49 protein-coding genes, 1 pseudogene and 1 riboswitch (1 of these 51 only partly in view) are annotated in these 57,009 nt (G+C 72.1%); of the genes and pseudogenes, 25 read left to right on the top strand and 25 right to left on the bottom strand.

What is annotated here, in order from left to right:
• Window positions 1–310 precede the first annotated feature (310 nt).
• The 5 genes and pseudogenes from ACZ42X_RS27200 to ACZ42X_RS27220 all read left to right on the top strand — a co-directional run.
• Window positions 311–673: a small hydrophilic protein gene (locus ACZ42X_RS27200; RefSeq protein WP_468295231.1), complete on the top strand. Its 363-nt coding sequence runs from the start codon at window positions 311–313 to the stop codon at window positions 671–673.
• Window positions 636–2,090, top strand: a complete 1,455-nt coding sequence (locus tag ACZ42X_RS27205) for a sensor histidine kinase (RefSeq protein ID WP_361414446.1) — start codon at window positions 636–638, stop codon at window positions 2,088–2,090. The genes ACZ42X_RS27200 and ACZ42X_RS27205 overlap by 38 nt, the downstream gene beginning before the upstream one ends.
• Window positions 2,087–2,746 (top strand): response regulator transcription factor, encoded by a 660-nt coding sequence (locus ACZ42X_RS27210; RefSeq protein ID WP_468295234.1) that lies wholly within the window; start codon window positions 2,087–2,089, stop codon window positions 2,744–2,746. The genes ACZ42X_RS27205 and ACZ42X_RS27210 overlap by 4 nt, the downstream gene beginning before the upstream one ends.
• A gap of 61 nt (window positions 2,747–2,807) precedes the next feature.
• Window positions 2,808–4,238 (top strand): SLC13 family permease, encoded by a 1,431-nt coding sequence (locus ACZ42X_RS27215; RefSeq protein WP_468295237.1) that lies wholly within the window; start codon window positions 2,808–2,810, stop codon window positions 4,236–4,238.
• Window positions 4,235–5,383, top strand: a pseudogene (locus ACZ42X_RS27220) (glycerate kinase family protein); the annotation flags it as partial. The gene ACZ42X_RS27215 and the pseudogene ACZ42X_RS27220, both read left to right, overlap by 4 nt.
• Here the strand turns inward: ACZ42X_RS27220 and ACZ42X_RS27225 are convergent.
• From ACZ42X_RS27225 to ctaE, 6 genes are all read right to left on the bottom strand, one after another.
• On the bottom strand, window positions 5,376–6,743 hold the full coding sequence (locus ACZ42X_RS27225; RefSeq protein ID WP_468295240.1) for an aminotransferase class V-fold PLP-dependent enzyme: 1,368 nt from the start codon (window positions 6,741–6,743) through the stop codon (window positions 5,376–5,378). The pseudogene ACZ42X_RS27220 and the gene ACZ42X_RS27225 sit on opposite strands and share 8 nt — an antisense overlap.
• A gap of 174 nt (window positions 6,744–6,917) precedes the next feature.
• Window positions 6,918–7,035: riboswitch (SAM riboswitch) on the bottom strand.
• 104 nt (window positions 7,036–7,139) lie between these two features.
• Window positions 7,140–8,204 carry an anthranilate phosphoribosyltransferase gene (gene trpD / locus ACZ42X_RS27230; RefSeq protein WP_468295242.1) on the bottom strand — a complete coding sequence of 355 codons (1,065 nt, stop codon included), beginning with the start codon at window positions 8,202–8,204 and terminating at the stop codon, window positions 7,140–7,142.
• A gap of 139 nt (window positions 8,205–8,343) precedes the next feature.
• On the bottom strand, window positions 8,344–9,975 hold the full coding sequence (gene qcrB, locus ACZ42X_RS27235; protein ID WP_468295245.1) for a cytochrome bc1 complex cytochrome b subunit: 1,632 nt from the start codon (window positions 9,973–9,975) through the stop codon (window positions 8,344–8,346).
• Window positions 9,972–11,021, bottom strand: a complete 1,050-nt coding sequence (gene qcrA / locus ACZ42X_RS27240) for a cytochrome bc1 complex Rieske iron-sulfur subunit (RefSeq protein ID WP_468295248.1) — start codon at window positions 11,019–11,021, stop codon at window positions 9,972–9,974. The genes qcrB and qcrA overlap by 4 nt, the downstream gene beginning before the upstream one ends.
• Window positions 11,018–11,827 carry a cytochrome bc1 complex diheme cytochrome c subunit gene (qcrC, locus tag ACZ42X_RS27245; RefSeq protein WP_468295250.1) on the bottom strand — a complete coding sequence of 270 codons (810 nt, stop codon included), beginning with the start codon at window positions 11,825–11,827 and terminating at the stop codon, window positions 11,018–11,020. Before qcrC ends, qcrA begins: the two co-directional genes overlap by 4 nt.
• Before the next feature lie 76 nt (window positions 11,828–11,903).
• Window positions 11,904–12,524 (bottom strand): aa3-type cytochrome oxidase subunit III, encoded by a 621-nt coding sequence (gene ctaE, locus ACZ42X_RS27250; protein ID WP_355367190.1) that lies wholly within the window; start codon window positions 12,522–12,524, stop codon window positions 11,904–11,906.
• Window positions 12,525–12,700: 176 nt separating this feature from the next.
• Between ctaE and ACZ42X_RS27255 the strand changes: the two genes are divergently transcribed.
• Window positions 12,701–13,102, top strand: coding sequence for a hypothetical protein (locus tag ACZ42X_RS27255; protein ID WP_468295252.1), 402 nt, complete (start codon window positions 12,701–12,703; stop codon window positions 13,100–13,102).
• A gap of 3 nt (window positions 13,103–13,105) precedes the next feature.
• On the opposite strand, the gene ACZ42X_RS27260 is transcribed toward ACZ42X_RS27255, so the two are convergent.
• The 4 genes from ACZ42X_RS27260 to ctaC form a co-directional block, all read right to left on the bottom strand.
• Window positions 13,106–14,362, bottom strand: a complete 1,257-nt coding sequence (locus tag ACZ42X_RS27260) for a L,D-transpeptidase (protein ID WP_468295255.1) — start codon at window positions 14,360–14,362, stop codon at window positions 13,106–13,108.
• A 115-nt stretch (window positions 14,363–14,477) separates the two neighbouring features.
• Complete coding sequence (locus tag ACZ42X_RS27265) at window positions 14,478–14,876, bottom strand: cytochrome c oxidase subunit 4 (protein ID WP_361414426.1); 399 nt, start codon at window positions 14,874–14,876, stop codon at window positions 14,478–14,480.
• Complete coding sequence (gene ctaD, locus ACZ42X_RS27270) at window positions 14,873–16,624, bottom strand: aa3-type cytochrome oxidase subunit I (protein WP_468295259.1); 1,752 nt, start codon at window positions 16,622–16,624, stop codon at window positions 14,873–14,875. Before ctaD ends, ACZ42X_RS27265 begins: the two co-directional genes overlap by 4 nt.
• Window positions 16,621–17,589: an aa3-type cytochrome oxidase subunit II gene (gene ctaC, locus ACZ42X_RS27275; protein WP_468295262.1), complete on the bottom strand. Its 969-nt coding sequence runs from the start codon at window positions 17,587–17,589 to the stop codon at window positions 16,621–16,623. Before ctaC ends, ctaD begins: the two co-directional genes overlap by 4 nt.
• A gap of 439 nt (window positions 17,590–18,028) precedes the next feature.
• Between ctaC and ACZ42X_RS27280 the strand changes: the two genes are divergently transcribed.
• The gene (locus ACZ42X_RS27280; RefSeq protein ID WP_468295263.1) at window positions 18,029–19,411 is read left to right on the top strand and encodes an aminotransferase class V-fold PLP-dependent enzyme; all 1,383 of its coding nucleotides are present in this window, start codon (window positions 18,029–18,031) and stop codon (window positions 19,409–19,411) included.
• A gap of 10 nt (window positions 19,412–19,421) precedes the next feature.
• Here the strand turns inward: ACZ42X_RS27280 and ACZ42X_RS27285 are convergent, their stop codons facing one another.
• A complete protein-coding gene (locus tag ACZ42X_RS27285; RefSeq protein ID WP_468295265.1) occupies window positions 19,422–20,396 on the bottom strand; it encodes a carbohydrate kinase family protein in 975 nt (324 codons plus the stop codon).
• A gap of 125 nt (window positions 20,397–20,521) precedes the next feature.
• Here ACZ42X_RS27285 and ACZ42X_RS27290 point away from each other — a divergent pair, with 125 nt between their 5' ends.
• Complete coding sequence (locus ACZ42X_RS27290) at window positions 20,522–20,746, top strand: hypothetical protein (protein WP_361414416.1); 225 nt, start codon at window positions 20,522–20,524, stop codon at window positions 20,744–20,746.
• Window positions 20,747–20,837: 91 nt separating this feature from the next.
• On the top strand, window positions 20,838–22,274 hold the full coding sequence (locus ACZ42X_RS27295; protein WP_468295268.1) for a hypothetical protein: 1,437 nt from the start codon (window positions 20,838–20,840) through the stop codon (window positions 22,272–22,274).
• Between the two features lie 72 nt (window positions 22,275–22,346).
• Here the strand turns inward: ACZ42X_RS27295 and ACZ42X_RS27300 are convergent, their stop codons facing one another.
• Window positions 22,347–22,703, bottom strand: a complete 357-nt coding sequence (locus ACZ42X_RS27300; protein WP_018848827.1) for a HesB/IscA family protein — start codon at window positions 22,701–22,703, stop codon at window positions 22,347–22,349.
• Window positions 22,704–22,966: 263 nt separating this feature from the next.
• Here ACZ42X_RS27300 and nadA point away from each other — a divergent pair, with 263 nt between their 5' ends.
• Window positions 22,967–24,154, top strand: coding sequence for a quinolinate synthase NadA (gene nadA / locus ACZ42X_RS27305; RefSeq protein ID WP_361414412.1), 1,188 nt, complete (start codon window positions 22,967–22,969; stop codon window positions 24,152–24,154).
• Between the two features lie 63 nt (window positions 24,155–24,217).
• Here the strand turns inward: nadA and ACZ42X_RS27310 are convergent, their stop codons facing one another.
• The 5 genes from ACZ42X_RS27310 to ACZ42X_RS27330 all read right to left on the bottom strand — a co-directional run bounded on the left by ACZ42X_RS27310 (window position 24,218) and on the right by ACZ42X_RS27330 (window position 30,544).
• Window positions 24,218–27,325, bottom strand: coding sequence for an efflux RND transporter permease subunit (locus ACZ42X_RS27310; protein ID WP_468295272.1), 3,108 nt, complete (start codon window positions 27,323–27,325; stop codon window positions 24,218–24,220).
• A 120-nt stretch (window positions 27,326–27,445) separates the two neighbouring features.
• On the bottom strand, window positions 27,446–28,120 hold the full coding sequence (locus tag ACZ42X_RS27315) for a response regulator (protein ID WP_468295275.1): 675 nt from the start codon (window positions 28,118–28,120) through the stop codon (window positions 27,446–27,448).
• Window positions 28,117–29,361 (bottom strand): sensor histidine kinase, encoded by a 1,245-nt coding sequence (locus ACZ42X_RS27320; RefSeq protein ID WP_468295277.1) that lies wholly within the window; start codon window positions 29,359–29,361, stop codon window positions 28,117–28,119. The genes ACZ42X_RS27315 and ACZ42X_RS27320 overlap by 4 nt, the downstream gene beginning before the upstream one ends.
• Before the next feature lie 87 nt (window positions 29,362–29,448).
• A complete protein-coding gene (gene pspAA / locus ACZ42X_RS27325; protein WP_361414404.1) occupies window positions 29,449–29,736 on the bottom strand; it encodes a PspA-associated protein PspAA in 288 nt (95 codons plus the stop codon).
• 13 nt (window positions 29,737–29,749) lie between these two features.
• Window positions 29,750–30,544 (bottom strand): PspA/IM30 family protein, encoded by a 795-nt coding sequence (locus ACZ42X_RS27330; RefSeq protein ID WP_468295280.1) that lies wholly within the window; start codon window positions 30,542–30,544, stop codon window positions 29,750–29,752.
• A gap of 256 nt (window positions 30,545–30,800) precedes the next feature.
• Here ACZ42X_RS27330 and ACZ42X_RS27335 point away from each other — a divergent pair, with 256 nt between their 5' ends.
• From ACZ42X_RS27335 to ACZ42X_RS27345, 3 genes are all read left to right on the top strand, one after another.
• A complete protein-coding gene (locus ACZ42X_RS27335; RefSeq protein ID WP_468295281.1) occupies window positions 30,801–31,397 on the top strand; it encodes a DUF3043 domain-containing protein in 597 nt (198 codons plus the stop codon).
• Window positions 31,398–31,456: 59 nt separating this feature from the next.
• Window positions 31,457–32,191: a class I SAM-dependent methyltransferase gene (locus tag ACZ42X_RS27340; protein WP_468295917.1), complete on the top strand. Its 735-nt coding sequence runs from the start codon at window positions 31,457–31,459 to the stop codon at window positions 32,189–32,191.
• A gap of 73 nt (window positions 32,192–32,264) precedes the next feature.
• Window positions 32,265–33,350: a S1C family serine protease gene (locus ACZ42X_RS27345; RefSeq protein WP_468295284.1), complete on the top strand. Its 1,086-nt coding sequence runs from the start codon at window positions 32,265–32,267 to the stop codon at window positions 33,348–33,350.
• Between the two features lie 51 nt (window positions 33,351–33,401).
• Here the strand turns inward: ACZ42X_RS27345 and ACZ42X_RS27350 are convergent, their stop codons facing one another.
• A complete protein-coding gene (locus ACZ42X_RS27350) occupies window positions 33,402–33,617 on the bottom strand; it encodes a hypothetical protein (protein WP_468295286.1) in 216 nt (71 codons plus the stop codon).
• A gap of 91 nt (window positions 33,618–33,708) precedes the next feature.
• Between ACZ42X_RS27350 and ACZ42X_RS27355 the strand changes: the two genes are divergently transcribed.
• The 3 genes from ACZ42X_RS27355 to ACZ42X_RS27365 all read left to right on the top strand — a co-directional run bounded on the left by ACZ42X_RS27355 (window position 33,709) and on the right by ACZ42X_RS27365 (window position 36,885).
• Entirely contained in the window at window positions 33,709–34,908 is a 1,200-nt protein-coding gene (locus ACZ42X_RS27355; RefSeq protein WP_468295288.1) for a bifunctional adenosylcobinamide kinase/adenosylcobinamide-phosphate guanylyltransferase, read from the top strand.
• 17 nt (window positions 34,909–34,925) lie between these two features.
• The gene (gene cobT, locus ACZ42X_RS27360) at window positions 34,926–35,996 is read left to right on the top strand and encodes a nicotinate-nucleotide--dimethylbenzimidazole phosphoribosyltransferase (RefSeq protein ID WP_468295291.1); all 1,071 of its coding nucleotides are present in this window, start codon (window positions 34,926–34,928) and stop codon (window positions 35,994–35,996) included.
• A gap of 154 nt (window positions 35,997–36,150) precedes the next feature.
• Entirely contained in the window at window positions 36,151–36,885 is a 735-nt protein-coding gene (locus ACZ42X_RS27365; RefSeq protein ID WP_468295294.1) for a hypothetical protein, read from the top strand.
• Here the strand turns inward: ACZ42X_RS27365 and ACZ42X_RS27370 are convergent.
• A complete protein-coding gene (locus tag ACZ42X_RS27370; protein ID WP_468295296.1) occupies window positions 36,800–37,576 on the bottom strand; it encodes a hypothetical protein in 777 nt (258 codons plus the stop codon). The genes ACZ42X_RS27365 and ACZ42X_RS27370 overlap by 86 nt on opposite strands.
• A 52-nt stretch (window positions 37,577–37,628) precedes the next feature.
• Between ACZ42X_RS27370 and cobS the strand changes: the two genes are divergently transcribed.
• The gene (gene cobS / locus ACZ42X_RS27375; RefSeq protein ID WP_468295919.1) at window positions 37,629–38,414 is read left to right on the top strand and encodes an adenosylcobinamide-GDP ribazoletransferase; all 786 of its coding nucleotides are present in this window, start codon (window positions 37,629–37,631) and stop codon (window positions 38,412–38,414) included.
• 60 nt (window positions 38,415–38,474) lie between these two features.
• Complete coding sequence (locus tag ACZ42X_RS27380) at window positions 38,475–38,678, top strand: cold-shock protein (protein ID WP_361414387.1); 204 nt, start codon at window positions 38,475–38,477, stop codon at window positions 38,676–38,678.
• Between the two features lie 9 nt (window positions 38,679–38,687).
• Here ACZ42X_RS27380 and ACZ42X_RS27385 read toward each other — a convergent pair whose 3' ends face one another.
• From ACZ42X_RS27385 to ACZ42X_RS27405, 5 genes are all read right to left on the bottom strand, one after another.
• Complete coding sequence (locus ACZ42X_RS27385; RefSeq protein WP_468295921.1) at window positions 38,688–39,482, bottom strand: endo alpha-1,4 polygalactosaminidase; 795 nt, start codon at window positions 39,480–39,482, stop codon at window positions 38,688–38,690.
• Complete coding sequence (locus tag ACZ42X_RS27390) at window positions 39,482–40,108, bottom strand: spherulation-specific family 4 protein (RefSeq protein WP_468295299.1); 627 nt, start codon at window positions 40,106–40,108, stop codon at window positions 39,482–39,484. Before ACZ42X_RS27390 ends, ACZ42X_RS27385 begins: the two co-directional genes overlap by 1 nt.
• A 50-nt stretch (window positions 40,109–40,158) precedes the next feature.
• Entirely contained in the window at window positions 40,159–41,613 is a 1,455-nt protein-coding gene (locus ACZ42X_RS27395; RefSeq protein ID WP_468295301.1) for a hypothetical protein, read from the bottom strand.
• Window positions 41,614–43,152 (bottom strand): GT4 family glycosyltransferase PelF, encoded by a 1,539-nt coding sequence (gene pelF / locus ACZ42X_RS27400; protein ID WP_468295303.1) that lies wholly within the window; start codon window positions 43,150–43,152, stop codon window positions 41,614–41,616.
• Window positions 43,153–43,224: 72 nt separating this feature from the next.
• A complete protein-coding gene (locus ACZ42X_RS27405) occupies window positions 43,225–45,264 on the bottom strand; it encodes a hypothetical protein (RefSeq protein WP_468295306.1) in 2,040 nt (679 codons plus the stop codon).
• 349 nt (window positions 45,265–45,613) lie between these two features.
• Here ACZ42X_RS27405 and ACZ42X_RS27410 point away from each other — a divergent pair, with 349 nt between their 5' ends.
• The 6 genes from ACZ42X_RS27410 (at window position 45,614) to ACZ42X_RS27435 (ending at window position 55,695) form a co-directional block, all read left to right on the top strand.
• Complete coding sequence (locus ACZ42X_RS27410; RefSeq protein ID WP_468295308.1) at window positions 45,614–47,137, top strand: leucyl aminopeptidase; 1,524 nt, start codon at window positions 45,614–45,616, stop codon at window positions 47,135–47,137.
• 304 nt (window positions 47,138–47,441) lie between these two features.
• Window positions 47,442–48,830: a dihydrolipoyl dehydrogenase gene (gene lpdA, locus ACZ42X_RS27415; RefSeq protein ID WP_361414375.1), complete on the top strand. Its 1,389-nt coding sequence runs from the start codon at window positions 47,442–47,444 to the stop codon at window positions 48,828–48,830.
• A 58-nt stretch (window positions 48,831–48,888) separates the two neighbouring features.
• Entirely contained in the window at window positions 48,889–50,694 is a 1,806-nt protein-coding gene (sucB, locus tag ACZ42X_RS27420; RefSeq protein WP_468295311.1) for a 2-oxoglutarate dehydrogenase, E2 component, dihydrolipoamide succinyltransferase, read from the top strand.
• A 201-nt stretch (window positions 50,695–50,895) separates the two neighbouring features.
• A complete protein-coding gene (locus ACZ42X_RS27425) occupies window positions 50,896–51,519 on the top strand; it encodes a GntR family transcriptional regulator (protein WP_468295314.1) in 624 nt (207 codons plus the stop codon).
• Window positions 51,520–51,979: 460 nt separating this feature from the next.
• Complete coding sequence (gene aceE / locus ACZ42X_RS27430; RefSeq protein WP_361414371.1) at window positions 51,980–54,673, top strand: pyruvate dehydrogenase (acetyl-transferring), homodimeric type; 2,694 nt, start codon at window positions 51,980–51,982, stop codon at window positions 54,671–54,673.
• 56 nt (window positions 54,674–54,729) lie between these two features.
• Complete coding sequence (locus ACZ42X_RS27435) at window positions 54,730–55,695, top strand: helix-turn-helix transcriptional regulator (RefSeq protein WP_468295317.1); 966 nt, start codon at window positions 54,730–54,732, stop codon at window positions 55,693–55,695.
• Here ACZ42X_RS27435 and ACZ42X_RS27440 read toward each other — a convergent pair.
• A complete protein-coding gene (locus ACZ42X_RS27440; protein ID WP_468295319.1) occupies window positions 55,686–56,630 on the bottom strand; it encodes an SDR family oxidoreductase in 945 nt (314 codons plus the stop codon). The genes ACZ42X_RS27435 and ACZ42X_RS27440 overlap by 10 nt on opposite strands.
• 111 nt (window positions 56,631–56,741) lie before the next feature.
• Here ACZ42X_RS27440 and ACZ42X_RS27445 point away from each other — a divergent pair, with 111 nt between their 5' ends.
• Window positions 56,742–57,009: the 5' portion of a DUF4240 domain-containing protein gene (locus ACZ42X_RS27445; RefSeq protein ID WP_468295924.1), read on the top strand. The gene runs 254 nt beyond the window's last position; only the first 268 of its 522 coding nucleotides appear in the window; the start codon lies at window positions 56,742–56,744; its stop codon lies beyond the right edge, outside the window.

The following is a 57,009-nucleotide window of genomic DNA, read 5'->3' on the forward strand; positions in this document are numbered from 1 at the left end:
CACGCCCCGCGTACGTCCCTCGCCGACCAGGGCCTGGTGCACAAGCCCCGCGGCGCGAAGCTGCCGCGTACCGGGGTGTGGGGGCGCCAGCCCCCACGTCCCCCTCCCCGGGGGGCCGGGGGCGCAGCCCCCGGTTACGGGAAAGGGCGGGGTGGGGGACAAACCCCCGCCCGTAACGGTGTCACCCTTCAGGGGGGTGGGGCCCGGACGCCGGGGCTTGAAGGGGCGCGGTCGGGGAGCATGCGGTTCATGAAGGAGCCTTCATCTCGCGCTCATTCGCGGCGGCGTACACCCCGCCCAGGATGGCCGCATGGCCTTCACCCACCGCATGGCTACGCTCGCCGCCGTCGTCGCCATCCCCCTCGGGATCGCGGCGACCAGCTATCTGCTGACCGACTCCCCCGAGGCGCCCCACGTACCGGCCGAGGTGGAGCTGGGCGCCACGCCGCGACCGAGTGCGAGCGGCCGGAGCCAGAGCCCCGCGAGCCCCGCGCCCGCGAGTGCCTCGCCGTCGGCGGTGCCGCCGAGCCGGACGTACGCGCCCGGCGGCAGGCCCGGCGGCACGCCGAACGACACCGTCGTGCCCGGGCCGCCCGCCGCCAAGGTGCCCGCACCGGCCCCGGGGGACGACGACGATGACGACTTCGGTGACGACGCCCTTGACGAGAACTGACCGCCGCGTCTCCGCGCGCGTACGGATCCTGCTGTGGCTGCTGCTGGTGATGGCGGTGGCGCTCGCCGCCGTGGCGACGACCACGCGGTCGATCCTGCTGCGGGACGTGGACCACCGGATCAGCCAGCTGCTGACGCAGGAGACGCGGGAGTTCGCGAACTTCGTGGACCAGGGCGTGGACCCGGCCGACGGTGCCCGGTTCACCGAGCCGCGCCGGCTGCTCCAGGTGTTCCTGCAGCGCCAGTACTCCGACCCCGACGAGGAGTTGCTGGGCCTGACCGAGGGCGCGGGCCCCGCGCCGGACGTGCTGCGGCAGCCGCGGGACATCGCGGAGGACATCGCGCTGTACCGGGACCGCGACGCGCTCGCGCGGATCTTCGCGGCGGACGCCCGCTCCGGCACGCTGGAACGCCCGCAGGGCGAGGTGCGGTGGGCGAAGGTGCCGATCAGCCCGGCCGGTACGGCGCCGCAGGGCGCGTTCGTGGTGGCGTTCCACGCGGACCACGAACAGGCGATCGCCGCCGAGGCGTTCCGTACGCAGCTGGCGATCTCGGGGGTCGCGCTGCTGATGACGACGGGGATCGGCTGGGCCGTCGCGGGCCGGATCCTCGCGCCGGTGCGGGTGGTCCGGCAGACCGCCGCACAGCTGACCGAGCAGGACCTGACGCGCCGGATCCCGGTGCAGGGCCGGGACGACATCGCGCTGCTCGCGGAGACGTTCAACGCCATGCTGGACCGGCTGGAGCGGGCGTTCGCCGCACAGCGCCAGTTCGTCGACGACGCCGGCCACGAGCTGCGCACGCCGATCACCATCGTGCGCGGGCACCTGGAGCTGATGGGCGACGACCCGGCCGAGCAGGCGGAGACCATCCGGCTGGTCACGGAGGAACTGGACCGGATGAGCCGGATCGTGGAGGACCTGCTCCTGCTGGCCAAGGCGGAACGCCCGGACTTCGTGGCGCCGGAGCCCGTCCAGCTGGGCGAGCTGACGGCCGACGTCTTCGTGAAGGCGCGGGCGCTCGGTGAGCGGGAGTGGGTGCTGGACGGTGTCACCGACCGCGAGGCCGAGCTCGACCCGCAGCGCATCACGCAGGCGATGGTCCAGCTCGCGCAGAACGCCGTCCAGCACACCGTGCCGGGCCAGCGGATAAGGATCGGTTCGCGGGAGGTCACGGGTCGCATCGAGCTGTACGTGGCCGACAGCGGCGTCGGCGTGCCGGCCGAGGACGCCGGTGTGATCTTCGAGCGGTTCCGGCGCGGCAGCTCCCGGCGCGGTACGCGCACCAGCGGCGGCGCGGGGCTCGGACTGTCCATCGTGAAGGCCATCGCCGAGGGCCACCGGGGCCGGGTCGAGCTGCGTCCCACCGAGGGCGGCGGCGCCACCTTCGTACTCGTACTGGAGGAAGAGGACGCGTGAACCGCATTCTGATCGCCGAGGACGAGGAGCGGATCGCCTCCTTCGTCGAGAAGGGGCTGCGTGCCAACGGCTTCACCACCACCGTGGCCGCCGACGGTGACACGGCGCTGGACTACGCCGTCACGGGCGGCTTCGACCTGATGGTGCTGGACATCGGGCTGCCGGGCCGTGACGGCTTCACCGTGTTGCGGGAGTTGCGCGAGGCGCGGGTGACGCTGCCGGTGATCGTGCTGACGGCGCGGGACTCGGTAGGGGACACGGTCGCCGGGCTGGAGGGCGGCGCCGACGACTGGATGACCAAGCCGTTCCGCTTCGAGGAGCTGCTGGCGCGGGTACGGCTGCGGCTGCGCACCGCGGCCCGCGCGCCCGAGGTGACGGTGTTGCGCAGCGGCGACCTGAGCCTGGACCTGCGCACCCGGCGGGCGCGCGCGGAGGACCGGACCGTCGACCTGACGGCGCGTGAGTTCGTGCTGCTGGAGCTGTTCCTGCGCCACCCGGGGCAGGTGCTGTCGCGGGAGCAGATCCTGTCCCATGTGTGGGGGTACGACTTCGATCCGGGGTCGAACATCGTGGACGTGTACGTGCGCAATCTGCGCAAGAAGCTGGGGGCGCGGCGGCTGGAGACGGTGCGGGGCATGGGCTACCGCATGCCGTAGATGAACTTCTCCTCATAGAAGGCTCATTGAGGGCTCACGGCGGGTGGGGAGACTCGGTGGTGTGACGCTCTCCCTCAGCCGGGCGGTGTGGCTGGGTGCCGCGCTCGGCCTGTGCGCGGTGCTGGCGATACCGTCCTACTTCCCAGGACTCGGCGCCGACGCGCGCCTCACGCTGGGCGTGTTCGTCCTCGCCACCGTCGCGTGGATCGCCACGCCCGTCGACGACACCTACATCGCGCTGGGCGCGGGGCTGGCGCTCACGGCGACCGGCGTGATCAGCAGCGAGACGCTCTTCGCGACGCTGGGCGATGAAACGATCTGGCTGCTGATCTGCGCGTTCGTGCTGGCGGCCGCGGTCACCCGGACGGGGCTGGCGGGGCGGGCCGCGGCCTTCCTGGTCAGCGGGGCCCGTACGGTACGGCAGCTGGTCCACCTCACCACCGCCGCGCTGGTGGTGACGTCGTTCGCCGTCCCGGCCACCTCGGGGCGGGCCGCGCTCGCGCTGCCGGTCTTCCTGGCGCTGGCGAAGGTGCTGGCGGACCGGGGGCGGCTGGTGGTGATGCTGGCGCTGCTCTTCCCGACCGTCGTGCTGCTGTCCGCCGTGGCAACGCTGATCGGCGCGGGCGCTCACCTGATCACGGTCAACGTGCTGTGGGAGCAGTCGGGGCAGCGGCTGGGGTTCGTGGAGTGGCTGCTGCTCGGCCTGCCGCTCGCGGTCGTCTCGTCCCATCTGGCCGCCGAGGCGGTGCTGCTGACCTCCACCTCGCGGGCCGACCGGCGCGGCCCGGTGCGCATCACTCCCGCCGACATCGAGGCGCACTCCCCCGCGCCGGTGACCGGGCCGCTGTCCATCGCCGAGGCGCGCTGCGCGCTGCTCCTGGCCACGGTGGTGGTGCTGTGGTGCAGCGAGCCGCTGCACCGGGTGTCGCCCGCGGTGGTGGCGCTGATCGGCGCGGTGGTCGCGTCGTCGCCCGCGCTCGGGACCGTACGGCTCAAGGACGCGCTGCGGACGGTGCCGTGGCCGCTGCTGCTGTTCATGGCGGCGACGATGGCGATGGGTGTGGCGCTCGCGGATTCGGGGGCGGCGGGGTGGCTGGTGGCGGGGCTGCCGGTGGACGCGCCGCCGTGGGTGTTCCTCACCGTGGTCGTGGTCGTCTCCACGGCCGCGCACCTGGTGCTGCAGTCCCGTTCGGCCCGCTCCTCGGTGCTGGTGCCGCTGGTGGTGGCGGCCTCGGCGGCCGCCGGGGTCAATCCGGTCACGGCGGCGCTGGCGTCCACCGCCGCGGCCGGGTTCTGCCACACGCTGCCCGCGTCGGCCAAGCCGGTGGCCCTCTTCGCGGACGTACCGGACGGCGTGCCCACCTATACGCCGCGTGACCTGCTGCGGCTGTCGGCCGTGCTGGCCCCGCTCACCGCGGGCGTGGTGCTGCTGTTCGCCCTGACCGTCTGGCCGCTGCTCGGCGTGCCCGTCCTCCTGGAGTCCCAGCCATGAGCCACTCGTACCGCATCGCCGTCGCGCCCAGCGGCTTCAAGGAGTCCCTGTCCGCGCGGCAGGCCGCCGAGTCCATCGCCGAGGGCGTGCGGCGGGTCCTGCCGGGCGCGCGGCTGGACCTGATCCCGCTGGTCGACGGCGGCGAGGGTACGGCGGAGGCGCTGGCCGCCGCGACCGGCGGGCGGCTGGTGCCGTGCGTGGCGACCGGGCCGCTGGGCTCACCCGTGGAGAGCCACTTCGCGCTGCTCGGCGACGGTTCGGCGGTGGTGGAGATGGCCGCCGTCGCGGGTCTCGCGCTGGTGGAGCCCGGCCGCCGCGACCCCGGCGCCACGACCACGTACGGCGTCGGCGAACTGCTGCGCGCGGCCCTGGACTCCGGTGCCCGCCGCATCCTCGTCGGCTGCGGCGACTCCGGTACGTCGGACGGGGGCGCCGGCGCGCTCCAGGCGCTGGGCGTACGCCTGCTGGACGCGGACGGCCGCGAACTCCCGCGCGGGGGCGCCGCTCTGGGGCGACTCGCGGCCATCGACGCCGACGGGCTCGACCCGCGCCTGGCGGAGGCCGAGCTGCTGGTGGCGTGCAACCCGTACAACGTGCTGTGCGGCGAGCGCGGGGTGGCGCGGGTCTTCGGCCCGCAGAAGGGCGCGTCACCGGAACAGGTCGAGGTCCTGTCGGCGGCGCTGGAGCGCTGGGCGGCGGCGCTCACGGAGGCGTTCGCCCCGGGCGTCGACCTGCGCGGGGCGCCCGGCACCGGCGCGTCCGGCGGCCTGGGCGCGGGGCTCGCGGCGCTCGGCGCCCGGCTGCTGCCCCGGTTCGAGGTGCTGCTCGACGGGCTGGACCTCGGCGCGCGGCTGGCCCGCGCGGACCTGGTCATCACGGGCGAGGGCGCCCTCGACGCGCAGACCGTGCGCGGGAAGATCCCGGGCGAGGTGGCGCGCCGCGCCCGGGAGGCGGGGGTGCCGGTCCTCGCGCTGGCCGGCACGCTCGGCCCGGGCGCCCGCGACGCGGAGCTGGACGCCTACGAGTCGCTGGCGCCCGGGCCGCTGCCGCTCCAGGAGTCCCTGGAGCGGGCGGCCGAACTGCTGGCGGACGCGGCCGAGCGGGCGCTGCGCACGGTCCTGGTGGGCACGCGCCTGGTCAGCCGCGGTCGGGCACACAACGCCCGTCCTCCGTACGGTAGTTCCACTTCGCCCCGTCCCGCACGAGCTCCTTCACGGCCCGAACGAAACGGTCGACGTGCTCATCCGGCGTCCCCGCCCCGAAGCTGACCCGGATCGCGTTGAGCGACTTCTCGCCGGGCGGAGCCGCCTCGGGCGAGCCGCACTCGCCGATCTGCTGCGGGTCGCTGCCGAGCAGCGTCCGCACCAGCGGGTGGGCGCAGAACAGGCCGTCGCGCACGCCGATGCCGTATTCGGCGGAGAGCGCCGCCGCGAAGTGCGAGCTGTTCCAGCCGTCGACCACGAAGGAGATGACGCCGACGCGGGGCGCGTCGTCGCCGAAGAGCGACAGCACCCGCACCTCGGGCACCTCGGCCAGGCCCTCGCGCACCCTGCCGATCAGGTACCGCTCGCGCGCCACCAGGTCGTCGAAGCCGGCCTCGGTCAGCGCCTTGCAGGCGGAGGCGATGGCGTACGCGCCGATGACGTTCGGCGAGCCGGCCTCGTGGCGGGCCGCGGTGGTGTGCCACTCGACGTCGACGCCGCCGTCGGCCCGCCGGGCCACCGTGCGCGACGCGCCGCCGCCCGCCAGGTACGGCTCGGCCTCCTGCAGCCAGTCGGCCCGTCCGGCGAGCACGCCGGAGCCGAACGGCGCGTACAGCTTGTGCCCGGAGAAGGCGACCCAGTCGACGTCCAGGTCGCGTACGGACACGGGGTGATGGGGCGCCAGCTGGGCGGCGTCCAGCACGATGCGGGCGCCGTGCGCGTGGGCGGCGGCGGCGAGCTCCCGTACCGGCCACAGCTCACCCGTCACATTGGACGCGCCGGTGACGCAGACGAGGGCCGGGCCGTAGGGGTCGCGGTCGGCGAGGGCGCGCTCCAGCGTGTCGACCGCCTCGCCCGGCGTACGGGGCGCGTTGAGGTAGGTGACGCGGGCGTCCCTCCAGGGGAGCAGCGAGGCGTGGTGCTCGGTCTCGAAGACGAACACCTGGCAGTCGGCGGGCAGGGCGGCGGCCAGCAGGTTGAGCGAGTCGGTGGTGGAGCGGGTGAAGACGACCTCGTCGTCCTCGCGGCAGTCGAGGAACTCGGCGACGGTGGCGCGGCTGTTCTCGAAGAGGTCGGTCGACAGCTGTGAGAGGTACCCGGCGCCGCGGTGCACGCTGCCGTAGTACGGGGCGTACGCGGCGACGTCGTCCCACACCCGCTGGAGCGCGGGCGCGCTGGCGGCGTAGTCGAGCGCGGCGTAGGTGACCTCACCGCCGGTGACGAGCGGCACGGTGACATCTCGGCCCAGAACGGGCAGCGGCGTACAAACGGACTGATCGGCGGCAGCGGTGAAGACGGACATGGCGAACTCCCGTACAGGGCAGGCGAATTCGACGCGTCGACGCACAGGGGTGTCACAGGGGTGCGGACGCGGCGGAAGGAAAAAGGGGGTGCCGAAGAAGGGGCGATACGCCCTATCGCATTCGCTTGCTCACGAGACTGCTCCCTTGAGGACCAGGACCCCAGGGTGTGCAGGGGTCCGCGCTTGCCGCAGACCTCGCTGCCTGCGACCTGGTCTTCACCCGGGGCACCCCGCCACGGACGGAGGGTTGCCGGACAGCGGGCCGGGGCCGTAGTCGCTGTCACTCATGACCTTGAATGGCATCATGCCATACGTCTCGGCATGCGCAAGGCGCAGTCCGGCTCTTGAGACAAGAGGGGCCGGACCGCGCCTCGCGTCACACCCACCCGCGCGTGTTCAGCGGTGGCTGGCCTCCACCCACCGGTCGAGCGCCGCGCGCGCCGCGCCCGAGTCGATGGACTCGGCCGCCTTGGCCATGCCGGCCCGGATCTGCTCGGCGAGCGGCGCGTCCGTGGGCTCCAGCGCCACCAGCGCCGCCGCGGAGTTGAGCAGCACCGCGTCCCGCACGGGCCCGGTCTCCCCCGCCAGCAGCCGGCGCGCCACATCGGCGTTGTACGAGGCGTCCGCCCCGCGCAGCGCCTCGACCGGTACGAGCGCGATGCCCACGTCCCGCGGGTCGAAGGACTCCTCGCGCACGGCCCCGTCCCGTACCACCCACACCTTCGAGGTGGCGGTGGTGGTCAGCTCGTCCAGGCCGTCGTCGCCGCGGAAGACCAGCGCGGAGGAGCCGCGCTCGGCGAGGACCCCGGCGAGGATGGGCGCCATGCGGGCGTCCGCGACACCGGTGGCCTGGGCCTTGACCCGGGCGGGGTTGGTCAGCGGCCCGAGGAAGTTGAAGGTGGTGCGGATGCCGAGCTCTTTGCGGGCGGCGGCCACATGGCGCAGCGCGGGGTGGAACTTCACCGCGAAGCAGAAGGTGACGCCCGCCTCCTCGGCCACCTCGGCGACCCGCCGGGGCGTCAGCTCCAGATTGACGCCGAGCTTCTCCAGGACGTCCGAGGCCCCGGAGGCGGAGGAGGCGGCGCGGTTGCCGTGCTTGACGACCTTGGCGCCGGTGCCGGCGACGACGATCGCCGACATGGTGGAGATGTTGACGGTCTTGGCGCCGTCGCCGCCCGTACCGACGATGTCGACGGACGGGCCGGGCACCTCGATCAGGTTGGCGTGCGCGTACATCGTCCGGACCAGGCCGGAGATCTCCTCGACGGTCTCGCCCTTGGCGCGCAGGGCCACGGCGAACCCGGCGATCTGGGCGTCGGTGGCCTCGCCGCTCATGATGCGGTCCATCGCCCACGCCGTGTCGTCGGCGCTCTGGTCGCGCCCCTCCAGCAGGCCGTTCAGCACCACGGGCCAGGAGCGGCCCGCCGAGCTCGGTCCTCCAGCGGGTTGCACAGCGCTCATGGTCGCTCCTGGTGTCCGTGTGTACGGGGATGACCACAGCCTATCGAGCCACGGGCACGGCAAAGAGCCCCGTCCGGTGAATGGACGGGGCTCTGTGCGGTGTGGCGACCGTGTGGGTCAGGCGGCGAGTGCCGGTCGATCAGTGGTGGCCGTGGCCACTGGTGATCTCCTTGTACTCCTCCACGCTGGCCTTCGGGACCTGGTTGCCGTCCCCGAAGTAGCCCTTGCTGAGCTTGGCGCGGAGCTTCTCCGTGCGGGTCGGCTTGCGCTCGACGCCGTTCTCGTCGACCGTCGGGCCGATCTCGGCCGGCGTGTACTGCTCGTGCGCGGTGAGCGCGTGCAGCTGGGCCTGGCTGAGGGGCTCGTGGATCTCGACGAACTCGCCGTGCGGCAGGCGCTTGATGATGCCGGTCTCCCGGCCGTGCAGCACCTTGTCCTTGTCGCGCCGCTGCAGACCCAGGCAGATCCGCTTGGTGACGACGAAGGCGATGACCGGACCGAGGAAGAAGAAGATCCGGACGAACCAGGTGATCGCGTTGATCGACAGATGGAAGTGAGTGGCGAAGATGTCGTTGCCACCACCGATCAGCATGATCATGTACGCGGTCACCCAGGCGACACCGAGGGCGGTCCGGGTCGGCGCGTTGCGCGGCCGGTCCAGGAGGTGGTGCTCCCGCTTGTCACCGGTGATCCACGACTCGATGAACGGGTACATCGCGATCGCGCCGAGCATGATGCCGAAGACGACCAGCGGGATGAACACGCCCAGGACGAGCGTGTGACCCCACAGGGTGATCTCCCAGCCCGGCATGACACGGATCAGACCCTCGGCGAAGCCCATGTACCAGTCGGGCTGGGCGCCGGTGGACACCTGGTCCGGACGGTACGGGCCGAGCGCCCAGATCGGGTTGATCGTGAACAGCGCGGCGATGACCGAGATGACACCGAAGACCAGGAAGAAGAAGCCTCCGGCCTTGGCCATGTACACCGGCAGCAGCGGCATGCCGACGACGTTCTTGTTCGTCCGGCCGGGGCCGGGGAACTGCGTGTGCTTGTGGTAGAAGACCAGGATCAGGTGCGCCACCACGAGGCCGAGCATGATGCCCGGCAGCAGCAGGATGTGGATCGAGTAGAACCGGGCGATGATGTCGTGGCCCGGGAACTCCCCGCCGAACAGGAACATCGAGATGTACGTGCCGACGATCGGCGTGGACAGGATCGCGCCCTGGGTGAAGCGGACACCGGTGCCGGAGAGCAGGTCGTCCGGGAGCGAGTAACCGGTGAAACCGGTGAACATGCCCAGGACGAACAGCAGGAAGCCGAACAGCCAGTTGATCTCACGCGGCTTGCGGAACGCGCCGGTGAAGAAGACGCGCATCATGTGCACGAACATGCCGGCGAGGAAGACCACCGCGGCCCAGTGGTGGATCTGCCGGATGAGCAGACCACCGCGGACGTCGAAGCTGATGTCCAGGGTCGAGGCGTACGCCTCGGTCATGCGGATGCCCTGCATCGGCACGTACGAGCCGTGGTACTCGATCTCGTTCATGCTCGGGTGGAAGAACAGCGTCAGGTACACACCCGTGAGGATGATGATGATGAAGCTGTAGAGGCAGATCTCACCCAGCATGAAGGACCAGTGGTCCGGGAAGATCTTCCGCATGTTGGCCTTGGCCAGGGAGTAGATCCCGAGACGGCCGTCGGCCCAGTCGGCCACCCGCTCGCCGGCGGGCGCCTTCCGCTGTGCGTCTGTTGCGGTCGTGGTGCTCATCCGCGCTCCCAGAATGCAGGACCGACGGGCTCCTCGAAGTCGCCGAGCGCCTCGAGGAAGCCCTCGTCATTGACGCCGATCCGCAGCTGCGGAAGGGCGTGACCGGCCGGGCCGAAGATGACGCGGGCGCCGTCGGAGAGGTCGAAGGTGGACTGGTGGCACGGGCAGAGGACGTGGTGGGTCTGCTGCTCGTACAGGGAGATCGGGCAGCCCACGTGGGTGCAGATCTTGGAGAAGGCCACGATGCCCTCGTGCGACCACTCGAGCTCGCGCTTGTCCTTGATGTCCTCCGGCTGGATCCGGACGATCATCAGGGCGTCCTTGGCGATCTTCGTGTTGAACTCGTGGTCGTGCTCCTCCAGGCCCTCGGGCTTGGCGAAGGTCAGCGAGCCCACCGCGACGTCCTCGGGACGCAGCGGCTCGTTCGTGTTCATGTTGATGAGCTGCTTGCCCTTGGCCCACGAGGTGTGGAACAGCTTCTTCTCGGGCAGCGGGCCCAGCTCGCGCAGCAGCACCACGCCGGAGAGCGGCACCATGGCCAGCGCGCCGAGCATCGTGTTGCGGATCAGCGGGCGGCGGCCGATCGCGGACTCCCGCGCGCCGTCGGCGAAGTCGGCCATGACCTTGGCCTTGACCTCGGGCGCGGCCTCGATCGGGTGACGGTCGTCCGCGACCTCGTGGTCGGACATCAGGGTGCGGGCCCAGTGGACCGCGCCCGCGCCGATGCAGAAGAGCGCGATGCCGAGCGTCAGGCCGAGCGACAGGTTGGTCGCGCTGACGTGGCCGAGCGGCCAGACGTACACGATCTTGTCGACCGGGAAGATCACGAACGAGGCGATGAAGCCGATCGTGGCCAGCATCGACAGCGTGAACAGCAGGGCGACCGTGCGCTCGGACCGCTTGGCGGCCCGCTCGTCGATGTCCTGGATGCGCGGCTTGTGGGGCGGCAGCCCCGGGTCGGCGAACGGGTTCTCGGCTACCGCCGTGCCGTGCGCGGCGTCCTGCTTGTGCGGCAGGCTCTCTTCGGAAATGTCTTGGCTACTCATGACTTCTTGGCCTTAGCGGTGTGGGCCGCGACCCAGACGGCAACAGCGATCAGCGAACCCAGACCGAAGATCCAGCCGAACAGGCCCTCGCTGACCGGTCCCAGACCGCCCAGCGCGAAGCCGCCGGGAGTCGGGGTCTCGTCACCGTTCACGGTCTTGATGTACGCGATGATGTCCTTCTTCTCCTTCTCCGGCATGGTGGTGTCGGGGAAGGACGGCATGTTCTGCGGGCCGGTCTGCATGGCCTCGTAGATGTGCTTCTCGCTCACGTCCTCGAGGCTGGGCGCCCACTTGCCCTTGGTGAGCGCACCACCCTCGCCGGTGAAGTTGTGGCACTGCGCACAGTTCGTGCGGAACAGGTCACCACCGCGGGCGATGTTCGCCCCGTCGGGGCTGTACTGCTTCTCGGTCGGCGTGGCCGGGCCGGGGCCCAGGGACGCGACGTACGCGGCGAGCTGGTCGATCTGCGCCTGCGAGTAGATGTTCGGCTTCTCCGGCACCTGGGCGCCGGGCTGCTGCGCCGGCATACGGCCGGTGCCGACCTGGAAGTCCACGGAGGCGGCGCCGACGCCGACCAGGCTCGGGCCGTCGGAGGTGCCCTGACCGCCGGTTCCGTGGCAGCTGGCACAGCCGACGGAGTAGAGCTTCTTGCCCTCCTCGATGGCGAGTGACTGGGCGGTTTCGTCGGCCTGCGCCTTGTCCGCGGGTGCGAACGCGGCGTACAGCCCCCCAGTGGCCGCCAGCGCGAGAAGTAGGACGACGACCGCCGCCAGCGGATGGCGTCGTCGTGCGGAGAGCTTTTTCACGGATTACCCCGGTGTCAGGATCTTCTGCGTCGATGCTTGCTGGATGTGTTCGGGCGTACCGGAGGTACGGGCCCGATTACTTGATCATGTAGATCGTGGCGAAGAGGCCGATCCAGACGACATCGACGAAGTGCCAGTAGTAGGACACGACGATGGCGGCGGTTGCCTGCTCATGGGTGAACCTCTTCGCCGCGTACGTCCGGCCAAGGACCAGCAGGAAGGCGATCAGGCCGCCCGTCACGTGCAGTCCGTGGAAGCCGGTCGTCATGTAGAACACGGAGCCGTACGGGTCGGACGAGAGCGAGAGGCCCGCGTCCTTGACCAGCTCGGTGTACTCGAAGACCTGGCCGCCGATGAAGATGGCACCCATGACGAACGTGATGATGAACCACGTCCGGAGCTTCTTCACGTCGCCCCGCTCGGCGGCGAACACGCCGAGCTGACAGGTGAGGGAGGAGAGCACCAGGATCGTGGTGTTGGTCGCCGAGAACGGAAAGTTCAGGTGTCCCGCCTGCTGGGACCAGAACTCGGCACCCATCACCGAACGAAGGGTGAAGTACATCGCGAAGAGGGCCGCGAAGAACATCAGCTCGGAACTCAACCAGATGATGGTTCCGACGCTGGTGAGGTTCGGCCGATTGACCGACGGGTGCGCGTGCCCGGTTTCTACTGTCGTTGCTGTCGCCACGACCGACATTATGTCGGTCGCTTATCCCGCCCTCACTCCGGGGGGTGCCGTTCGGTGTGTTGATGCGCTCCGTCCAGCCCGAACGGCCCATCCGAACCGGTGTTGACGCGGTGTGGGGAGGAGTAGCATCCGGCCCATCGGTACCTGCCTTACCTGCCCTCACCGCCGACGTACTCGGAGGAACAATGCAGTCGAGCGCCACCGTCCTGGTCTACAGCGACGACGCCAACACCCGCGCGCAGGTGCGGCTGGCGGCCGGGCGCAGGCCCGCGGCCGACGTTCCGCCGGTCGAGTACGTCGAGTGCGCGACGCTGCCGGCCGTGCTGGAGCGGCTGGACCAGGGCGGGATCGACGTCTGCGTCCTGGACGGCGAGGCGGTGCCCGCCGGGGGCATGGGGGTGTGCCGGCAGATCAAGGACGAGGTCTTCCGCTGCCCGCCCGTGCTGCTGCTCATCGGACGCCCGCAGGACGCCTGGCTGGCCACCTGGAGCCGCGCCGACGCGGCCGTGACGCTGCCGGTGGACCCGGTGGAGCTGGCCGACTCCCTGGCCGCGCTGCTGCGCAGCAGGCTGGCCGTCGAGGCCTGACGGTCACAGCGCGGCGGGACGGACTCTCGCCGCGTCGGCGGGGTTGACGCCCGGCCGGGCGGCGTCCACGAGGGCGCTGCCCGTGCGCCACTTGTCCCAGGGGATGTTCCAGTCGCCGAAGCCGTTGCCGAAGGGGTCCATCGGGCTTCCCCCGCTGTTGACGACGGCGACGACGTCCCCCGGACGGACGGTTTTGAAGAACCAGGCGGCGTTGCCGGTGGACATGCCCGTGCAGCCGTGGCTGACGTTGGCGAAGCCGTGCGACCCGGCGGACCAGGGCGCCGCGTGGACGTACTCGCCGCTCCAGGTCACCCGGGTGGCCCAGTAGACGGGCAGGTCGTAGGACTCGCTGCTGCCCGCGGCGATGCCGACGGTGGTGGAGCGCATCCGGACGAACTGCTCCTTGCCGAGCACCACTTTGATGCCGTTGCGGGTGGCGAAGCCCGGTTTGCCGGTGGTCACCGGAATGGTGTTGATCACTTGCCCGTTGCGCTTGACCGTCATCTGGTGGGCCGCCGCGTCGGTGATGGCTTCGATGCGGTCGCCGATGGTCAGGGACAGGGGCTTGACGGGCCCGCCGTACAGGTCGCCGTCTATCCGTACGCCGGCGAGCCTGCCGGTGGCGGTGACGGAGGCGCCCGCGGGCCAGAAGTCCTTGGGGCGGAAGTGAAGTTTCCTGTCGTCCACCCAGTACCAGGAGCCCTCGACGGCCGGGGTGGAGCGGACCTTCAGGGAGCGTTCGACGGCGGCGCGGCCGGCACGGGACCGCACGGGGACGCTCAGCTCCGCCGTGATGGGCTGTCCGACGCCGTACGTGCCCGCCTGCGGGCCGAATCGCACGGTCAGCACCTTCTTTGCGGGTGCCGTCTCGAATGTCAGCGTACGGACGCCAGGAGCGCCTTCACGGTCCTCCGTGGCCACCCTGACGGTGTAGCGGGCGCCGGCCGTCAGGGACCCCGTGGAGCGCCAGCGGCTGCCGTCCGCGGAGAGCTCGCCCGCCAGGTAGTGACCGGCCTCGTCGCGGGCCGTGACGTCCGTGATGCGGCCGTCCTTGGCCTTGGCGGTGACTTCGAGCGGCTTGTCGAGCGGCGCTTTGCGGCCCTCCGAGGGGCCGTTGAAGGTGACCTGCCGAGCCGCGTCGTACGGCTCCGCGGAGAGGGGGTGGCCCTCCGGGCCACCGCACGCGGTCGCGCTCGCTCCGGTGACGGCGACCAGGAGGGTGCAGCTTATGGCGGTGCGCAAGCGGCTCGTGTGGCTCATGAGCACACCGTAGGAAGAGCTGTCGACCGCGGCACGCGGGATGCAACCAAAAGAGGGACCCGGTGACCTCCCTGTGGAGGTCACCGGGTCCCCTGGAGAGAGACGAACCGTACGACTACTGGTTCTGGTTCTCGCCCCGGTAGTACTCGAACACCCAGCCCCAGACACCGATCAGGATCAGCGGCAGGGAGAAGTACAGCAGCCACCAGCCGAGGGCGACGCCCAGGAAGGCGAGGGCGCCACCGATGGCCAGGGAGAGCGGCTGCCAGCTGTGCGGCGAGAAGAAGCCGACCTCACCGGCCTCGTCCGCGACGTCGGCCTCCTTGTCGTCCTGCGCCATGGCGTCCACGCGCCGGGCCGTGAAGGCCAGGTAGTAGCCGATCATGATCGCCAGGCCGAAGGCCAGGAAGAGCGCCGTCGTACCGGCCGGCTCCTTCGACCACAGGCCGTACACGATGGCCATGGCGAGGATGAAGACGCTCAGCCAGATGAACATCTTGCCCTGGATCTTCACTTGCCGACCTCCTTGCCACCGAACAGCGCGGTGTCCTTCTGCCCGTGGTTCTCGAGCTGGCCGACCGCTGCGATCTCGGGGTGGTGCAGATCGAACGCCGGGGATTCCGACCGGATGCGCGGCAGCGTGAGGAAGTTGTGCCGCGGCGGCGGGCAGGACGTCGCCCACTCCAGGGAGCGGCCGTAGCCCCACGGGTCGTCGACGCCGACCGGCTTGCCGTACTTGGCCGTCTTCCAGACGTTGTAGAAGAACGGCAGGATCGACATGCCGAGCAGGAACGACGCGATCGTGGAGATCGTGTTCAGCGCGGTGAAGCCGTCGGCGTGGAGGTAGTCCGCGTAACGACGCGGCATGCCCTCGGCACCCAGCCAGTGCTGCACCAGGAAGGTGCCGTGGAAGCCGATGAACAGCGTCCAGAAGGTGATCTTGCCGAGCCGCTCGTCCAGCATCTTGCCCGTGAACTTCGGCCACCAGAAGTGGAAGCCGGCGAACATCGCGAAGACCACGGTGCCGAAGACGACGTAGTGGAAGTGCGCGACGACGAAGTACGAGTCCGAGACGTGGAAGTCCATCGGCGGCGAGGCCAGGATGACACCGGTCAGACCACCGAAGGTGAAGGTGATCAGGAAGCCGATCGTCCACAGCATCGGCGTCTCGAAGGAGAGCGAGCCCTTCCACATGGTGCCGATCCAGTTGAAGAACTTCACACCGGTCGGGACCGCGATCAGGAAGGTCATGAAGGAGAAGAACGGCAGCAGCACACCGCCGGTGACGTACATGTGGTGCGCCCACACCGTCACGGACAGACCGGCGATGCCGATCGTCGCGGCCACCAGGCCGATGTAGCCGAACATCGGCTTGCGGCTGAAGACCGGGATGATCTCCGAGACGATGCCGAAGAACGGCAGGGCGATGATGTACACCTCTGGGTGACCGAAGAACCAGAAGAGGTGCTGCCACAGCAGCGCGCCGCCATTGGTCGGGTCGAAGATGTGCGCGCCGAACTTGCGGTCCGCCTCCAGCGCGAAGAGCGCGGCGGCGAGCACCGGGAAGGCGAGCAGGACCAGGACACCGGTCAGCAGCACGTTCCAGGTGAAGATCGGCATGCGGAACATCGTCATGCCCGGGGCGCGCATGCAGATGATCGTGGTGATGAAGTTGACCGAGCCGAGGATCGTGCCGAAGCCGGAGAAGGCCAGACCCATGATCCACATGTCGGCACCGACGCCCGGCGAGCGGATCGAGTCCGACAGCGGGGTGTAGGCGAACCAGCCGAAGTCGGCGGCACCCTGCGGGGTGATGAAGCCGGCCACCGCGATGAGCGAGCCGAACAGGTACAGCCAGTAGGCGAACATGTTCAGCCGCGGGAACGCCACGTCGGGCGCGCCGATCTGCAGCGGCATGATCCAGTTGGCGAATCCGGCGAACAGCGGCGTCGCGAACATCAGCAGCATGATCGTGCCGTGCATCGTGAACGCCTGGTTGAACTGCTCGTTCGACATGATCTGCGTACCCGGACGGGCGAGCTCGGCGCGCATGAAGAGCGCCAGCAGACCGCCGATGCAGAAGAAGACGAACGACGTGACCAGGTAGAGCGTGCCGATCGTCTTGTGGTCCGTGGTGGTCAGCCACTTGACGACGACATTGCCGGGCCGCCTGCGCCGCACGGGGTGCTCGTTCTCATACGGCTCGTTCACCGAGCCGTCGGCTGCCGTGGCGGCACCCTGAGGTTCGTTGAGGATGCTCACAGTTGGTTGGTCTCCGAGTTCCTGGCCGGGTCCGTCTGCTCAATGCCCGACGGGATGAAGCCGGTCTGCCCCTTCTCGGCCAGCTCCTTCAGGTGCTGCTGGTAGCGCTCCGGGGAGACCACCTTGACGTTGAACAGCATCCGGGAGTGGTCGACGCCGCAGAGCTCGGCGCACTTGCCCCTGAAGGTGCCCTCCTGGGTGGCGGTCACCTCGAAGACATTCGTGTGGCCCGGGATGACGTCCTGCTTGAACAGGAAGGGGAGCACCCAGAAGGAGTGGATGACGTCACGGGACGTCAGGATGAACCGGACCTTCTCGCCCTTCGGCAGCCACAGGGTCGGACCCGGGTTGCCGTTCTGCGGATTCCGGGTGCCGGGGATGCCGTAGTCGTAGACGCCCTCGGCGCCCGCCGGGAACTCCTTCTGGAACCGGTCCGGAATGGCACCGATCTCCTTGGCGGACTTGGCGTCCGTGTCGGCATTGCCGTCGACGTTCTCGACGTAGTTGAAGCCCCAGCTCCACTGGTAGCCCACCACGTTGATGGTGTGCGTCGGGTTCTTGGAGCGTTCGAGGAGCTTCGACTCATCGCGTGCGGTGAAGTAGAACAGCACCGAGACGATGATGAGCGGGGTCACCGTGTACAGCGCCTCGATGGGCATGTTGTACCGGGTCTGCGGAGGAACCTCGACCTTGGTGCGGCTGCGCCGGTGGAAGATGACGCTCCACAGGATCAGGCCCCAGACCAGCACGCCCGTGGCGAGCGCAGCCGCCCACGAGCCCTGCCAGAGGGAGAGGATCCGCGGAGCCTCCTCCGTCACCGGGGTGGGCATACCAAGGCGGGGGAAGTCCTCCCAGTTGTACGAGCAACCGGAGGCGGTAGCCAGGATCAGGCCCGCAGTCAGCACCTGCGGCAGCTTCCGCCGCATCGGGCGCCGCGACGAGCGGTCGGAGCCGTTGGGACTCACGTAGCGCCTTCCCGAGAGTCTCGCCCGCGCGGTCGGCTGCGGCCGTCACGCTGGTCGGTCGCCGGCCCTGACGCGGGCAGGGGTTTGGATGTTTATGCGGACCAAACCCTACTGGACGCTATTTGGGGTCGCGCGGGGAGGGTGCCCAACGCGCCGCCGGACCCCCTTTTTGGGTGGGCTCGCTTGCCTCCGGGGCGCTGAAGCGTGCGTCGACGGTCGATCTCCCCCTACGCCCTGCGGGCGTGGGAGGTACCCCCGCTCGGGTCGTTCGTCCCTCACGACCCTCCGCGCGTTCTCTCTTTCGACGCCCGCGCGCCCCTTTGGCTCGCTCGCCACAGGCGCCGGAGGTGCGGGCCGGAGGCTCCGGAGATGAAGGCCGGAGGCTCAAGAGGTGATGGTGGAGGCCCTGGGGCCAGGGGCTCGGGTTTAGCGTGGGGGCGTGGCCTACTTCGATTCCGCTTCCTCCGCTCCCCTCCACCCCGTTGCCCGGCAGGCGCTGCTCGCGGCGCTCGACGAGGGGTGGGCCGATCCGGCGCGGCTGTACCGCGAGGGGCGGCGGGCGCGGATGCTGCTGGACGCGGCGCGGGAGGCCGCGGCGGAGGCCGTGGGGTGCCGTCCGGACGAGCTCGTCTTCACCCCTTCGGGGACACGTGCGGTGCACTCCGGAATTGCCGGGGCGCTCGCCGGGCGTCGGCGTGTCGGGCGGCACCTGGTCGTGTCGGCGGTCGAGCACTCCTCGGTGCTCCATTCGGCGGCCGCCCACGAGGCGGACGGCGGCACGGTGGCCGAGGTGCCGGTGGGCCGGGCCGGGCGGGTCGACCCGGCCGCGTACGCCGCCGCCCTGCGCGCCGGCACCGCCCTGGCCTGCCTCCAGTCCGCCAACCACGAGGTGGGCACCGAGCAGCCCGTGGCCGAGGTGGCCGAGGCGTGCCGGGCGGCCGGGGTGCCGCTGCTGGTGGACGCGGCGCAGTCGCTGGGCTGGGGTCCGGTCGCCGGCGACTGGTCGCTGCTGACCGCGAGTGCCCACAAATGGGGCGGTCCCGCGGGGGTGGGGCTGCTCGTCGTCCGCAAGGGTGTCCGGTTCGCCGCCCAAGGCCCGGCGGACGAGCGCGAGTCGGGGCGGGCCGCCGGGTTCGAGAACCTTCCGGCCATCGTCGCCGCGGCGGCCTCGCTGCGGGCCGTACGGGCCGAGGCGGACGCGGAGGCGGCGCGGCTGCGGGGGCTGGTGGAGCGGATCCGGTCGCGGGTGTCGGAGTCGGTGCCGGACGTGGAGGTGGTCGGCGACCCGGTGCGGCGGCTGCCGCACCTCGTCACCTTCTCGTGTCTCTATGTCGACGGGGAGACCCTGCTGCACGAGCTGGACCGCGCGGGCTTCTCGGTGTCGTCCGGCTCGTCGTGTACGAGCTCGACCCTGACACCCAGCCATGTGCTGCGCGCGATGGGCGTGCTGTCGGAGGGCAACGTACGGGTCTCGCTGCCGTTCGGTACGCCGGAGGCGGACGTCGAGCGGTTCCTGGAGGTGCTGCCGGGCGCGGTGGCGGGCGTACGGGAGCGCTTCGGCGCCCCCACGTCCGCCCCCGCGCCGGCGCCCGGGGCCGGGGACCTCGTCGTCGACGCGCTCGGCAAGCGGTGCCCGATCCCGGTGATCGAGCTGGCGAAGGTGATCGGCGACGTACCGGTCGGCGCCACCGTGACGGTGCTCAGCGACGACGAGGCCGCCCGCCTCGACATCCCGGCGTGGTGCGAGATGCGGGGCCAGGAGTACGTGGGCGAGCGGCCGGCGGAACGCGGCAGCGCGTACGAGGTGCGCCGCACGGCCTGACGGCCGGGCCTCAGGCGAGGTGCTTGTGGACCTCCGCCGCCGCGTCGTCGCCGTACGCCTTGGTGAAGCGCTCCATGAAGTGGGCCCGGCGCAGTGTGTACTCCTGGGTGCCGAGCGTCTCGATCACCAGGGTGGCGAGCATGCAGCCGACCTGGGCGGCGCGCTCCAGGCTGACGCCCCAGGTCAGACCGGACAGGAAGCCGGCCCGGAAGGCGTCGCCGACGCCCGTCGGGTCGACCTTGGCCTCTTCCTGCGGGCAGCCGACCTCGATGACCGGCTCGCCCACCCGCTCGATGCGGACGCCGCGCGAGCCGAGCGTGGTGACGCGGTGGCCGACCCGGCCGAGGATCTCCTCGGCCGTCCAGCCGGTCTTGGACTCGATGAGCCCCTTCTCGTACTCGTTGGAGAAGAGGTAGGTCGCCCCGTCCAGCAGGATCCGGATCTCGTCGCCGTCCATGCGGGCGATCTGCTGGGAGAAGTCCGCCGCGAACGGGATCCCGCGCGAGCGGCACTCCTCGGTGTGGCGCAGCATCGCCTCGGGGTCGTCCGCGCCGATCAGGACGAGGTCGAGGCCGCCGACGCGGTCCGCCACCGCCTGGAGCTCGATCTGGCGGGCCTCGCTCATGGCGCCGGTGTAGAAGGAGCCGATCTGGTTGTGGTCGGCGTCGGTGGTGCAGACGAAGCGCGCGGTGTGCAGGACCTCGGAGATCCGCACGGAGCCGGTGTCGACGCCGTGCCGGTCGAGCCAGGCGCGGTACTCGTCGAAGTCGTAGCCGGCCGCGCCGACCAGGATCGGGTGGGCGCCCAGCTGCCCCATGCCGAAACAGATGTTGGCGCCGACGCCTCCCCTGCGGATGTCGAGGTTGTCGACCAGGAAGGAGAGGGAGACCGTGTGCAGCTGATCGGCGACGAGCTGGTCGGCGAATCGGCCGGGGAAGGTCATCAGATGGTCGGTGGCGATGGAGCCGGTGACTGCGATACGCACGGCTGGGCGCTCCTGGGGAAGGTGGAGTTGACGGTTAACGCTACCCGGTCACGGAGCCGCCGACATGCGGAAACTACCCGATAGTAGGTCTTTTTCGGTCGCGTGCGGCTGCGTACGGTGCCGATATGACCGAGTACATCGCTCCACTTGAGCGGGGGGAGTCCGACATGGGCCTGGAGTTCGGCCTCGCCGAGCTGCGCGGCGACAGCGCGCGCATGGCGCCGCACTGGAGGGTGCCGGCGGAGGACGCTCCTCCGCCCGGTCCGGTGTCGCCGTCACTGATCCACGGGGTGGTGGTGCCGCCCGCGTCCGCGCGGCTGATCGACGCGACGGTGGAGTACGGCGCCTGATCCCCGGCCGTCTCGTGGAACCGGGTGCTCCTCCGTTCCGTCCCATGGGTGTCTTCCGTAAAGGGAGTACGACGGACGAAGGAGCGTTGCGGTGAGCAGTACGGAACCCGAGCCCACACAGGACACCGCCCGCCCCGGGCGTTCCCCGCTGGTCGTCGCCTCGGTGGCGATGGCGGTGCTGCTCGCCGGGGGCGGCGGCGCGTACTTCGCCACGAGCGCGTCGGACGGCGGCCGCGCCGAGGCGGGCGCCGGCCGTACGGCGCCGCCCCCGCTGGCGTTGGACGGGCACACCGAGGGGTCGTCGGGGCCGGGGATCGCGCCCGGCGAGCCGGCGCCGAACGGCGAGGTCTACCGCGCCTCCGGCCCGCTGCCGGACGGGCCGGACACGGCGCACGTCCACCGGTCCCGGGGCGCGGTCGGCGCGGACGAGGTGGCGCGGCTCGCGAAGGCCCTGGGGGTGTCGGGGACGCCGCGCCCCGACGGTACGGCGTGGAAGGCCGGCCCCGAGAAGGACGGCTCGGGCGGGGTGCTGCAGGTCGAGAAGGAGGCGCCGGGGACCTGGTCCTTCGGTGCGGCGCCGGCGGGTGACGACTGCCGCAAGGGCACGAGCTGTCCCGGCGGCGGACGGAACGGTGGGCCGATGGGCTGGGGCGGGACCCCGGTGGGCGAGGAGGCGGCGAAGAAGGCGGCCGCTCCGGTGCTGAAGGCGCTGGGGCAGGACGACGCCAAGCTGGACGCCACCCAGCTGATGGGCGCGGTACGGGTCGTCAACGCCGATCCGGTCGTCGGCGGGCTGCCGACGTACGGCTGGACCACCGGCATCCAGGTGGGTCCGGACGGGCAGGTGGTGGGCGGCAGCGGGCGGCTGAAGGAGCCGGTCAAGGGTGATGAGTACCCGGTGATCGGTGCGGAGGAAGCGCTGAGGCTGCTGAACGCCGGATCCTCGGACGAGGGGGGCGTCTCCATCGGCGGGTGCGCGACGCCCGCGCCGCTGGAGGGCGAGGGGAAGGCCGGCCCCGAGGTGAGCTGCGCGCCGGAGCGGAAGCCCGCCAAGGAGACCGTGACCATTTCCAAGGCCGTCTTCGGGCTGGCCGCGCACACCGTGGAGGGGCGGCCGGCGCTCGTGCCGTCGTGGCTGTTCCAGGTGGCGCCGAAGGGCGACGCGCGACCGTTCACGATCACGTACCCGGCGGTGGCCCCCAAGCATCTCGCGCCGGCGCCGAAGCCCTCCCCGACGCAGCCGGCGGTCCCCGACCAGTCCGGTCGGCAGGTCGAGTCGTACCGGACGGACGGGAGCGGGCGGAAGCTGACCGTCACCTTCTGGGGCGGCGTGTGCAGCACCTATACGGCCAAGGCCGCGGAGAGCGACGCGCTGGTGAAGGTGACGGTGGTCGAGTCGCCGGCGGACCCGGAGCGGTACTGCATCGCGATGGCGCAGGAGCAGACCGTCACGGTGACGCTGGACCGGCCGCTGGGCGCGCGGCAGGTCGTGGACGCGGCGTCGGGTGAGGCGGTGCCGCGGAAGTAGGGCGCAAGCGGTACCGGCGTACGACGAAGGCGGCAGACCCCCATCGGGGTCTGCCGCCTTCGTCGTACGGGCTTAGCTGAACGAGTCGCCGCAGGCGCAGGAGCCGGTGGCGTTCGGGTTGTCGATGGTGAAGCCCTGCTTCTCGATGGTGTCGACGAAGTCGATGGACGCGCCGCCCAGGTACGGAGCGCTCATGCGGTCGGTGACCACCTTGACGCCGTCGAAGTCCTTGACGACGTCCCCGTCGAGCGAGCGCTCGTCGAAGAAGAGCTGGTAGCGCAGGCCGGAGCAGCCGCCGGGCTGAACGGCGACGCGCAGCGCCAGGTCGTCGCGGCCTTCCTGGTCCAGCAGCGCCTTGACCTTGGCCGCCGCGGCGTCCGACAGAAGGATGCCGTCGCTGACAGTGGTCTTCTCGTCCGATACGGACATCTGCTTCTCTCCCGGTGTGTACGGAGACTGCTTGCCGACGGTTGCAACCGGCGGGGCCGCGGATTCATTCCGGGCCGAGTGCGTGCTTTCCCCTTCATGCTCGCACACGCGCGCGCACGCACGTCGGGCAAGCGCCACCCCGGGGACGGGGGATGTGTCACATCGACACTATGGCCATCGTCAAAGTGACGTGAAGCGGTTATGATAGATAGCGTCATTTAGACGAAAAGGCTCCTTCGCCGCGCTTACCGAAGAAAGAAAGGGTGCGTGACGTGACCACCGCCCAGCCCCTGGATGTCCAGCCGACGCCGCTCGCCCTGCTGCTGCTCGGCCGCGAGGCCGACCCCAAGAGCGAGCGGGGCGTCGAGTGCCCCGGCGACCTTCCATCGCCGTCCGACCCGGACCTGGTGGAGCGCGCCCGCGCGGCCAAGGAGAAGCTGGGGAGGAAGGTCTTCGTGCTGGGGCACCACTACCAGCGCGACGAGGTCATCCAGTTCGCCGACGTCACCGGGGACTCGTTCAAGCTCGCCCGGGACGCGGCGGCGCGGCCGGAGGCCGAGTACATCGTCTTCTGCGGTGTGCACTTCATGGCCGAGTCGGCCGACATCCTGACGACCGACGACCAGAAGGTCGTGCTGCCCGACCTGGCCGCCGGCTGCTCGATGGCCGACATGGCCACGGCCGAGCAGGTCGCGGAGTGCTGGGACGTGCTGACGGAGGCGGGCATCGCCGAGCAGGTCGTGCCGGTCTCGTACATGAACTCCTCCGCCGACATCAAGGCCTTCACCGGCAAGCACGGCGGCACCATCTGCACCTCCTCGAACGCCAAGCGGGCCCTGGACTGGGCCTTCGAGCAGGGCGAGAAGGTGCTCTTCCTGCCCGACCAGCACCTGGGGCGCAACACCGCCGTCCGGGACATGGGGATGTCGCTGGACGACTGCGTCGTCTACAACCCGCACAAGCCCGGTGGCGGGCTGACCGTGGAGCAGCTGCGCGCCGCCAAGATGATCCTGTGGCGCGGGCACTGCTCGGTGCACGGGCGCTTCTCGCTGGACTCGGTGAACGACGTGCGCGAGCGGATCCCGGGCGTCAACGTGCTGGTGCACCCGGAGTGCAAGCACGAGGTCGTGGCCGCGGCGGACTACGTCGGGTCGACCGAGTACATCATCAAGACGCTGGAGGCGGCGCCGGCCGGCTCCAAGTGGGCCATCGGCACCGAGCTGAACCTGGTGCGGCGCCTGGCGAACCGTTTCGCCGACGAGGGCAAGGAGATCGTCTTCCTCGACAAGACGGTCTGCTTCTGCTCGACCATGAACCGCATCGACCTGCCGCACCTGGTGTGGACGCTGGAGTCGCTCGCCGAGGGCAAGCTGGTCAACCAGATCCAGGTCGACCGCGAGACCGAGAGCTTCGCCAAGCTGGCGCTGGAGCGCATGCTGGCGCTGCCGTAGCCGTCTCCTGAGACGAACGTGTGAGGGGCGCCCCGCCGATGCGGGGCGCCCCTCGGCGTTTGATCAGACCCCGGCCGGGGCCCGCTCCGGCTCGCGCTCCGCGGCACGGGCGGCGCGGGCGGCGCGCTTGGTGCGGCGGCGCTCCTTGCGGAGCTCCACCATCGCGTACAGCGTCGGGACCAGCAGCAGGGTGAGCAGCGTGGACGTCACCAGGCCGCCGATCACCACCACCGCGAGCGGCTGGGCGATGAAGCCGCCCTCGCCCGTGATGCCGAGCGCCATCGGGAGCAGGGCGAAGATCGTCGCCAGGGCGGTCATCAGGATCGGGCGGAGGCGGTGGCGGCCGCCCTCGATGACCGACTCGATGACGCCGAGGCCCTGCGCCCGGTACTGGTTGATCAGGTCGATCAGCACGATGGCGTTGGTGACCACGATGCCGATCAGCATCAGCATGCCGATCATCGCCGGGACGCCCATCGCCGTGCCCGTGGCGACCAGCAGGCCGATGGCGCCGGTGGCCGCGAACGGGATGGAGACCAGCAGGATCAGCGGCTGGACCAGCGACTTGAAGGTCGCCACCAGCAGCATGAAGACGATCGCGATGGCCGCGAGCATCGCCAGGCCCAGGTTGGCGAACGCCTCCTCCTGGTCCTCGGACACACCGCCGATGGTGGCGGTGGCCCCGTCGGGCAGGTCCAGTGCGTTGATCTTCGACTGGAGCGCGGCGCTCACCGCCCCCGTGTTGTCACCGGTCGGCTTCGCCGTGATGGTCGCGGCCCGCGAGCCGTCGATACGGGTCATCGAGACCGGGCCGGGGACCAGCTTCACCTCCGCGATGTCGCCGAGCTTCACCGGGCCGAGCGGCAGCTGCTGGAGCTGGGCCATCGTCCGCGCCGGCGCGGCGGAGGTGATGACGATGTCGCGCTCGGTGTCGTCCAGGATCGCCTTGCCCGCCGGGGTGCCGCGTACCGCCTGGGCGACCGCCATGCCGAGCGCGGCGTCGTTGAACCCGGCCTCGGCCGCCTTGGCGTTGGCCTTGACCGAGACGCGCGGGATCGACTGCGACAGGTCGCTCTGGACGTCGGTGACGTCGTCCAGCTCGGCGACCTCGGTGCGCACCTGGTCGGCGGCCTTCTTCAGGGTGGCGGCGTCGGCGGCCTTGACCACGACGCTCAGGTCCTGGTTGCCGAAGCCGTCGCCGGCGGCGATGGTCGTGTCGCCGATGCCGTCGAGCTTGCCGAGCTCGGCGTCGAGGTGGTCGCGGACCTTCTCGTACGAGGCCGAGTCCGCGAGCGTCACCTGGTAGGAGGCCTGGTTGGCGCCCGTACCGCCGCCGAAAGCCGCCATGAAGCCGGAGGAGCCGACGGTGACCTGGTAGTCCTTCACCTCGGGGGCGCCGGCCAGGACCTTCTCGACCTTCTTCGCCGCGGCGTCCGCCGCCTCCAGGCTGGTGCCGGCGGGCAGCTCCTGCTTGATGGAGAGGACCTCCTGCTCGCCCTGGTCGAAGAAGTTCGTCTTCAGCAGCGGGGCCATGCCGAAGGTGCCGACGAGGACGACGATCGCGAGGGCCACGCTGGTGAGGCGGCGGCGGGTCGCGAACCGCAGCACCGGCACGTACATGCGTCGCAGGACGCTGCGGTTCTCCTTCTCCTCGGCCTTGCGGCGCGCCTCCTCCGGGTCCGCCGACGTGCCCTTGGGGGCGCGCAGGAACCAGTACGACAGGACCGGGACGACCGTCAGCGAGACGAGCAGGGAGGCGAGGAGGGCGGCGGTGACGGTGAGGGAGAACGAGCCGAACAGCTCGCCCACCATGCCGCCGACCAGGCCGATCGGCAGGAAGACGGCGACGGTGGTGAGGGTGGAGGAGGTGACGGCGCCCGCCACCTCGCGCACCGCCGTGAGGATCGCCGCCTGGCGCTCCTCGCCGTAGCCGAGGTGCCGCTTGATGTTCTCCAGCACCACGATCGAGTCGTCGACGACCCGGCCGATGGCGATGGTCAGGGCGCCCAGCGTCAGCATGTTGAGCGACAGGTCCCGCGTCCACAGCACGATCAGGGCGAGGACGACGGAGAGCGGGATGGAGACCGCGGTGACCAGGGTGGAGCGGAGCGAGGCCAGGAAGACCAGGATGACGATGACGGCGAAGAGGAGCCCGAGGGCGCCCTCGGTGGTCAGGCCGGAGATCGACTTGGAGACCGCCGGGCCCTGGTCGGAGACGACCGTCAGCTCGGCGCCCGAGCCCAGGTCCTCGCGCAGCTCGGGCAGCTTGTCCTTGACCGCCTCGGAGATGGCGACGGCGCTGCCGTCGTTGTCCATGGTGGCCATGACGGCGAGGCTCGGCTTGCCGTTCGTCCGGGTGAGGGAGACCCGGCGGGACTCCTCCTGCTTCACGGTGGCGAGGTCGCCGAGGCGGACCGCGTCGCCCTCCGCGGGCTTGATCCGCAGGTCCTGGATCTGCTCCAGGGAGGTGAAGCCGCCGCCGACCTGGACCGTGCGGCTCTGGCCCGCCTCGGAGAAGGAGCCGGCCGGGACGGTGGCGCCGCCCGCCTTCAGCGCCTCGGCCAGGGTCATGGCGTTCAGGCCGGCCGCGGCGAGCTTGCGGTCGTCGGGCGTGATGGAGACCTGGAGGTCCTGGACGCCGTCGATGGACACCTGGCCGACGCCGTCGATGTCCTCCAGGGCCGGGACGACGGTCCGCTCCAGCTGGTCGGCGAGTGCCTGCTGGTCCTTGGTGGACGTGACGGCGAGGACGACGGTCGGGATGTCGTCGGTCGAACCGGCCACGACCTGCGGGTCCACGGTGTCGGGTAGCTGCACGCGGGCGCGGTTCACGGCCTGCTGGACGTCGGCGACGAGCTGCTTGGTGTCCGCGTCGCCGTAGTCGAAGGTGGCCATGATGAGGGCGTTGCCCTCGCTGGCCGTGGAGGTGACGCCCTTGATGCCGTCGACGGCCTTGATGGTGGACTCGAGCGGTTCGACGACCTGCTTCTCGACCACGTCGGGGGACGCGCCCTGGTAGGGGGCGAGGACTGACACCATCGGCAGCTCGATGGAGGGCAGCAGCTGTTGCTTGAGCTGCGGGATGGCGATCGCCCCGAAGACGATCGCCACGATCGATATCAGCCCGACCAGGGCCCGTTGCGCGAGGCTGAATCTGGACAGCCAGGACATGGGGTCTCTCTTCTGTGGCGGATCGGCAGGTCTTTCACACGATCAGCCATGGAGGGGAGGGTTCCGTCGCCCCCAGGTCCCGTTTGCTTATCCCCGGCGTACACCGGATGGAGTACTCGTTCACTCCGCCCTGGGGCGTACCAACCCCGATTCGTACGCGGTGACGACCAGCTGGGCGCGGTCGCGCGCGCCGAGCTTGGCCATGGCGCGGTTGACGTGGGTTTTGACGGTGAGGGGGCTCACTTCGAGGCGGTCGGCGATCTCGTCGTTGGAGCGGCCGCCGGCGACGAGGACCAGGACCTCCCGTTCCCGTACGGTCAGGGCGGCGAGGCGCTCGGAGTACGTGGACGGCTCCGCGGTGTCCTTCTGGGTGAGGAACCGGGCGATCAGGGCCTTCGTCGCGGCGGGTGAGAGCAGCGCCTCCCCGGCGGCGGCGATCCGGATGGCGTTCAGCAGCTCGTCGGGCTCGGCGCCCTTGCCGAGGAAGCCGGAGGCCCCGGCGCGCAGCGACTGGACCACGTACTCGTCCACCTCGAAGGTCGTCAGCATGACGACGCGTACGCCCGCCAGGTCCGGGTCCGCGCTGATCAGGCGGGTGGCGGCGAGGCCGTCCGTGCCGGGCATCCGGATGTCCATCAGGACGACGTCGGCCCGCTCCGTCCGGGCGAGCGCGACCGCCTCGGCGCCGTCCGCCGCCTCGCCGACGACCTCCATGTCGGGCTCGGAGTCCACCAGGATCCTGAACGCGCTGCGCAGCAGTGCCTGGTCGTCGGCGAGCAGCACCCTGATGGTCACACGGCCTCCCCTGTGGTTGCGGTGAGCGGAAGTATCGCGTGGACGCGGAAGCCGCCTCCGTAGCGGGGGGCGGCGGTGAGGGTGCCGCCGAGGGCGGTGGCGCGCTCCCGCATGCCGAGCAGGCCGTGGCCGCCGCTCTCCTGCGTGGGCGTCGGTACGCCGTCGTCGAGGACCGTCACCTCCAGGGTCCGGCCGACCCGGACGACGCTCACCTCGGCCCTGGCGTCCGGGCCCGCGTGCTTCTGCACGTTGGTCAGCGCCTCCTGGATGATCCGGTACGCCGCGAGGTCGACGGCCGCGGGCAGCGGGGTGCCCTGGTCGGTGCGGGCCAGCTGCACCGGCAGGCCGGCGTGCCGGAAGGTGGCGAGCAGCTCGTCGAGGACGGCGAGACCGGGCGCCGGTTCGGTGGGGGCCTCCGGGTCGCCGGACTGGCGGAGCAGGCCGACCGTGGCGCGGAGCTCGTCGAGGGCGGACCGGCTGGCCTCGCGGACGTGCGCGAGGGCCTCCTTGGCCTGGTCGGGGCGCTTGTCCATGACGTGGGCGGCGACCCCGGCCTGGACGTTGACGAGCGCGATGTGGTGCGCGACCACGTCGTGCAGGTCGCGGGCGATGCGCAGCCGCTCCTCGGCGACCCGGCGGCGGGCCTCCTCCTCGCGGGTGCGTTCGGCGCGTTCGGCGCGCTCGCGGATGGCGTCGACGAAGGCGCGGCGGCTGCGTACGGCGTCGCCCGCGGCGGCCGCCATGCCGGTCCAGGCGAAGACGCCGAGGTTCTCCTGGCCGTACCAGGGGGCGGAGCCGAGGAGCATGGCGGTCGCGGTGAGCACCGTCATCGTGGCCAGCCCGACCCGCCAGGTGGTGGGCCGGTCGGTGCGCGAGGCGACGGTGTACAGCGCGACGACGGCGCTCATCGCCACGGGCGCGGCCGGGTCCCCGGCGGCGAACTCGACGACGGAGAGGGCGCCGGTGATCAGCAGGACGGGCAGGGGCTCGCGCCGCCGCCGCACCAGGGCCGCGGCCCCGGCGAGCATCAGCAGCACGCTGCGCGCGTCGGGGGTGCGCTCGCCGAAGGTCGGCCCGTGGGGGTGACCGTGCGGATCGGCGTACGAGCCGGCGACCATGCAGGCGAGGACGGCGGCGGCGAGGGCCGCGTCGAAGGCGAGGGGGTGCTCGCGCAGCCAGCGCCGGCCGCGCGCGAGCCGGGTTCCGGGCGGTGTTCCGGGCGGTCTTCCGGGGGACGTCACGACAGGAAACGGTACGGCGACGCCCCGCGCCCGGGGGACCGGGGCGGGGCGTCGAGGCGTTGGACGTGCGGGGGGCGTGCCGCGGTGTCAGGCCGCCGAGCCCGGGATGAGTCCGTCCTCGGACAGCATCGCGCGGACCTCGTCGAGCGTCGCGTCGGGCGCGGGCAGGATCAGCTCGGACGGTTCGAGGGAGTCGTCGGGAAGCGGCTCCCCCAGCGTCCGCACCGTGTCCAGCAGGGCGTGGAACGTGCGGCGGAAGCCCTCCCCGTCGCCGTTCTCCATCTCGGCGAGCAGTTCGTCGTCGAGCTTGTTCAGTTCGGCGAAGTGGCTGTCCGCCACCCGCAGCTGGCCCTCCCCCATGATCCTCACGATCATGACGCGACCGTCCTTACTGCTTGTCGAACCGGGGCTGGGAGGACTGCTGCCGCTCCTGGTCCTGCGGGGTGGCACCGCCCTCGATGGCCTGCTGAGAGGAGGACCCCCCGGCGAGCTCCGCCTTCATGCGCTGGAGCTCCAGCTCCACGTCCGTACCGCCCGACAGACGGTCCAGCTCGGCCTGGATGTCGTCCTTCTGGAGCCCGGACTGGTCGTCGAGCGCGCCGGAGGCGAGCAGCTCGTCGATCGCGCCGGCCCGCGCCTGGAGCTGCGCGGTCTTGTCCTCGGCGCGCTGGATGGCGACGCCGACGTCGCTCATCTCCTCGGAGATGCCGGAGAAGGACTCGGCGATCCGGGTCTGCGCCTGGGCGGCGGTGTACGTGGCCTTGATGGTCTCCTTCTTCGTACGGAAGGCGTCCACCTTGGCCTGGAGCCGCTGCGCCGCGAGCGTCAGCTTCTCCTCCTCGCCCTGGAGGGTCTGGTGCTGCGTCTCCAGGTCCGTCACCTGCTGCTGGAGCGCGGCCCGGCGGGACAGCGCCTCGCGGGCCAGGTCCTCGCGGCCCAGCGCCAGCGCCTTGCGGCCCTGGTCCTCCAGCTTGGCCGACTGGGACTGGAGCTGGTTGAGCTGGAGCTCCAGGCGCTTGCGGGAGGTCGCCACGTCGGCGACGCCGCGGCGGACCTTCTGGAGCAGCTCCAGCTGCTTCTGGTACGAGTAGTCGAGGGTCTCGCGCGGATCCTCGGCCCGGTCAAGGGCCTTGTTGGCCTTCGCGCGGAAGATCATCCCCATACGCTTCATGACACCGCTCATGGGCTTCGCGCGCCCCCTTCGTGACGGACTTCGGCTCCAGCACTCCAACAGAACCCACAGTACGGGCCCTGCATCCATTACCGCACTGTTCGAGCGGGGATGCGCTCATCCCCAAGGACGACTGCGGACGGCTCATGATCCGGCGCAAGGAGTAGGGGTTCCGGCGGGATCCCTTGTACGGGTGGACGCAGGCCGTTGCCGGATCGTTCCCCGCGGGGGTGGGGCGCATGCCGGGTACCCCGTACCCTTGGGCTTTGTGTTCCGTAGCCGTTCGAAGGATGAGAAGGCCCCCACCGACAAGGTGACGGCGGACCTCTCCAAGCAGCCCCGCGACCCCCAGGCCCCCAAGGGCCGCCCGACCCCGAAGCGGAGTGAGGCCCAGACGCAGCGCCGCCGCGCGCAGACCGTACCGACCGACCGCAAGGAGGCCATGCGCCGCCAGCGCGAGGCCCGCCGCGCGGACCTGGCCAAGCAGCGCGAGGCGCTGGCGAGCGGCGACGAGCGCTACTTGCCCGTCCGTGACAAGGGCCCGGTCCGCCGCTTCGTCCGCGACTTCGTCGACTCGCGGTTCTGCGTCGCCGAGTTCTTCCTGCCGCTGGCCGTGGTGATCCTGGTCCTGTCCATGGTCCGGTCGGCGCAGATGCAGAACATCGCCCTGCTGCTGTGGCTGGGTGTCATCGCCATGATCGTGGTGGACTCGGTCGGCATCTGGATCCGGCTGAAGAAGCAGCTGGGCGAGCGCTTCCCCAACGAGCCCAAGCGGGGCGCGATCGCGTACGCCCTGATGCGTACGCTCCAGATGCGCCGACTGCGGCTGCCCAAGCCGCAGGTCAAGCGCGGAGAGCGGCCCTGAGCACCCAGGTCTCCGGTTTCGGAGGCGCTTCGGGGAGCTGGCTCGACGGGCTCGGCGGACTGCGCAACACGGTCCGCCAGGAGCTCGTCGCCCGCCAGCTGGACGAGCAGATAACCGCCCGCTACCCCGTGGGGCAGCGGCTGCGGGTGCTCGACGTCGGCATGGGCCAGGGCACGCAGGCCCTGCGCCTGGCCCGGGCGGGGCACACCGTCACCGGGCTGGAGTCCGACCCCGAGATGCTGCGGTACGCCCGGGAGGCGCTGGCGACCGAGCCGGCGGGCATCCGGGAGCGGGTCCGGCTCATCGAGGGCGACGGCCGGGAGACCGGCGTGCACTTCCTGCCGGGCAGCTTCGACGTGGTGCTGTGCCACGGCGTGCTGATGTACGTGGAGGAGCGCGACGCCATGCTCGCGGGCCTCGCCCGCATGCTGGCGCCGGGCGGCCTGCTGTCGCTGCTCGTACGGAACGCGGACGCGCTGGCGATGCGGCCCGGGCTGGCCGGGGACTGGTCCGGGGCGCTTGCGGCCTTCGAGTCGGACGCCTACGTCAACCGGCTCGGGCTGCCGGTGCGGGCCGACCGGCTGGGGGCGCTGACGGCGACGCTCGCGGGGATCGCGGCGCCGCTGCACGCCTGGTACGGCGTGCGGGTCTTCACCGACAACGTACCCAACGAAGAGGGCCTGCCGGCCGCCGAGCAGCTGGAGCTGCTCCTCGCGGCGGAGGACCGCGCGGGCCGCACGGACCCGTACCGCCGGGTGGCGGCGCTGCTGCACCTGTGCGGGGTCCGGGGCTGAGCCCCGCCCCCTGATCGCTGAATCGGACGCGCTGGGCGGGCCGTGGCGGGAGGTTCCGCAGGACACTCGCGGCATGGCCCTGACCGTGAACGTGACCGCCGCCGTACGCGTGCTGGTGCCGCTGCTGCCGGTGACCGCCGCCGCCGTGCTGCTGGGCGGCTGCGTGGCCCCGGCGCCGCGCGCGGCACCGCCCGCCGCCACGCCCGCCGTGTCGCCCGCGGCCGCCGGCCGGGCGGCCGGGGAGCTGGAGGAGGACTACCGCAACGTCATCCGGGACGTCCTGCCGTCGGTCGTGCAGATCGAGGCGGGGCAGGGGATCGGTTCCGGGGTGGTGTGGGACGAGCGGGGCCACATCGTGACGAACGCTCACGTGGTGGGCGGGGAGCGGTCGTTCCGGGTCACCGTGGCGACGGGCGAGGAGGTGCTGGCCGCCCGGCTGGTCTCCAGCTACCCCGAGCAGGATCTCGCGGTCATCCGGCTGGACGCGCCGCCGCCGGGGCTGAAGCCGGCGAGGTTCGGTGACTCGTCGAAGGTCGAGGTGGGCCAGATCGTGCTGGCGATGGGCTCGCCGCTGGGGCTGTCCGGCAGCGTCACGCAGGGCATCGTGTCGGCGACCGGCCGCACGGTGAGCGAGGGCGGCGCGGGCGGCGGGACGGGCGCGACCATCGGGAACATGGTGCAGACGTCGGCGGCGATCAATCCGGGCAACAGCGGCGGCGCGCTGGTCAACCTGGCGGGTGAGGTCGTCGGCATCCCGACGCTGGCGGCCACCGAACCGGGCATGGGCGGCGGTACGGCGCCGGGGATCGGTTTCGCGATCCCGTCCTCCATGGTCCGTACGATCGCGGACCAGATCGTCCGCACGGGCCGGGTCACGCACTCGGGCCGCGCGGCCCTCGGCATCTCCGGCCGCACCGTCCTGGACGACGACTACCGGCCGGCGGGCGTGGCGATCGCCGAGGTGGCGCGGGGCGGGGCGGCGGCGGACGCGGGGCTGCGGGCCGGCGACATCATCACCCGCGTCGGTGACACGGACATCACCACGATCACCTCGCTGCTGGAGGCGCTGGCGTCCGCGAAGCCGGGCGACCGGGTGCCGGTGACGTACCTGAGGGACGGGCGGCGGGGGACGGTGACGGTGACGCTCGGCGAGATGTGAGCCTCCCCGGCGCCCGTCCGCGCGGCGCCCCCCGCGCCCTCCAGGGGGTGGCTACTCCGCGGCCTCGGCCGCGCGCAGGCTCATCGGGCCGTAGATCTTCGTCTCGTCCTCGAAGAGGTGGACCTGCTCCACGCCCTCGTCGAGGAGGTCCTTCCAGGTCTCACCGAGCCAGGACTCCGCGTCGCCCTGGGTGGTGAACTCCTCCGGCTGGGTTGCCGGCTGGACCTCCGTGCCGTCGGACCTCTCGAATCGCCACGTCCATGCCATGTGCGCCTCCCGGGTTCACCAGGTGATCGGTTTCCTGCCCGCAGCGTAGCCGGGCGCGCACCCCGTGCGGGGACACGGGAGGATCATCCCTGTGGAACTGACTCTCCTCGGCACCGGCGCCCCCGACGGGCTGCCCCGCCCCGACTGCCCCTGCGCCCGCTGCGCCACCGCCCGCGGCGCGGACGCGCGTGCCGCGACCGCGCTGCTCGTGGACGGGGCGCTGCTGCTCGATCTGACGCCCGGGGCCGCGCTGGCCGCCGCACGGGCCGGACGGTCGCTCGGCGGCGTACGGCAGGTGCTGCTGACGCACCCGCACGACGGACCGGCCGTGGAGCTGCCCGCCGGGCTGCCGGCGGCCGGGCGGGTGCCGGACGGGCGGGAGCTCACGCTGATCAGCGGGCACCGGGTGCGGGCCGTGCCGATGGACGCGCCGGGCACCGGGTACGAGGTCACCTCCCCGGACGGGCTGCGGCTGCTGTACCTGCCGCCGGGCGGCGCCCCGGCGGGCGTGAGCGAGGCCGGGACGGCGTACGACATGGTCGTGGGCGACGTGGTGGGGCGGCCGGACGGGGTGGCCCGGCTGCGCGGCGCCGGTGCGATCGGGGCCGCCACCGACGTCGTCGCCGTCCACCTGGGCCACGAGGTGCCGCCCGGGCCCGAGCTGGACCGGCGGCTGGCGGCGGCCGGGGCGCGGGCCGTGCCGGACGGGACGACGCTGCTCGTGGGCGACTACCAGGACGTCCCGGACATACCGCGCCGGACGCTGGTGACCGGCGGGGCCCGCTCGGGCAAGTCGCTGGAGGCCGAGCGGCGCCTGGAGGCCTTCCCTGAGGTGGTGTACGTCGCGACGGGCGGCACCCGTGACGGCGACGCCGAGTGGGCGGCCCGCGTGAGCACGCACCGCAACCGGCGTCCGGGGTCCTGGCACACCGAGGAGACCTGCGAGCTCGCGCCGCTGCTGCGCGGCGAGGGGCCGCCGCTGCTGATCGACTGCCTGTCGCTGTGGCTGACGGACGCGATGGACCGGGTCGGGGCGTGGGACGACGGCACCTGGGCGGCGAGCGGTGAGCGCGCGCTGCGCGAGCGGGTCGCCGAACTGGTCGCGGCGGTGCGCGCCACGCGCCGTACGGTCGTGGCGGTGACCAACGAGGTGGGCGCCGGGGTGGTGCCCGCGAGCGCCGCCGGGCGGCGCTTCCGCGACGAGCTCGGACGGCTCAACGCGGCCTTCGCGGACGAGTGCGAGCACGTCCTGTACGTCGTCGCCGGTCAGGCCCTCGTGCTCCGCGGGTGACCGGTACTGTTCAGCGAATGAGCAGGCTGAATCTCGACGACTTCTCCGAACTGATCGAGCGCCCCGACAGCGCCACGCGGCGTGACGCCGAGGAACGCCGGGAGCGCCTCGCCGTCCCGCCCGGCAGGCTGGGCCGCCTCGACGAGCTGGGCGAGTGGCTGTCGGCCGCCCAGGGGGCCGTCCCGGTGCGGCCGATCGACCGGCCGCGCGTGGTGCTGTTCGCCGGGGATCACGGAGTGGCCGGCCTCGACGTGTCGGGCCGGCCCGCGGGCGGCGCGCACGCGCTGGTGCGCGCCGTGCTGGACGGGGCGAGCCCGGTGGCGGTGCTGGCGCGGCGGATGGACGTCCCGGTGCGAGTCGTCGACGCGGGCCTGGACTGCGACCCGGAGCTGCTGCCCGAGGACGTGGTACGCCACCGGGTGCGGCGCGGCAGCGGCCGGATCGACATCGAGGACGCGCTGACGCCGGAGGAGGCCGAGCAGGCGGTACGCCTGGGCATGGCCATCGCCGACGAGGAGGCCGACTCGGGCACGGACCTGGTGGTGCTGGGCGACCTCAGCGTGGGCGGCACCACGCCCGCGAGCACGCTCATCGCCGCCCTGTGCGGTACGGACGCCTCCGTCGTGACCGGCCGGGGCGGCGCCGGGATCGACGACCTGGCGTGGATGCGCAAGTGCGCGGCGGTCCGCGACGCGCTGCGCCGGGCGCGCCCGGTGCTGGGCGACCAGCTGGAGCTGCTGGCGGCGGTCGGCGGCGCGGACCTCGCCGCGATGACCGGCTTCCTCCTGCAGAGCGCGGTCCGCCGGATGCCGGTGATCCTGGACGGCGTGGTGTCGGCGGCGTGCGCGCTGGTCGCACAGCGGGCGGCGTTCCGGGCGCCGGACTGGTGGCTGGCGGGCCAGGTGAGCGGCGAGCCGGCGCAGGGCAAGGCGCTGGACCGGATGGCGCTCAACCCGCTGCTGGACCACGGCGTGACCGTCGGCGAGGGCACCGGGGCGCTGCTCGCGCTGCCGCTGGTCCAGGCGGCCGCGGCGCTGGCGGCGGAGCTGCCGGCGAGTGAACCGAGCCCTCCACCCGAGCGGGACTGACCTCTCCGGACCGACCTCTCCGGCGGAGAGATGGGGATCACGCGGCGGCCTGGCAACTTCCCGGCCGCCGCGCCGGTCTTCGCACGTGCTCGACCTCTCGACCTCTCGAATGCTCGACTGCTCGACGCCGTGCCGACCACCCCCTGGAGTCCCCATGCCGTTCGTCCGCCGTGCGCTGCGCCGTGAGTGGGGATCCCTGTACGCGGCGGTACGCGCGGGGCTCGTCACCCGCGGGTGGCGAGCGATCCCGCTGACGCTGTGCGCCGTCACGCTGACCGGGCTCTTCCAGCTTGTCCAGAACCAGTCCTGGGGCTACGGCCTCATCCAGGGCATCGGCTCGGTCCGGGCCGAGGACCCGCTGTGGCTCGCGCTGCTGCGTACGCCCCTCTCCCTGTTCGTACCGGCGCTGCACCTGCCGGTGTGGGGCGCGCTGGCGCAGGTGCTGCTGGTGTTCGGCATCGCCGAGATCTGCCTGGGGCGGCCGCGCACGCTGCTCGTCGCGTACGCCGCGACGCTGGCCGGGACGTTGTACGCGCGGATCGGCATCGCGCTCGGGCCGGACGCGCCGCTGGGGCTCGGGCTGCCGGCGTCGGACGCGCACGTCGTCGACACCGGCCCGTCGGCAGCGGTCGTCGGCCTGGCGGTCGTCGTCTGCTGGCGGTACCGGGCCTGGCTCACCGGCGGCCTGGTCGTGCTGGCGATGATCGTCGAGGTGGTCTTCAAGAACAACCTCGCGGGCAAGGAGCACCTGGCCGCGATCGGGGCGGTGCTCGTGGCGTGTGCGGTCCGGGAGGTCCTCGCGCTCAGCGCCGCCGGTCGCCGCCCGGGCGGCGCAGTTGCTGGACCCGGTCCGGCGCCCCGGCGATCAGGTCCTGGAAGCGGTGCCTGACGGCGTTCCAGCGGCGGTCGTGGTGGTAGGCGCGCAGGCCCGCCCTGGCGCGGGCGCGGGGCCTGCGGCGGTAGAGGCGGCGGGCCCACAGGGAGTCGGGGCGGGCCAGCCGGAGGGCGCCGAAGATCGCGATTGGCAGCACGAACAGGCCGATGATCGCCATCCGGAACTTCCCCTTGAAGAGGGTGACCAGCACGAAGAGGAAGTTGAGCCCGAAGTTGATCAGGAGACTGCTGCGGCTCTGCCGCTCCTCGGGCGTGACCTCGTCCACGCCGAGCGGTGAGAAGCCGAGCAGGACGAGCAGGAGCAGCGCGGTGGTGAGGACCACGACCTCCACGCTCTTGCGGCCCTCCTCGGTCCAGTAGACGTCGTCCAGGTGGACGATGAGCGCGAACTCGTCGAGGACCAGGCCCGCGCCGATGCCGAGGAGCACCGCGCAGACGATGGAGGCGGCGCCGCGCCGGTCGACGGCGACCGCCCCGAAACCGCCGATCAGGGTGAGCACGACCCCCGGAATCACGTGGTGGATGTGCAGCCCGCCCGGGGTGACGTTGCGGAAGGGCCCCTTCCCGGCCCGGATCAGCCGGGTGACCACCCGGGTGAGCAGGAAGGTCAGGACGAAGGACGACAGGGCGAGGAGCAGGGGCAGCTTCCCCGGCTCGACGATGTTGCGGTAGAACCAGTGACCCATCCCGCTCCCTCCATGATCGCGCCTCCTAGCGACTACCCTGCGCCCGGTGACCATGCCCCGCACCCGTACACGCCTCGACGGCATACGTTTCGCCTTCGGCACCCTCACCGTGCTGCCCGTCCACGTCTCCCGCTGGGACCGTGAGGCGGCCCGCGCCGGAATGCTCGCCGCGCCGCTGGCGGGACTGGTGGTGGGCCTGTGCGCGGCGGCGGCCGGCGGCCTGGCCCTGCTGCTCGGCGCGGGGCCGCTGCTCGCCGCGGTGGCCTCGGCGGCCGTTCCCGCCGTGCTGACGCGGGGCCTGCACCTGGACGGGCTCGCGGACACGGCGGACGGGCTCGGCAGCGGCAAGCCCGCCGAGGACGCGCTGCGGATCATGAAGCAGTCGGACATCGGTCCCTTCGGCGTCATCACGCTGCTCTTCGTCCTGCTCGCCCAGGTGGCCGCGCTGTACGAGCTGTACGGGGAGGGCTGGGCGTACGGCGCGGTCGCGGCGGCCCTGGGCGGCACGGTCGCCCGGGCCGCGCTCACCCTCGCCTCGCGCGCCTCCGTGCCGGCGGCCCGGCCCGAGGGGCTGGGCGCGGTGGTGGCGGGGACGGTGCCGGGGCGGGCCGCGCTCGGCGTGGTGGCGCTGATGGGGTGCGCGGCCGCCGGGGCCGGGGCGCTGTTCGGGCCGTACGACGCCCTGCGCCACGTACTGGCGGGGCTGCTGGCCCTGGTGGTGGCGGAGGCGCTGCTGCGGCGCTGTGTGCGGCGGTTCGGCGGGGTGACGGGGGATGTCTTCGGGGCGGTGGCGGAGACGGCGGCGACGGTGGTGCTGGTGGTGCTGACATTGGGCTAAGACGGGTTTGAGCCGCGCCGGATCCTGGTAGTCGGGGAGCGAGAACGAAGGAGAGTGATCATGGCAACCGGCACTGTGAAGTGGTTCAACGCGGAAAAGGGCTTCGGCTTCATCGAGCAGGACGGCGGCGGTCCCGACGTGTTCGTCCACTACTCGGCCATCGCCAGCACGGGGTACCGCGAGCTCAACGAGGGCCAGAAGGTGCAGTTCGACGTCACGCAGGGGCCGAAGGGCCCGCAGGCCGAGAACGTCAGCCCGGCCTGACGGGGCCGCTCAGCAGGGCTCTCGCCAGGCGTCGAGCTCGTACCGCTTCAGTATCGAGCTCGTCCGCAGCCGTTCGGCCTGCGGGCAGAACGCCCGGGTCGGGAGCTCGTACTCCACGTGGAAGACGGCCTTGCCCGCCGTCAGAAAGGGGCGCAGGCGCTCGCACTCGCGGAACTGCGCGCACTGTTCATTGACCGCGAAGTCGAAGTCCTGGACCAGATCGGGGATCTGGTCCAGGTCGTTTTTCAGGCCGACGGCGAGACCGCGCTCATGGGCGAGGCGGGCGATGAGGCGGTTGTAGCGCAGCTGGTCGGCGGCGGTGAGCGGGAAGCCGGTGTCGTTGGCGTAGCCGTCCATGTTGTCGGGCTCCACGGCGTCGAAGCCCTTGGTCCGGCACATGTCGAGGCGGGCGGCCATCAGCGGTTCGAGGACGTCGGTGCGGCGGATGTCGAGCCAGCGCTCGCCCTTCCAGCCGTTGCCGCGCCCGATGACCTCCCGGGGGAACGTCGCGGCGTCGGGCCGCCAGTCCTCCCAGGCGCCGGTGGAGAGGTAGCAGATCACCTTGCGGCCGCGCCGGTGCAGGTCGTCGACCGTGGCGCGGGGGTGGTCGAAGCCGTCGATGTCGTACACGGGTACGTCGACGGCCGGGTCGAGGCGGCCGCTGAGCTGCCACTGCCAGGGCTGCCCCGGGGCCGGCTGCCAGCGCCGCCCCTCGTGCGGTGTGGGCGGCGCCGGGTCGGAGGGGCTCGTACACCCCGTCGCGAGCAGCAGCAGCGCGGCGACGAACAGCAGGGCGCGGCGCATCACGCGCGCCTCCCGCCGCCGGCCAGGGCGTGCGGCAGCGTGCCCCAGGGGTGGGCGCCGGCGCCCGGGACGGCGCACCGGACGCGTGTGGTGACACGGGCGTCGGCGTCGGGCGGGGCGGCGTAGACGAGGTGGCAGTAGTGGTCGGCGACCGGGAGGTCGAGGGCGCGGTAGGCGTCCCAGGGGCCCTCGAAGGTGACGAGCAGGTCGGCCAGTTCGGCGTACGCGGGGTGGGGGTGCGCCCCGTGGTTGAGGACGAGCGTGGCGGCGCCGGCCGCGCGGGCGGCCACGCCCAGGCGCCGGTAGTGCGGGGCGAGGTGCGGATCGGTGGGGACCTGGTCGAGGAAGGCGCCGTCGGCGCCGTACCAGTCGCGGTGGCGGACCAGGTCGGTGAGGACGTCGGCGTGGGGGCGGCGGCCGTAGTCGGTGTCGGTGTAGCCGAGCACGCACACCCCGGCCGCGCGCAGCCGGTCGGCGACGGTCACGAAGGCGGGGTCGGGGGCCGGGCCGGCGCCGCTCGCGGGGTTGAGCACGACGCCGTAGAGGAGCGGCGCGGCCGCGATGATGGCGTCCCATTCGGCGGGGCGGTCGGCGGGGTGCTCGTAGTAGGGCACCAGGAGGTCCACGGGCGTTTCCTTTGCGTGCTTCAGGTGCGCGTGCTTCAGGTGCGCGTGCTTCAAGTGCGGTGGGTGGTCGCCCGTCCGAGCAGTACCCAGCCGAGGACGGCCAGTACCGCGGCCGCGGCCCCGGTGATGACCGCGCCGGCCGCCTGCGGGTCGCCCGCGCCCGTCGCCAGGGACACCGTCTGGGCGCCGGTCGCCGCCACGCACACCAGCGCCGCGCTGAGCGCCGCGCCGAAGGACTGCAGCAGCAGGGCGGCCCATAGGACGGTCCCGATGAGCAGCAGCGACACCAGCCGGAGCCCGTCCAGGGCGGGCGCGCCCGGCCACAGCAGCGTCCCGCCGGCGGCGAGGGCCAGCAGGACGGTGAGGTACGCGGTGAGGCAGAGCGCCAGCGTGGTCGCGGTGGTGCGGCGGAAGGCGCGGGCGCTGGTGCTGGCCCGCAGCCCGGCGAGGCTCTCGCTGCGGAAGCGGTGCAGCAGCCATTCGGCGGGGCCCATCGAGAGGGTGAGCGCCACGGCGGAGGGCGCCGCCACCGCCGCGCCGGGCCCGTCGGCGAGGACGTCGCCGAGCGCGGCGTACAGCACGAGCCCGCCGGTGCCGAGCCCGAACAGGCCGTACGGCAGCGACGCGGCGAGCCGGGGCGCGGCCCTCCCGGGCACGCCGGGTGCGGCGAGCGGCAGGAGCACCCGCAGCGCGAGCGCCACGGCCGCGACGAGCGAGGCGAGCAGCAGGGCGGTGCGCACGGCGAGCGGCGGGTCGTACCAGAACGCGACGGGGGCGCCCGCCGCCAGCGGCAGCAGCGCGCCCAGCAGGGCCTTCTCGCGGTCGAGGACCAGCAGGACGGTCGCGGCGGCCAGGTACAGCGACTGTCCGGCCGCGAAGGCGGCGGCGCCCCACTCCCCCGGCCCGGTCGCGGCGACGGCGACGACCGCGCCCGCGAGGGCTCCGGCCGGGGCGCCGGTGAGCAGGGCCCGGGCGGCGGCCTGGCGGTCGCCGAGGCCGAGCCAGGAGTAGGCGCGGTGGGAGAGGGCCTGGTTCCAGACCCAGCCGGTGACGGCCCCGGCGAGCAGCGGAACCGTTCCGGCGGACAGGCCCAGCGCACCGGGCGGGCCCGCGAGGAGGGGCGCGCCGAGGACGTACGCGAGGCCGGGCAGGGCGAAGACCAGGCCGCGCAGGAGGCAGCCGCCGAGGCCGGTGTGCCAAGGGTCGGTGGGCGGGCCGTCCGGTTCGGGGAAGCGGCGCTCCACGCGCGCGTAGAGGTCTTCGGCGAGGGCGAAGGAGTCGGGGCGGCCGTAGGTGAGCCGGATGTGGTCGTCGGTCATGCCGTCGGATTCGAGGATGGCGGCTATCTCGTCGGGGTGGACGGCGGCCGCTATCAGGTCCTCCAGCCGGTGGGCGAGTTCGTCGAGCGGATCGGGAGCGGCCCAGCTGGGCCGCTGACGGGGGAGGGAGGGCAGGGTGTCGGTGGCGCCCGCGGCGGGCGGGGTGAGCCAGAGGGAGCCGCTCATTCACATCGTCCGATCGAGCTCGCGGTGCCTGGGGGTCCCCCCGGCGAAGGCAGGGGGCGGGTCGGAGATACGCAGCTGGAGGGTCCAGTCGTCCGGCTCCGCCACGGGCACCTCCGGGACCCCGGCGAGCTCGCGGTAGATGCGGCGGAAACCGTCGACGGAGCGGTGCAGCGTGAACCGGTCGACGACCCGCTGCCGGGCCCTGCGCCCGAGCTCGGCGCGGCGCTCCCCGTCGCGCAGCAGCGTGAGCACGGCCTCGGCCATGACGGCGGGTTCGCGCGGCGGGACGACGAGTCCGGTGTCGCCGACGGCCTCGCGTACCCCGCCCACATCGGTGGAGACGGTGGCCCGGCCGCAGGACATGGCCTCGATGAGCGAGAAGGGGAACCCTTCGCTGATGGAGGAGAGCATCACCACGCTGCCCGCGGCGTAGGCGGACGCCACGTCGGAGATCCGGCCCTCGTAGACGATGCCGTCCGTGACGCCCAGTTCGGCGGCGAGCTTCTCCAGCCGGGTGCGGTAGTCCTCGTTCCCGGCCGGGACGGGCCCGAACAACCGCAGGCGCAGCTCGGGCAGTTCCGCGCGGGCGATGGCGTACGCCCGGATCAGGGTCTCCAGGTCCTTGATGGGGTCGACGCGGCCGCACCAGCTGAGGGTGGGCACGGCGGGCTCGGGGCCGGCGAGCGGGAAGGCGTGCGGGTCGACGCCGTTGTAGACGGTGCGGATGCGGTCGGCGGGGGCGCCGCCGCGCTCCTCCCAGCGCCGGTTGTACTGGTTGCAGGGCGTGATGAGGTCGGCCTTGCGGTAGCCGAGGGAGTTGAGTTCCCGGTAGAAGCCGAGCATCAGCGCCTTGACGGGCCACCGCTGGGCCTCGGTGCGGTAGCCGAGGTAGCGCTCGCGGAGGTAGATGCCGTGCTCGGTGAGGAGAAACGGTACGCCGTCGAGGTGCTGGGCGGCGAGTGCGGGGAGGGTGGCGAGGCCGCTGGAGACGGCGTGGGCGACGCTGTCGGCGGGGATGCGGGCGGCGAGCGGCCGCAGCGCGTGTTCGAGGAGGTCGGTGGCGGTCAGGGCGTCGTGGACGGTGGGGCGGGCGGCGGCGGTCCGCAGGTGCGGCATGGTCCATATCCACATCAGCGACCGCAGCACCGATTCGGAGCGCAGGGCGGAGGAGAGCCGTCCGCGGCGGGCGAGCGCGGCCAGGGCGTACAGGCCCTCGCCGAAGTCGCAGCCGGCGGACGGGTCGAGTATCGAGAGCAGGAAGCGCTCGTAGGTGTCGGTGAAGCGGCGCCGCTCCCGCCCGATCAGCGGCCGTCCGCGCCCCGGCGCCGGGCCCCACAGCGGGAAGGCGGTGTGGCGGTAGACGTTGGGCGGGAGCTCCCAGGTGACGGGCTCGCGGCCGCTGCCGGTGAGGGCGAGGATCTGGAAGTCGACCTCGGGCATGCCGCGGACGAGCTGGTCGCACCAGGTGCTGACGCCGCCGTGGACGTGCGGATAGGTGCCTTCGGTGAGCATGGTGACATGGCGGCCTGTGGTCGGCATTCGGTTCCCCCCCGGGAGTGAGCTCGTCAGGCGCTGGTGGCGCGGTGGCGCCGGCGGTGCTGGTGGCGCTGGTCAGGCGGTCGGCAGTGTGAGGGTGATCGCCGTCTGGAAGGTGTCGGGAGCGGTCCAGGCGGAGCGGGCCCCGGCATAGGGCGTGCCGAACGCCGTCGTACCGAGCAGCTGCTGCCGGCGGGTCCCCTCGGGCGCGGTGACCGGGGCGGTCACACCGGCCGGCGCCCTGACGGTGACGGTGGTGCCGATGCGGTACGCGGTGACCTTGCCGTCCGCGAGGGCCTGGTCCCAGGCGGCGCGGCGGGCCAGTTCGGTACCGATGTCGCGGTGGCGGGGGTTGACGAGCGGGGTGTTCTCCGCGAACAGGGCGCGGTGGTCGGCGAGGACCTTGTCGAGGACGGGATAGAGGAGCCGCTCCTCGGCGAGGTTGGACTGATGGACGTAGTGGGGGCGCGGGTCGTTGGCCATGACGTGGCCCAGCGCGGTGCGGGCCTCCTGCGGGACGATGTGCTCGGCGTACCCGGTGCGTACGTCGAGCGGCTCGTCGAGGCAGGTGGAGGCGGGGTTGGTCGCGCAGACGCCGCTGCCGCCGTCCTCCTCGGAGGTGTAGATCCAGTTGTACTCGTCGGCCATCTCCTCCGCCGTCCCGACGTTGTAGTACACGTTCATCGGGTGGCGGGGCACGGTCCTCGCGGCGCCCACGGGCCGCTGCCGCGGCTCTCGGGAGTTGTCGCTCGCGATCCAGCGGACCCCGGTGTCGGAGAGCGCCCCGGCGAGGTTCGGGTTGTCGGCGGGCTGCTGCGGCAGGGTCTTCAGGCCGGAGTGCTCGCCGGTGACGAGCTCGGTGCGGTCGACGGCGAGGCCCTTGTTCACGGCCCAGGTGTGGTTGTCGCGGATCTGGGTGGCGATCTCGGCGCGGCTCGTCCACCGGATGTTGCCGTACGCGTCCTTGGCGCACCGCCACGGCACGGTGGAGGTGTCCTGGACGCAGCCGAGGAAGGGGTGCGTGTAGGTGTGGTTGACCCAGCGGTACTGCGCCCGGTCTGCGAGGAGCTGGGCGGTGAGCGGGTCGCTGCCGCCGTGCTCGGCCTTCCACTCCTCGCCGGAGCCCGCGTTGTAGACCATGTCGAGGGTGAGGCCGCTCGCCCGCTGCCACTGGGCGGCGTACTGCGCGTCGGCCGCGGTCATGCGGATCGGCGGCGTGCCCTCGCCGTCGCCGCCCGGGCAGTCGAAGTCGCCGGGCGTGCAGTTGCGGACGGTGTCCCAGCGGGCGTCGGGGGCGAAGACGTCGTCGACATGGACGGAAAAGTAGTTCCGGCTCTGTCCGAGGTGTACGCCCTGAGTCAGCCATTCCACGATGCCCCGGGCCAGGGCGCGGAACTGCCGCTGGTGCCGGTTGTAGGCGAAGGTGACGACGAGCTCGCGCCGCCCGTCGTGGGCGTATTCGCCGAGGAGGCTGGCCCGGCCGCCGCCGTCACCGGTGGCCACGTCCAGGTAGCTGGTGTATCCGGCGCGGGGCCGGCCGGCGTACCCGTGACTCTCCGAGACGTCCGGGTCGTTGTCCTCGAAGACGACCGGCCCGTCGAGGTACCGGAAGGGCCCCGCCTTCCCGGCGGCGGTGAGGGCGGTCTCCACGCCGTCGAAGACCCCGGAGCGGCCGCCGTCGTCCGTGTACTCCAGGCCGACGCCGGGGTGGGCCCAGGTGTACGCGTCGACCTGCGGGATCGCGTACGTCCGCTCGTACGCGGCGAGCGCGTCCCGCTCCGCCGCGGACAGCCCCTGGGGCGCCTCGTCGGGCAGCACCACGCCCTGGTACTTGGCGCGCGGGCGCCCGTCGACGGTGTCGGCGAGGAAGGCCGCGTCGATGACGGGGCGGCCCGGGTCGCCGAGGCGGACCACGCGGTACGGCGTGCCGGAACCTTTCAGTTCGGCGGTGAGGGCCTCCACCGCGCCGCCGCCGTCGTCCACGACGAGCACCGTGAGGTCGATGCGGGGCGTGGGCGCGGCCGCCGCGCCGGCCGCCGGGAGCGCGCCGGTCAGCAGCACCGCGGCGAGCAGCGCGGTCGCCGTGCGCCCGGCGCGGAATCCGTGGACGTGCATGGTCTTTCCCCCCTCGCGGGACCCGCCGGCGCGCGTGGGGGCGCCCCGGGGATCTGTGGAGATGATGCAAAGGGCCGGATCGCTCCCTTGCAGGATTAAGCAGAGTGTGACCGAGCTCTCACCCATATGGGGTGGCAAACGTGAAAGAGACACCACGCATGAGTGAATTGCCGCCGCCGTGAGCGAGACGGGAGTGCGCGCGTAGGCTCGTCCCCGGCGTTCCCTGGGCCGAATTACGATGCGACGGGCAAGGTCGGCCCACCCCTCGACCGCATCTCGGCCGTGCCATGGCCGTACGCCAGCCGCACACGCCGCCCGACCACTCAAACGGAAGCGAGATTTCACCACCGTGACTGCTCTCACTCTCAGCACCGCCGGCGCGGCGACACTGCGCGCCGACGTCCTCGTCGTCGGCGTCGCCAAGAGCCCGCAGGGCGGCAAGGGGCTCGTCGTCGCACCCGGCGCCGAGGCCGTCGACCAGGCCTTCGACGGAAAGCTCGCCGACGTCCTGGAGACCCTCGGTGCCTCCGGCGCCGACGGCGAGGTGACCAAGGTGCCGTCCCCGGCCGGCCTGAAGGCCCCGGTCGTGCTCGCCGTCGGCCTCGGCCAGGCGCCCGAGAAGGACGACGAGACCTACACCGCCGAGACCCTGCGCCGCGCCGCCGGCACCGCCGCCCGCGCCCTCGCCGGTACGAAGAAGGCCGCCTTCGCGCTGCCCGTCGAGGCCGTCGAGGACGCCGAGGCCATCGCGGAGGGCGCGCTGCTGGGCGCGTACGCCTTCACCGCGTACCGCGAGCAGGGCAAGGACGCCAAGGGTCCCCTCGCCGAGGTGGCGCTGCTGGGCGCGAAGCCCCGCGACAAGGCGTACAAGGCGGCGGCGGAGCGCGCCGTCGCGCTCACCGAGGAGCTCAACCGCGCCCGCGACCTGATCAACACCCCGCCCAACGACCTCACCCCCGAGGCCTTCGCCGCCATCGCCACCGCGGCCGGCAAGGAGCACGGCATCAAGGTGCAGGTGCTCGACGAGCGCGCCCTCACCAAGGGCGGCTACGGCGGCATCCTCGGCGTCGGCGCCGGTTCCGCGAACCCGCCCCGGCTGGTGAAGCTCGCCTACACGCACCCCAAGGCGGAGAAGACGCTGGCGCTGGTCGGCAAGGGCATCACGTACGACTCGGGCGGCATCTCCCTGAAGCCGGCGGGCCACAACGAGACGATGAAGTGCGACATGAGCGGCGCCGCCGCGGTGTTCGCCGCGGTCGTCACCGCCGCCCGCCTCGGCCTGGAGGTGAACATCACCGGCTGGCTGGCGCTCGCCGAGAACATGCCGTCCGGCTCCGCCCTGCGCCCCGGTGACGTGCTGCGCATGTACAGCGGCAAGACGGTGGAGGTGCTCAACACCGACGCCGAGGGCCGGCTCGTGCTGGGCGACGCGCTCACCCGCGCCTCGGAGGAGCACCCGGACGCCATCGTCGACGTCGCGACCCTCACCGGCGCGATGGTGCTGGCGCTCGGCAACCGCACCTTCGGCATCATGGCCAACGACGACGCCTTCCGCACCGCGGTCCACGAGATCGCGGAGGAGGCGGGCGAGCAGTCCTGGCCGATGCCGCTCCCCGCCGAGCTGCGCAAGGGCATGGACTCCCCGACCGCCGACATCGCGAACATGGGCGAGCGGATGGGCGGCGGCCTGGTCGCCGGCCTGTTCCTGAAGGAGTTCGTCGGCGAGGGCATCCCGTGGGCCCACCTCGACATCGCGGGCCCCGCCTTCAACGAGGGCGGCCCCTACGGCTACACCCCCAAGGGCGGCACCGGCTCGGCGGTCCGCACCCTGGTGAAGCTCGCGGAGCGGGTGGCCGCCGGCGACCTGGGCTGATCTTTTCAGGGCTCGGTTCGGGCCACGGCCCCGGAGCATGGCTCCGGGGCCGTACGCCGTCGGTCCGGGCGCGACGGAATCCGTAGGTTCGTACGCGTCGGCGGCCCGGGCGCGTGGACGATCCGCCGTCTCAGAGCCTGGCCCGGCGTCTCTTGTTCCGGCAACAAGTGCGAAGATGGGTTCTCGGCAGGACAGGGCCCCCACCACAGGGCCGAAGAATCAGCGGCCGAACACCAGCCGACAGGCCGGTCATCCCCCGAGGCCGGGGGCCCGGCGACCGGCGCACATGCATGGAGGACGTGACGTGGCGAACGACGCCAGCACCGTTTTCGACCTAGTGATCCTCGGCGGTGGCAGTGGCGGTTACGCCGCGGCCCTGCGGGGTGCGCAGCTGGGCCTGGACGTCGCACTGATCGAGAAGAACAAGCTCGGCGGCACCTGCCTGCACAACGGATGCATTCCCACGAAGGCCCTGCTCCACGCCGGTGAGATCGCGGACCAGGCCCGTGAGGCCGACCAGTTCGGTGTGCTCACCACCTTCGAGGGCATCGACATCAAGGCCGTCCACAAGTACAAGGACGACGTGATCGCGGGCCTGTACAAGGGCCTGCAGGGCCTGGTCGCCTCCCGCAAGGTGACGTACATCGAGGGCGAGGGCCGGCTCTCCTCCCCCACCTCCGTCGACGTGAACGGCCAGCGGGTCGAGGGCCGCCACGTCCTCCTCGCCACCGGTTCCGTACCGAAGTCCCTCCCGGGCCTGGAGATCGACGGCAACCGCATCATCTCCTCGGACCACGCGCTGACCCTGGACCGGGTCCCGGAGTCCGCGATCATCCTGGGCGGCGGCGTCATCGGCGTCGAGTTCGCCTCGGCGTGGAAGTCCTTCGGCACCGACGTCACCGTCATCGAGGGCCTGAAGCACCTCGTCCCGGTCGAGGACGAGAACAGCTCGAAGCTTCTTGAGCGCGCCTTCCGCAAGCGCGGCATCAAGTTCAACCTCGGCACCTTCTTCCAGAGCGCCGAGTACACCGACAACGGCGTCAAGGTCACCCTGGCGGACGGCAAGACCTTCGAGGCCGAGGTGCTGCTCGTCGCCATCGGCCGCGGCCCGGTCTCCGCCGGCCTCGGGTACGAGGAGCAGGGCGTCGCGATGGACCGCGGCTACGTCCTCGTCGACGAGTACATGCAGACCAACGTGCCCACGATCTCGGCCGTCGGCGACCTCGTCCCGACCCTGCAGCTCGCGCACGTCGGCTTCGCCGAGGGCATCCTCGTCGCGGAGCGGCTGGCCGGCCTGAAGCCGGTTCCGATCGACTACGACGGCGTGCCGCGGGTGACGTACTGCCACCCCGAGGTCGCCTCCGTGGGCATCACCGAGGCCAAGGCCAAGGAGATCTACGGCGCGGACAAGGTCGTCGCTCTGAAGTACAACCTCGCGGGCAACGGCAAGAGCAAGATCCTCAAGACCGCGGGCGAGATCAAGCTCGTGCAGGTCAAGGACGGTGCCGTGGTCGGCGTCCACATGGTCGGTGACCGCATGGGCGAGCAGGTCGGCGAAGCGCAGCTGATCTACAACTGGGAGGCGCTGCCGGCGGAGGTCGCGCAGCTCATCCACGCCCACCCGACGCAGAACGAGGCGCTCGGCGAGGCTCACCTGGCGCTGGCCGGCAAGCCCCTCCACTCCCACGACTGATCCGCTCAGTCCGGGCGCGACGACCACTTACCGCAATTCGTTAGGAGCAACTGAAACCATGTCGGTTTCCGTAACCCTGCCGGCGCTCGGCGAGAGCGTCACCGAGGGCACTGTCACCCGCTGGCTGAAGGCCGAGGGCGAGCGCGTCGAGGCCGACGAGCCGCTGCTCGAGGTGTCGACCGACAAGGTCGACACCGAGATCCCCGCCCCCGCGTCCGGCGTCCTGGCCTCCATCAAGGTCGCCGAGGACGAGACGGTCGAGGTCGGCGCCGAGCTGGCCATCATCGACGACGGCTCCGGTGCCCCGGCCGAGGCTCCGGCCCCGGCCGCCGCCGAGGCACCCGCCGCGGAGGCCCCGGCTGCCGAGGCCCCCGCTGCCCAGGCCCCCGCCGCCGAGGCTCCGGCTCCGGCTGCCGAGGCTCCCGCCGCCGCTCCGGCCGGCGGCGCCGAGGGCACCGACGTCGTGCTGCCCGCGCTGGGCGAGTCGGTCACCGAGGGCACCGTCACCCGCTGGCTGAAGCAGGTCGGCGAGGAGGTCACGGAGGACGAGCCGCTGCTCGAGGTCTCCACGGACAAGGTCGACACCGAGATCCCGGCCCCGGCTTCCGGTGTGCTGCTGGAGATCGTGGTCGGCGAGGACGAGACCGCCGAGGTCGGCGCCAAGCTCGCCGTCATCGGCGCCGCGGGTGCCGCTCCGGCGGCCGCCCCGGCTCAGGAGGCTCCGGCTCCGGCCGCCGCTCCCGCCGCGGAGGCCCCCGCTGCTCCGGCCGCCGCTCCCGCCGAGGCCCCGGCCGCCCCGGCCCCGGCTCCGGCCGCTGCTCCGGCTCCCGCCGCGCCCGCCGCCCCTGCTCCGGCTCCGGCTCCGGTCACCCCGGCTCCGGCCGCCGCCGCGCCCGCCGCGCCCGCACAGCCGGCGGACGAGGGCGCGTACGTGACCCCGCTGGTCCGCAAGCTCGCCGCCGAGAACGGCGTCGACCTGTCGGCCGTCAAGGGCACCGGCGTCGGTGGCCGCATCCGCAAGCAGGACGTCCTGGCCGCCGCCGAGGCCGCCAAGGCCGCCGCCGCTGCCCCGGCCCCCGCCGCGGCCGCTCCGGCCGCCGCCGCTCCGGCCGCCAAGGCGCCGGCGCTGGAGGCGTCGCCGCTGCGCGGTCAGACGGTCAAGATGACCCGGATGCGCAAGGTCATCGGCGACAACATGATGAAGGCGCTGCACTCGCAGGCCCAGCTGACCTCGGTCGTCGAGGTCGACATCACCAAGCTGATGAAGCTGCGCGCCCGCGCCAAGGACGCGTTCGCCGCCCGCGAGGGCGTCAAGCTGTCCCCGATGCCGTTCTTCGTCAAGGCCGCCGCGCAGGCGCTGAAGGCCCACCCGGTCATCAACGCGCGGATCAACGAGGACGAGGGCACCATCACGTACTTCGACTCGGAGAACATCGGCATCGCCGTGGACTCCGAGAAGGGTCTGATGACGCCGGTCATCAAGAACGCCGGCGACCTGAACATCGCGGGCATCTCCAAGGCCACCGCGGAGCTCGCGGGCAAGGTCCGCGGCAACAAGATCACCCCGGACGAGCTGTCCGGCGCCACCTTCACGATCAGCAACACCGGCTCGCGCGGTGCGCTGTTCGACACGGTCATCGTGCCGCCGAACCAGGTCGCCATCCTGGGCATCGGCGCCACCGTCAAGCGTCCGGTGGTCATCAACCACCCGGACCTGGGCGAGACCATCGCGGTGCGCGACATGACCTACCTGTCGCTCTCCTACGACCACCGCCTGGTGGACGGCGCCGACGCCGCGCGCTACCTGACGGCCGTCAAGGCCATCCTGGAAGCGGGCGAGTTCGAGGTCGACCTCGGCCTGTAGCCCGCCCCTCCCGGCGTACGGGACATGACGACGGCGCCCCCGGTCGGAACTCTCCGGCCGGGGGCGCCGTCGTCGCGTGAGCCGCCGCGTGAGCCGTCGCGTGAGCCGTCGCGTGACAGGTGTCTCGCGCCCCGGGGCAGCCACAGGCGCTGACCGGGCGGAATAATGGCGATCGACCGCCGCAGCCGCGAAGGAGCCCCCATGACCCCGCCCGTCGTCCACTCGCTGCGCGACCAGATCCGCGAGCACATCGTGGAGGGCATCGTCAGCGGCCGCTGGAAGCCGGGCGAGCGCATCGTCGAGCGGCGCATCGCCACGGAGCTGGAGGTCAGTCAGACGCCCGTGCGCGAGGCGCTGCGCGAGCTGGAGAGCCTGCGGCTGATCGAGTCGGCGCCCAACAAGGGCGTACGGGTACGCAACCTGACGGCGGCGGACCTGGAGGAGAGCTACCCCGTGCGCGCCGGTCTGGAGCAGATCGCCGCCGAGCTGGCGGCCGACCGCCTGGGCGAGGACTGCTCGGCCCTGGAGCCCCATGTGGCGGCGCTGTACGAGGCGGACGCGCGGGCCGACGGGACGGCCCAGGTGCGGCACACCGTGGGGTTTCACCGGGAGCTGGTGCGGGCGGCCCACAACAGCGTGCTGCTGCACACCTGGGAGGGGCTCGGCATCGAGGTCTTCACGGCGTTGTCGATCCGCTGGCTCGGGACCGTACAGAAGTCGTACGCGGAGGAGCACGACGAGCTCGTCCAGGCCTTCCGCCGGCGGGACCCGCAGATCGGGGTCCTGGTGAAGCAGCACGTCCTCGGCTGCGCTCCGAGGGCCTGAGCGCGCCCCTCCTTTTTCGGGGCTCGGTTCGCCTCCGGGGCGCCTAAGTCGGTGCCGACGGTCGATCGTGCTCGGTTCTCCCCCTGGCCTTCGGCCGGGGGGACCCCCAGTCCCTCGCGAACCTCCGCGCGTTCTTCCTTTCGGCACCGCCGCTCCCCCTACCTTCGGCGGGGGGACCCCCACTTCGGCTCACTCGCCATCGGTGCCTGGGGAGGCTTGCTCATTTGGGGGCGTGCGCGCTCATTCACCATGCCCACCTGCGAAAACAAGGCACCGGGTGCCCATTTTTGTGGCACCCAATGCCGACTTTGCCGTTCTGGGAAAGATTTTTCCCCGAACACTTTGATCGATCATCGATCACGGTCGTACAGTCGTCCGCGGACTTCAACAGAGGTCCGCCTCGCCCTGTCCTGCCAAGACCAAGGGCTCCACACCCCTTCGACTCCGGAAGGCGGCGATTATGACGACCGACCCGAACCGCATCCAGCCGAGCGAGCTCGACCAGCTGCCGGACCGCGACCCCGAGGAGACCGCCGAGTGGCAGGCGTCCCTCGACGCCGTCGCCAAGGCCGCCGGGCCGCACCGTGCCGCGTACCTGATGCGTCGCACCCTGGAGCGCGCCGAGGGCGCCGGTCTCGCGCTGCCGAAGCTGCTCGAAACCGATTACGTCAACACCATCCCGACCGCCGCCGAGGCCGCCTACGGCTTCGACGGCGACGAGGCGATGGAAGCGAAGATCACCGCCTGGAACCGCTGGAACGCGGCCGCCATGGTGTCGCGCGGCGCGAAGTACGGCGTCGGCGGCCACATCGCCACCTTCGCCTCCGCCGCCTGGCTCTACGAGACCGGCTTCAACCACTTCTTCCGCGGCAAGGAGGGCGACGGCTCGGGCGACCAGCTTTACATCCAGGGCCACGCCTCCCCCGGCATCTACGCCCGCGCCTTCCTCGACGGCCGCCTCACCGAGCAGCACCTGGACAACTTCCGCCAGGAGTCCGGCGGCAACGGCCTGCCGTCCTACCCGCACCCGCGGCGCCTGCCCTGGCTGTGGGAGTTCCCGACGGTGTCGATGGGCCTCGGCCCGCTCTCGGCGATCTACCAGGCGCGGTTCAACCGCTACCTGACCAACCGCAACATCAAGGACGTCTCCAACTCCCACGTGTGGGCGTTCCTCGGTGACGGCGAGATGGACGAGCCCGAGTCGACGGCGGCCCTCGCGCTCGCCGCCCGCGAGGAGCTCGACAACCTCACCTTCGTCATCAACTGCAACCTCCAGCGCCTCGACGGCCCGGTCCGCGCGAACTTCAAGATCGTGCAGGAGCTGGAGGCCCAGTTCCGCGGCGCCGGCTGGAACGTCGTGAAGTCGCTGTGGGGCACCGCCTGGGACGAGCTGTTCCAGCTCGACACCACGGGCGCGCTCGTACGCCGCCTGCGCGAGGTACCGGACGCGCAGATCCAGACGTATCAGACGCGTGACGCGGCCTACATCCGCGAGGACTTCTTCGGCAAGGAGCCGGCGCTCGTCGAGATGGCGAAGCTGCTCTCCGACGACAAGATCATCGAGTGCTTCCACCACTCGCGCGGCGGCCACGAGTCCCGCAAGGTCTTCGCCGCGTACAAGGCGGCCCTCTCCCACAAGGGCGCGCCGACCGTGATCCTCGCCCAGACGGTGAAGGGCTTCACCCTCGGCAAGGGCTTCGAGTCCAAGAACGCCAACCACCAGATGAAGAAGCTGTCGGTGGAGGAGTTCAAGGACATGCGGGACCTGCTGGGCCTGCCGATCCCGGACTCCGCGTTCGTCGACGGCCAGGTGCCCTACGGCCACCCTGGCGCCGACTCCCCCGAGGTCCGCTACCTCCAGGAGCGCCGCGCGGCGCTCGGCGGCCCGGCCCCGGCCCGCCGCGTCCACCCGGTCGCGCCGCTGCCGGCCCCGGCCGACAAGGCGTTCGCCGCCTTCGACAAGGGCTCCGGCTCCCAGTCGGTCGCGACGACCATGGCGTTCGTCCGTCTGATGAAGGACCTGATCCGCGACAAGGAGACCGGCAAGCGCTGGGTCCCGATCGTCCCGGACGAGGCCCGTACCTTCGGTATGGAGTCGCTGTTCCCGTCGCTCGGCATCTACTCGCCGAAGGGGCAGACGTACGAGCCGGTCGACCGCGACCAGCTGATGTACTACCGCGAGGCCAAGAACGGCCAGATCCTCAACGAGGGCATCACCGAGGCCGGCTCGATGGCCGACTTCATCGCCGCGTCGACCGCGTACTCCACGCACGGCGAGCCGATGATCCCGTTCTACATCTTCTACTCGATGTTCGGCTGGCAGCGGACCGCCGACCAGATGTGGCAGCTCGGCGACCAGCTCGGCCGCGGCTTCCTCGTCGGCGCCACGGCGGGCCGCACCACCCTGACCGGTGAGGGCCTCCAGCACGCCGACGGCCACTCCCCCGTCATCGCGGCGACCAACCCCGCGGCGTTGACGTACGACCCGGCGTTCGCGTACGAGGTCGCGGTCATCGTCAAGGAGGGTCTGCGCCGGATGTACGGCGAGACCGCGCCGGGCGAGGACCAGAACGTCTTCTACTACCTGACGGTCTACAACGAGCCGATGCCGCAGCCCGCCAAGCCGGAGGGCGTGGACGAGGGCATCATCAAGGGCCTGTACCGGTTCAAGGAGGGCACCGCGCCCGCCGCCGACGCGCCGCGCATCCAGCTGCTGTCGTCGGGCACGGCGATCCACTGGGCCCTGGAGGCGCAGGAGCTGCTCGCCGCCGAGTGGGGCGTGACCGCCGACGTGTGGTCCGCGACCTCGTGGTCCGAGCTGCGGCGCGACGCGCTGGAGGCCGACGCGGCGCTGCTGCGCGGCGAGGAGCGGGTGCCGTACGTCCGCCAGGCGCTGGCCGACGCGCCCGGCCCGGTGCTGGCGGTCACCGACTACATGCGCCAGGTCCCGGACCAGATCGCGCAGTGGGTCGAGCAGGACTACAGCTCGCTCGGCGCCGACGGCTTCGGCCTGTCGGACACGCGTGAGGCGGCGCGCCGCCACTTCGGCGTGGACGCCCCGTCGATCGTGGTCGCGGCCCTGGCCCAGCTGGCCAAGCGCGGCGAGGTCCCGGCCTCGGTCGTGAAGGACGCCCGCGAGCGCTACGGCCTGTAGGTCTCGTGTGCGAGAAGCCCCCCGCTCCGGCGGGGGCTTCTTGCATGATGGGGGCCATGCGCGCTGCCCGGCTGATCAAGATGGTGCTGCTCCTCCAGTCCCGCCCCGTCATGACGGCCGCCGAGCTCGCGCGCGAGCTGGAGGTGTCGGAGCGGACGATCACGCGGGACGCGCTGGCGCTCTCGGAGGCCGGGGTACCCGTGTACGCGGACCGGGGCCGCGCGGGCGGCTACCGGCTGATCGGCGGCTACCGGACGCGGCTGACGGGCCTGGCGCGCAGTGAGGCGGAGGCGCTGTTCCTCTCGGGCGTACCGGGGGCGCTGCGGGACATGGGGCTGGACGACGCGGCGTCGGCGGCCCGGCTGAAGGTGTCGGCGGCGCTGCTGCCGTCGCTGCGGGACGCGCCCGTCTCGGCGGCGCAGCGCTTCCACCTCGACGCGCCGGGCTGGTACCAGGAGCCCGAGACGCCGGAGCTGCTGCCGGCGCTCGCGGAGGCGGTGTGGGACGACCGGCTGGTCTCGGCGCGCTACCGGCGGCGGGACGGCGAAGTGGAGCGGGAGCTGGCGCCGTACGGGCTCGTGCTCAAGGCGGGTGTCTGGTACCTGTGCGCCCGCGCCGAGGACGCCTTCCGCGTGTACCGGGTGGACCGGTTCACGGCCGTGGCGCTCGGTGACGACCGCTTCGTACGGGACGAGGGGTTCGACCTGCCGGGGTTCTGGGAGGAGCGGGCGGCCGAGTTCGCCCGCTCCCTGCTGCGTGCGGAGGTGGTGGTCCGGCTCGGCGCGGCGGGGGCGCGGTGGCTGCCGCGGGTGACGGACCGGGCCGCCGCCCGCGAGGCGCTGGAGGCGGCCGGTCCGCCGGACGCGGAGGGCCGGGTGACGGTCACCCTCCGGGTGGAGTCGGAGGAGGTGGCGTACAGCCAGCTCCTCCAGCTGGGCCCGGAGGCGGAGGTGCTGGAGCCGGCCTCGCTGCGGGAGCTGTTCGCCGAGGCGGCGTCCCGGATGAGGGACCTCTACCGGTAGTCGTCGGCGGTGGCCTGCTTCCCTCCGTGGACGACGTCGATGAAGTACCCCCAGGCGTCCGGCCGCGAGCCGTCCGCGTCGGTGAAGCCGTACACCTTGGCGAGCTGCCCGCTGGACAGGGACTGGCCGGTCCAGCGGTGGCGGTCGGGGTCGGCGGCGAGCGCGGCGACCGCCCGGCCGACGTAGACGGGGGACTCCGCGATGGCGAAGTGCGGGTCCTTCTTCGTCCCCTCGCGCCAGTTGTCCTCGCGTACGCCGAAGGCGTCGAGCATCTCCTCGGAGCGCAGGAAGCCCGGGGTGACCGCCACAGCCGTGCCGCCCACGTCCTTCAGGTCCTCGGAGAGGGCGAAGGCCATACGGATCGGGGTGGTCTTGGCGAGGTCGTAGTAGAAGTTCTCGCGGAAGCGGGGGGTGTTGTACTCGGCCGTTCCGTCGGTCATCTCGACCACCAGGGCGCCCGGGTGCCGGATCAGCAGCGGCAACGCGCAGCTGCTGGTGATGGCGTGGCTGCGGATGCCGAGGTCCAGCATGCGCAGGCCGGCTTCCAGGTCCGTGTCCCACATCTTGACGCCGAACTTCAGCAGGTGGTCGCCGCCCCAGAGGCTGTTGACCAGGACGTCGAGCCGGCCGTGCTCCTCGTCGATGCGCGCGACCAGCGCCCGGACCTCGTCGGGTACGAGGTGGTCGGTCGGTACGGCGATGCCCTCGCCCCCGGCCTCGGTGACCAGCTCGGCGGTCTGCTCGATGGTCTCGCCGGCCCGGCCGACCTCGCTCACCTTCGTACGGGTGGTGCGGCCGGTGACGTACACGGTGGCGCCCGCGGCGCCGAGGGCGACGGCGATGGCCCGGCCCGCGCCGCGCGTGGCGCCCGCGACGAGGGCGATCCTCCCGGCGAGCGGCTTGTCGTTGCTCTGCTGTGTCTTCGTCTTGGTCATACGACGACGGTGACAGCGAAAGGCGACACCTGCTGTCCGGATTCTTTTCGGCCGTTCCTTTCGGCCGTTCGGCGTGCGCCGCCGTCCGCCACCCAGGATGCTGGTCCCGTGATGGACGAGACGGAGTTCTGGGAGATCATCGACACCACTCGCGAGGCCGCCGAGGGCGACCCCGAGGACCACGCCGAGCTGCTGGTGGAGAGACTGCTGCAGCTCGACCCCGACTCCGTGCTGGACTTCGCCCGGCACTTCGAGGCGCGGTACAACCGCGCCTACACCTGGGACCTGTGGGGTGCGGCCGCCGTGCTGCTGGGCGGCGCGAGCGACGACGCCTTCGACTACTTCCGCTGCTGGCTGATCGGCCAGGGCCGGGAGGTGT

The organism is Streptomyces sp. NPDC030862 (assembly GCF_055571835.1).

Coding starts and splice junctions, on each gene's coding strand:
- ACZ42X_RS27200 (WP_468295231.1), top strand. CDS start 311: ATGGCCTTCACCCACCGCATGGCTACGCTCGCCGCCGTCGTCGCCATC.
- ACZ42X_RS27205 (WP_361414446.1), top strand. CDS start 636: ATGACGACTTCGGTGACGACGCCCTTGACGAGAACTGACCGCCGCGTC.
- ACZ42X_RS27225 (WP_468295240.1), bottom strand. CDS start 6,743: ATGTCCGTCTTCACCGCTGCCGCCGATCAGTCCGTTTGTACGCCGCTG.
- trpD (WP_468295242.1), bottom strand. CDS start 8,204: ATGAGCGCTGTGCAACCCGCTGGAGGACCGAGCTCGGCGGGCCGCTCC.
- qcrB (WP_468295245.1), bottom strand. CDS start 9,975: ATGAGCACCACGACCGCAACAGACGCACAGCGGAAGGCGCCCGCCGGC.
- qcrA (WP_468295248.1), bottom strand. CDS start 11,021: ATGAGTAGCCAAGACATTTCCGAAGAGAGCCTGCCGCACAAGCAGGAC.
- ctaE (WP_355367190.1), bottom strand. CDS start 12,524: ATGTCGGTCGTGGCGACAGCAACGACAGTAGAAACCGGGCACGCGCAC.
- ACZ42X_RS27255 (WP_468295252.1), top strand. CDS start 12,701: ATGCAGTCGAGCGCCACCGTCCTGGTCTACAGCGACGACGCCAACACC.
- ACZ42X_RS27260 (WP_468295255.1), bottom strand. CDS start 14,362: ATGAGCCACACGAGCCGCTTGCGCACCGCCATAAGCTGCACCCTCCTG.
- ACZ42X_RS27290 (WP_361414416.1), top strand. CDS start 20,522: ATGACCGAGTACATCGCTCCACTTGAGCGGGGGGAGTCCGACATGGGC.
- ACZ42X_RS27300 (WP_018848827.1), bottom strand. CDS start 22,703: ATGTCCGTATCGGACGAGAAGACCACTGTCAGCGACGGCATCCTTCTG.
- ACZ42X_RS27310 (WP_468295272.1), bottom strand. CDS start 27,325: ATGTCCTGGCTGTCCAGATTCAGCCTCGCGCAACGGGCCCTGGTCGGG.
- pspAA (WP_361414404.1), bottom strand. CDS start 29,736: ATGATCGTGAGGATCATGGGGGAGGGCCAGCTGCGGGTGGCGGACAGC.
- ACZ42X_RS27330 (WP_468295280.1), bottom strand. CDS start 30,544: ATGAGCGGTGTCATGAAGCGTATGGGGATGATCTTCCGCGCGAAGGCC.
- ACZ42X_RS27345 (WP_468295284.1), top strand. CDS start 32,265: ATGGCCCTGACCGTGAACGTGACCGCCGCCGTACGCGTGCTGGTGCCG.
- ACZ42X_RS27350 (WP_468295286.1), bottom strand. CDS start 33,617: ATGGCATGGACGTGGCGATTCGAGAGGTCCGACGGCACGGAGGTCCAG.
- cobT (WP_468295291.1), top strand. CDS start 34,926: ATGAGCAGGCTGAATCTCGACGACTTCTCCGAACTGATCGAGCGCCCC.
- ACZ42X_RS27365 (WP_468295294.1), top strand. CDS start 36,151: ATGCCGTTCGTCCGCCGTGCGCTGCGCCGTGAGTGGGGATCCCTGTAC.
- ACZ42X_RS27370 (WP_468295296.1), bottom strand. CDS start 37,576: ATGGGTCACTGGTTCTACCGCAACATCGTCGAGCCGGGGAAGCTGCCC.
- cobS (WP_468295919.1), top strand. CDS start 37,629: ATGCCCCGCACCCGTACACGCCTCGACGGCATACGTTTCGCCTTCGGC.
- ACZ42X_RS27380 (WP_361414387.1), top strand. CDS start 38,475: ATGGCAACCGGCACTGTGAAGTGGTTCAACGCGGAAAAGGGCTTCGGC.
- ACZ42X_RS27385 (WP_468295921.1), bottom strand. CDS start 39,482: ATGCGCCGCGCCCTGCTGTTCGTCGCCGCGCTGCTGCTGCTCGCGACG.
- ACZ42X_RS27395 (WP_468295301.1), bottom strand. CDS start 41,613: ATGAGCGGCTCCCTCTGGCTCACCCCGCCCGCCGCGGGCGCCACCGAC.
- pelF (WP_468295303.1), bottom strand. CDS start 43,152: ATGCCGACCACAGGCCGCCATGTCACCATGCTCACCGAAGGCACCTAT.
- ACZ42X_RS27405 (WP_468295306.1), bottom strand. CDS start 45,264: ATGCACGTCCACGGATTCCGCGCCGGGCGCACGGCGACCGCGCTGCTC.
- sucB (WP_468295311.1), top strand. CDS start 48,889: ATGTCGGTTTCCGTAACCCTGCCGGCGCTCGGCGAGAGCGTCACCGAG.
- ACZ42X_RS27425 (WP_468295314.1), top strand. CDS start 50,896: ATGACCCCGCCCGTCGTCCACTCGCTGCGCGACCAGATCCGCGAGCAC.
- aceE (WP_361414371.1), top strand. CDS start 51,980: ATGACGACCGACCCGAACCGCATCCAGCCGAGCGAGCTCGACCAGCTG.
- ACZ42X_RS27435 (WP_468295317.1), top strand. CDS start 54,730: ATGCGCGCTGCCCGGCTGATCAAGATGGTGCTGCTCCTCCAGTCCCGC.
- ACZ42X_RS27440 (WP_468295319.1), bottom strand. CDS start 56,630: ATGACCAAGACGAAGACACAGCAGAGCAACGACAAGCCGCTCGCCGGG.